Below are 55,721 nucleotides of genomic sequence, written 5' to 3' on the forward strand. Positions count from 1 at the left end.
CGTAACCGTCGTTTCCGGGTACTTTGCCATGCCAAGCGCCGGCGCCAGTAAAAAACAGCCCAGCACCGGGTAGCGTTGGCTGACCGCCGCGCTCAGAAAACCGCCCAGGCTCGACCCCGCCAGAATACACTGGGCGGGGTCGTCGCCTCGGGCTTGCAAAGTGGCGAACAGGTGCTCGAGGCGTGCCTTGAAGCTCGGTTGGCTGCGGTAATCCATCACGACCGGCTCATAACCTTCATGACGTTCTACCACGCCCTTGAGCGCTTGCACTTTCAGCGCCTCGGGGCCGCTTTCCAAACCGTGGGATAAGTACACCTTTTTCAAAATTACTCCGCTGCGTCCTGAATGACCGAGCCCCCCTGTTCAATATCCTCCCCGGCGCCGCGAATCGTGTTGCAGCCGCTTACCAATAAAAGTGTCATCAACAGCAGTAAACCCATAGCAAGAGCGCGTGTCATTGGCGGATACCTGTCGTAAGGATAGAAGCGGGGGCGTTTCCTGGCAGCGCGTTAGCATCGGCTGCCTCAACACTACTTTAGCCAGCAATGCGTACTTTGGTAAGCACTATTTAACCGCCTTATAGCTGGCGGGCTAGCGTGTAGAGCGAGGGGCTATCGGTCTGGGTAAGGCCCGCCTGTGCCATCGTGACCAGCCGGGGGTTGGTTAATGTCGCATGTGCCATTTTTATACAAAATTTGACCTCTTTTACACGCTGACAAAACCTCAGGGCCGACTTTTATTTGTTTTTTAATTAATTGATAGTATTGGTTTTTATTGTTTTTTTAGGCATGTTGGCCCGTGCCGTGCAACGTTATAGGTAGTAGTCACCGCGTTAAGTTAGTTAAACCCTTAAAATGGTTTGAGCAGGCTACAGGGTAGTAAGGATGGCATGGAGCCAATAGAAGATGGATTTTAATGGACACTAGCCTGCTCACTCGCACCGACGCAGGATCGCGTCGGCATCAAGGCTAAGGAGCGGCGGCGATGCAAACTGGCCATTTCGTTTAAGCGAGGTGGCTTTTTTGCGTCTATAAAAAATTATTAATTGACTGATATTTATACCTAATTTGCCACGTCAAAGGCAGCCTACGAACGTCTGTATGAAATTTTATACAGATGGTGGATCCTTTTTGGTCTATCCTCAGGGATAAACCAATTCAGCGGCTATAAAACGTCAACGTAACAGCCGTCTACTCAGGGATACGCGTCATGGCAATGGCATTGATGTTCGTCATGTTTATACTGTTTTTAGGTTTTTCTGCGGTGGGGGTCTACGTGATGTTCAAGACGTCCTTCATGACGCCGGAAGAGCTCGACGATATTCCCCCGGATCTCAAGTAAAGGCTTTGACCGCGCCCCTGACGGGTAGCGTATTCAGTACCGGGGCTCCTTTTTAATTACACCGTTCACTCTCACATCCATCATCCAGCGCCAACGCCCGCTTATGCGGGCGTTGGCGTTTTAAGAGCAGCGTTTCATTCTTTGGACTCACCCTGCCAACGGCCCTTGCCGCCCTCGGGCACCATCCGGCCGAAATAAAGCAGTCCGAACGCCAGCCAACCGGCGGTCAAAAGCCCGGTGAAGATGAGAATGGCGAGCGGGCCGAATTCGGCTATCAGGGGCAGGGCGGCGGCGGTAAAGAGCCCGCCGCCTACGATGGGCTCGAACATCAGCTGCTTGTAGCCAAAGCTTTCGAGCGCACCGGACTCGTTTTTAGGGTCGGCCATGCGCATGAGCAAAAGCCCGGTGACCGTCACGCCCATGGACTGGCCAAAGTCGCCGATGCCACGCTCGAACCAGTGCTCGGGGATGATACGCGGGGCCAGCACGATCAAAACGAACAGCCCCCAGGCGATACCCGCAAACGCCAGCAGCAAAAACGGCACGAGGTATTCGCTTAGCGTGGTGAGCGAAAGCGTGGCGAGTGCGGCCACGATGGTAAAGTCCAGCGCGGTGCCCGCAATGCGCGACATGGTGCGCGTCGACACGTGGCGCTCCCAGCCAAAGCGCATGATGATCAGTTGTACGATCACCCCACCGATCATCGCAATCGGGAACAGCGGCACGTGAGCAAGGATTTCGAGCCCACCGTCACTTGCCCAGGTGACCTGCTCGATCCATTGAAGCCCGGAAAGAATTAGCCAGCCGAGCACGATGGCAATGCCGACCAGACCAATATGCAGGCTCAGCGGGTCGGTGGTGCCGGCCTCCTGGTTAAGATCCTTTTTGAACTCGCTGAACTCTTCCGTCGAGGGGCGCTCGTCATCGCGCATGGTTTCGTCCGGCGTCTCTTCTTGCTCATCCTGGCCCAGGGTGACCACCCCGCGCCGGGCGGCAATGTTGATCATCACCGTGCCGATCAGCACGCCAGAGACGATACCCACCGTGGCAAGTCCCAGCGCTAAATCGGCGCCTTCGGCAAAGCCCAGGTCGGCGAAGGTGTCGGCCATGCCGGCGGCCGTACCATGGCCGCCCTCGAAGCCGATTTCGATCAGCGCCCCGGCCATGGGGTTCATGCCAAATACCGGCGCTAAAACCAGCAGCGCAAGCGTTAGCCCCACCACGTACTGCCCCCAGGCCATGGTTTGTCCCACCACCACCTGAGGCCCTGCCCGCATCCAGATCGTGCGAAGCCCTGGGATCGTTTTACCGATGAACAGTGCAGCGAACACCACATTGATCAAAAGCCCGGGTAGCGAGGACCAGCTCTCCTGCACGTAGCCGGGGAAAAGCCCCGGGCTTTCCTCGAATAGGGTCGGCATGAAGCGCCCGATCACGTCCGGGCCCAACAGCAAAAGCAAAAGCCCCGCGATGACGGAGCTGGGTAGAAAGAGGCGGCGAAGCCAGGGCAGTAGCAAGCGGATGGCGTTGCTTAACAATAGCGCCAGGCCTATCAATACCAGCGCAATGAAAAGTTCACCTACGGTCATGGTCATGTCATCACTCCCTGATGATCGGCATTGGAGGGGCAACGTTTGCAAGATACATAAACGTTAGGAGTGATTTAACCGTAGTGGTTTTTGGGTAAAAGCGCTACGCAATGCGCTACGGCATGACATAAAGGCTCAGCAGTGCAAAGCCGTAGCCAATCGCCGCGCCGGCCAGTACGTCGCTTACATAGTGAAGGCCAAGGCCCACCCGGGAAAGGGCGATCAAGGCGCTTAGCGGCAGCACGACCACCAAAAGCCAGGGCGTATGCGCGGCGACCATCACGCTGAACATGACCGCGTGCATGGTGTGCCCGCTTGGAAAGCTGTAGCGGTCGCGGGCGGGTTCGCCGCAGTGCACGCCGCCCAGGTAGGTGATAAACGGCCGCTCCCGGCAAAGCCGGGTTTTGATCAACCGGTACACACACAGGGCGATCAAGGCGATGGCGCTGTACTGCATCACCCGCCGGTTGCCGTCCGGGGTTAGCCAGGGCTGGGCGGCAATCAACAGTACCCAAACCGGCCAATCGCCCAGTTTACTGGCGGTTTGTAGCACGACCCGCCAGGCCGGGTTCAGTGACAGGCGAGTGACGCGCTGGCAAAAGCGCCACTCCCACACATCAAGACGATCGAATACGACAAGTGGGCGAGAGCGCATGGTGGGCCTCCTGGGCTTTTTGTAGGTAACGCTTGAACTGCGTGGCAATGCCGGTCCAACTGTGTTCGAGCACGCCAAGCCTGGCCGTGCGCCCGAGCCGAGCGTAGTCGGCGGGGTGCTGGCAAAGCTCGGCGGCGGCGTGGTGAAAGCCGGCCGGGTCATCCGGGGCGATGCTGACGCCGTTGTCACCACTGCGGATCAGTTCGGCGCTGGCGGCGTGGTTAAAGGCGACCACCGCCAGGCCGCTTGCCATGGCCTCGGTAATCACGTTACCCCAGGTTTCGGAAAGCGACGGAAATACGAAGATATCGGCGCTGGCGTAGTGGCGTGCAAGCGCCGGCTGGTCCAGAAAGCCGGTAAAGTGCGCTTGGGGCAGCGCTTTTTGAAGCTGCTCCCGGGCCGGGCCGTCGCCTACGATCACCTGGGCCATGTCCGGGCGTACTTCGTGCATCGCCTGGAAGGTTTCCACCAGCAGCGTAAGGTTCTTTTCCGCCGCCAGCCTCCCCGCGTACAGCGCAACGCCCTGATGTTCGTTGACGCCCCACTGCGCCCGCAGCGTATGGTCACGGTGCGCGGGCGAGAAGTGCTCGGCGTCGATTCCCCGCGAAAGAACGTTGACGCCGCGAATGCCCTGGCTTCGCAGGGTGCTGGCCTGAGCGTGGGTGGGCACCAGCGTGAGCGCGCAGCCGTTATGAAAGTGGCGTAGATAGCGAAGCGTAGCGGCGCTGAGCCAGGACATGCCGTAGTCGTGGCAGTAGTGATCGAAGTTGGTGTGCCAGCCGGCCACGCAAACCACCCCCAATCTACGCGCCGCCCGGCGCGCGGCAAGCCCAAGCGGGCCCTGGGTGGCCAAATAGATGACGTCCGGCGGGTGCTTTTGCCAAAAACGGGCAAGCTTGCCCGGGCTTGCAAGCCCTACTTGCACCTCGGCGTAGCCGGGAAGTGGCAGGCGGTGAACCTGCAGCTCCTCGCCAAACGCCGTGATATGCCCGCCCGCGCGGGGTTTGGGGCGCACGATATCGATATGTACGCCTTGGCGTTTGAGCTCGTGAGCGAGGCGGCTGAGCGTATGGGCGACTCCGTTGATATCCGGCGCCCAGGTCTCACTCACTATACAAAGCCGCATGTGCCTCGCTCCTTACCTTAACGTTTCACCAAGCGTGGCAAAACGTCATGACAAATCCGGGTCACGCGAGTGAACAACTAATGACAGCACTGACCGCGGCTGTCTTGGATCTTTTTACATAACATCTAAATATTTAATTTATATGTAAAAAGATTGTATATTAGAAGAATTTTATTTTTATCGCTTTCAGCGGCAGGCTTTAAGATTACTGCAATAAAAACCTTCTAGAGTTTGTTTCGCTAAGGGGTTGGTGGTGGCCCGGGAACCCGCCTGGGGGCTCATGTCACGCGCTTATTAAAAAATTAAGCAGCAACGACTGCTGTTCACTGCAATGGGATGGTTCATGTTTAAAAAAACGGTACTGGCGCTGGCGCTCACAAGTGTATTCACAGCGGCGGGCGCACAGGCGGCCAGCGTTTATGACGAAGACGGCACCGCCGTCAACGTCTACGGGCGGATCGCCATGGGGGTCGAGGGGGGCGGTCTTAACGATGGTGTGAATAACGGCGCCGAGTTTCGCGATTTCAGCTCGCGCATGGGCTTCAAGCTACAACAGCAAATAGCGCCGGACCTGGCCGCGTTCGGCCGCCTGGAGTGGCGCTTCAACGGCGACGAGCGCAGCCGCCCGGGCTTCAAGGAGCTACGTAAAAGCTACATCGGTGTCGAGAGCAGCCGCTTTGGTACGTTTACCGCGGGTAACTTCGACAGCTTCTACGACGACTACGTCATGGCGGTTTTCGACGTCTACGTGGGCGAAGGTTACGAGTTCGCCGGCGGCGGCCTGCAGGCGCGTGGTGACTCCATCGGTTACGAATCACCGGAGCTCGAAGGCTTTCAGGTGGTTTTCGCAGCCAAGCACTTCTCCGAGCGCGGTTTGACCGTCGACGAGCAAACCAGTGAGGGCAGCGTAGTCGCCACTCAGGGCGGCGTAGTGTACGAGGCAGGCCCGGCGCGTTTGGCGGTGGGTTATACGGAAGACACCGTACGCGGTGGCGGTAACGGCAAAACCCGCGTGGGTACCACCGCCGCTTACACTGCAAGCGACGCCTTCCAGGTGCGCGTAGGCTACGAGACTCGCGGCGACAGCAGCACGTACGGCGGCGGTTTCGACCGCGTCGGCCTGGGCGCGACCTACACCTACGACGCGCTGGCCGTGTACGGTGACTACTACCACATCGACCCGGACAACGACGACAAGCGCAACGTCTGGGCGCTGGGCTCGCTTTATAACCTTTCCGATGATTTCGACGTCTTTGCCGAGCTCTACGAGTCCGACCTGGATTCCCTCGACCGCTACGACGACAACGACCTCTACTACGCAGTGGGTGCGCGCTACTACTTCTAACAAGGGACCCTTGCGGCCAGGCGCCTGCTTTGCACAAGGGCCTGGCTAACTGGCACTACTCGAATCGATCTTTAGCCGGTACGGTGAAACCCCGTACCGGCTTTTTGCGCTGCATGGGTAAGCACTTACGCGCGAATCAGCGCTCGTCGCTGCGGTTATCGATGGTCTTGCGGTATTGATCGATGAACGGCTTCTCCGCCTTGTCGATGCGGTCCATACCGGCGACGACCCGGTGCCAGTAGGGGTATTGCGGCGCCGGGCGGGTAGCGGCTTCCAGGCGCTCGATCTCCTCGGCGCTCAAAGTGAGCTCCGCGGCGGCCAGGTCGTCCTTCAAGTGCTCTTCGCTTCGTGCACCCACGATCAACGACGTCACGCCGGGGCGATCCTTGAGCCAGGCAAGGCAGGTGCGCGGGATCGAGGTGCCGTGGGCTTCGCCGATCTCGGCCAGAAGCTCGATGATGTCGTAAGCGCGTTCCATGTCGTGCACGTAGGGCTCGGGCCAGCCGTTGCCCTGGCGGGTGCCTTCCGGCGCTTTCTGGCCGCGGCGCACCTTGCCGTTGAAGAGCCCTTCGCCCAGCGGCCCCCACACCAGGGTGCCGATGTTCTGATCGATGGCCAGCGGCATCAGCTCGTATTCCGCCTCGCGGGATTCCGGCGTGTAATAGATCTGCTGGCTGATCGGACCGGCCAGGTTGTGAAGCTCGGCTTTACCGATGGTCTTCATCATCTGCCAGCCGGTGAAGTTGGAGGTGCCGTAGTAGCGAATCTTGCCGCTTTGCACCAGGTGATCCAGGGCGTAGAGCATCTCCTCGACCGGGGTGACGCCGTCCCAGTTGTGCATCTGGTACAGATCGATATGGTCGGTGCCCAAGCGCTTCAGGCTCGCTTCACACGCGTTGATCAGGTGGTAGCGCGAAAAGCCGCTGTGGTTGGGGTTGTCGCCCAGCGGGCTTCGCGCCTTGGAGGCGAGAATGATGTCGTGACGCTTCTCACCCAGCGCCTTGCCGACGATCTCCTCGGATTCGCCCATGGAGTAAAGGTCGGCGGTGTCGATCAGGTTCACCCCGGCATCCAGGGCCATGTCGATCTGGCGCTTGGCGCCGGCCACATCCACGCTCGCGGCTTTCTCGAAGCCACCGCTGCCGCCAAACGGCACGGTGCCCAGTACGATTTCAGATACCAGCAGGCCGGAGTTTCCCAGCGGACGATATTTCATCTCGATAGCATCCTTGTTAAACGAAAGTAGTATTGCATTTGCTCGTGAGCATGGCGGGTTTTAAGCCTAGGTGATGGTCTGTATTTGTCAAAGGCTCGGCTACCCCCGCCGGCCGGGCCGCTTCGCCGCGAAAAAAAAGCGTGTTTCGGCGCCAACAGAAGATGCGGGCCTTAATAAACGTCACAAATGCTGTTAATAATTATAGAGAATGTGATTTGGGCGCGGCGCCATCGTTTCGCCAGCGCAACGTATAAAACAGGATTAAAAGGAATTGCCATGTTGTCATCGAAAAGCGGGTCCTGGGGGATGGGCGTATCGGCCGGTGCATTGATACTCGCGTTCTCGCCCGGCGTGCTCGCCGCCCCCTACACGCTCACCATCTTTCACACCAACGACCTGCACGGGCGTACTGACCAGTACCCGCAACTGGTGAGCGCCCTCGACGAGGCGCGCAGCCAGTACGGCGAGGGCCTGTTGCTCGACGCCGGCGACATCTTCTCCGGCACGCTCTACTTCAACGAGTTTCGCGGTCAGGACGCCGTCGCGTTCATGAACCGGATGGGCTATGACGCCTTCGTGCCCGGCAACCACGAGTTCGATTTGAACGACCCGGAAGCGGGCCACCAGGCGCTGGCGGATCTTTTCACCGCGGCCGAGTTTCCCATTGTGGGCGCGAACCTGGATTTCTCCGCCGCGCCGGAGTTTGCTGATCTACTGGGGGATTCGATCAGCGCCGAACCTCAGGCGGGTCACTTGTACGATGGCATCGTGGTCGAGCACGGCGGCGAGAAAATCGGTATTTTCGGGCTCAGCACGCAATCAAGCGAAGACGTCTCGAGCCCGGGCAACGTGACCATCGGGGATTACCGCGAAGCGGCACAGGCGATGGTGGCGGCGTTTGAAGCCGAGGGCATCGACAAGATCGTCGTGCTCACGCACCTGGGCTATGACAGCGACCCGAGCGTTGGCAACGACACCTTGCTCGCCCAGCACGTGGACGGTATTGACGTGATCATCGGCGGGCACAGCCACACGCGCCTGGACGCCCCCGTGGTGATCAGCGAAAACGACCGGGGCGAGCCCAAAACGCCCACAGTGATCGGCCAGGCGAACGAGTACGGCAAGTACCTGGGCGTGCTGCAGGTCACCTTCGACGATGACGGCGTGGTGACGGATGCCAGCGGCGAGCTGCTCGCCACCGAAGATTTCGAGCCGGATCTCGAGGCGGCCGCGATGCTCGAACCCTACACCGCGCGTATCGAAGAAGTGCGCGATACCCAGGTAGGCGCCCACCTTGATACAGCGCTTCCCAACCCGCGCCACGGCAATGGCGACGAGGCGAGCGTGCGCGCCGATGAAACGGCGCTTGGCAACCTGATTGCCGATGGCCAACTGGCCGCTGCCCGCCAGGTGAACCCGGACACCGTACTGGCGCTGCAAAACGGCGGCGGCGTTCGCGAGCCGATAGCGGCGGGGGATGTGTCTGTTGGCGAGCTGATCGCGGTGCAGCCCTTCGGTAACCGGCTGACGCTGATGGATGTCACCGGCGCCGAGCTTCTCGAGACCTTCGAGATCGCGCTTGCCAACGCCCCGGAGGAGAGCGGCGCCTTCCTGCAGGTTTCCCGCGGGGTCGAGGTCGTGTATGACAGCCGCGAACCGGCCGGCGAGCGGGTGGTGAGCCTGAAAGTGACCCAAGACGGCGAGCTTATGGATATCGACCCGGCGCGTACCTACGTGATCGCTACCAACAACTTCACCGCCGCCGGGGGCGACAGCCACACCGCGCTCGAAGCGGCACATGATGACGACCGCAGCCATATCGTCGGCAACACCGATTGGGAAATGCTGCGTGACTACATGGTGGCCGAAGGCGAGGTCGCGCCCCAGGTAGAAGGGCGCATTATGGATGTCGCTCGCCCATAACCCGCCAGTAGGGCGTTAACCGGTACGCTTGCCGGTTGCGCTCTCAAAGGGGTGAAGCGCTTCGCGAGAGACATAAAAGCGCAGCGTTTCACCCTCTTTCACTGGCGGCTGGCCGCTGGTGCGAATCACCGTGGGCTGGTCGCTATCCAGCAAACGCACGTAGAGGTGGCTCTCCGCCCCCGCGGCCTCATAAAGCTCCAGGGTGGAATCGACCACCAGGTGCGGGGCATCGGGTGGGGTCAGGCGCATGTCGTCCGGGCGAATGCCGACCACGTCGGTGTCCGCCGGCAGGTCCGCCAGCAGCTCGCGGGCGCCGCGGGTTTGCAGGTACTCGATAGGCACCATGTTCATCGCCGGCGAGCCGATGAACCCGGCCACGAACATCGACGCCGGGCGGGCGTAGATCTCCATGGGCGTACCCACCTGCTCGATTTGTCCGGCGTTCAAGACCACCAGGCGGTCGCCCAGGGTCATCGCCTCCAACTGGTCGTGGGTCACATAAAGGCTGGTGGTTTTTAGCCGGCGCTGGAGCTGTTTGATTTCGACCCGCATCTGCACGCGCAGCTTGGCGTCCAAGTTAGAGAGCGGCTCGTCGAACAAGAACGCCGCGGGCTCGCGCACCAGCGCCCGGCCCATGGCCACGCGCTGGCGCTGGCCGCCGGAAAGATTGCGCGGCTTGCGCGGTAGGTACTCTTCGATCTCGAGCATTTTGGCCGCTTTGCGCACCCGCTCCTCGATGGCGGGCTTTTTGAAGCCGCGGTTCTTGAGCCCGTAGGCCAGATTGTTATACACCGTCATGTGCGGGTAGAGCGCGTAGTTCTGAAACACCATGGCGATATCGCGCTGGGCGGGCTCTAACGTATTGACCACCCGGTCGCCGATTTTCAGCGTGCCCTCGGAAATCGTCTCGAGCCCGGCAACCATGCGTAAAAGTGTGGATTTCCCGCAGCCGGACGGCCCCACCAGCACCACGAATTCGCCGTCCTCGATGGCCAGGTCCACACCTTTGACGGCCTGCACGTTGCCGGCGTAGGTTTTCTTGAGTCCTTCCAGGGTAATACTGGCCATCCTATTTCTCCGTCTCGGTCAGGCCTTTCACGAACAGTTTCTGCATCAACAGCACCACCAGCACCGGCGGCAGCATGGCAAGCGTCACCGTCGCCATGATCAAATTCCAGGCGGGCACCCGGTCCGAGGAGGCCATCAGGCGCTTGATGCCCAGCACGATGGTGTAAAAGTCCTCGTCGGTGGTGACCAAAAGCGGCCACAGGTACTGCACCCAGCCGTAGATGAACATGATCACGAACAGTGCGGCGATATTGGTGATCGACACCGGAAGCAAGATGTCCTTGAAGAACTTCATGGGTCCGGCGCCGTCGACCCGGCTCGCTTCCATCAGCTCCTCGGGCACGGTCATGAAGAACTGGCGAAACAGAAAGGTCGCGGTGGCCGAGGCGATCAGCGGAAGCGTGAGCCCGGCGTAGGAGTTGAGCATCCCTAAATCCGCCACCACCGCGTAGGTCGGGATGATGCGCACCTCGACCGGCAGCATCAGCGTGATGAAGATGAGCCAGAACGCCAGCATACGAAACCGGAAGCGAAAGTAGACGATCGCGAAGGCCGAGATGATCGAAATCGCGATCTTGCCGATGGCAATCGTCAGCGCCATGATCAGCGAGTTGCCCAGCATCAGCCATACCGGCGGCGCGCCGCCCACCTGCCAGCCCGAGGTCAGCATCTGCTTGTAGGAGGCCCACATGTTGTCGCCGGGTAGCAGCGGCATCACCCCGCGCACGAAGGCGCCGGGTTCGTGGGTCGAGGCGATGAACGCCACGTACACCGGAAACGCCACCACCAGTACGCCGGCAATCAATACCAGGTGGGTCAGAATGTTCAGATAGGGTCTGTTTTCGACCATGATGGATCCCTGTGCCTAGTAGTTGACGCGACGTTCCACGTAGCGGAACTGGATGAACGTCAGCACGATCACGATGCCCATCAGCATGACCGACTGGGCGGAGGACGAACCGATGTTGAGCCCGGCCACCCCGTCGGTGTAGACCTTGTAGACCAGCGTCATCGTCGCTTGGCCCGGCCCGCCGCCGGTGGTGGCGTCGATCACCCCGAAGGTCTCGAACATCACGTAGTTGATGTTGATGATCAGCAAGAAGAAGGTGGTCGGTGATAAAAGTGGGAAGACGATGGTCCAGAAGCGTTTGAACGGCGTGGCGCCGTCGATGGCCGCGGCCTCGATCAATGAATGGGGCACCGACTGAAGCCCGGCCAGAAAGAACAGAAAGTTGTAGGAGATCTGCTTCCAGGCGGCGGCGATGGTGATCAGGATCATCGCCTGGCTACCCGAGACCCGGTGGTTCCAGTTGATACCGAACCAGTCGAGCAAGTGGGGCAGAAGGCCGATGGTCGGGTTGAACAGAAACCACCACAGCACCCCGGCGACCACCGGGGCCACGGCGTAGGGCCAGACCAGCAGCGTGGTGTAGAACCGGGCGCTTTTCAGCACCCGGTTGACGCACACCGCCAGTAAAAGCGCGGTGCCCATGGAAAGCGCGGTGACCGAGACGGCAAAAATCGCCGTGCGTCCTAAAGCGTTCAGGTAGCTGGGGTCCGCCAGCACCCGGGCGTAGTTGGCAAGGCCCACGAAGGTGGTGTTGAAGCCGAAGGCGTCGGTGCGCTCGAAGCTCGACTTCACCGCTTGGGTCGCCGGCCAGATAAAGAACACCAGGGTGATCGCCAACTGCGGCGCTAACAAAAAGAAGGGAAGCCACCGGCTTTGATAGGTGGAGCGTTTGGTCTGCATGAGGCGTCCTGTTGAACCCGGCCCGGAGAAAACCCACCCATAGGTCCGCGTTGTCGGGCGTATGGGTGGGCCCTCACAACAAACCCCGGCTATAGAAGCCGGGGTTCGAGTGGTGCCGCTAAATTAGTTATTGGCGGCTTCGAAGTCGCGCAGGATCTGGTTGCCGCGCTCTACCGCGTCATCCAGCGCTTCCTGGCCGCTCTTGTTACCCGCCAGCACCGCCTGGAACTCCTCGTCCAGTACCATGCGTACTTGGGTGTAGTTGCCAAAGCGCAGGCCCTTGGAGTTCTCGGTGGGTTCGTTGAGGTTGATCTGCTCGATGGCGATATCCGCGCCCGGGTTCTCGTCGTAGTAGCCCTGCTCTTGGGTCAGCTCGAACGCTTCGGTAGTGATCGGCAGATACCCCGTGCCCTGGTGCCACTCGGCCTGTACCTCGGGCAGTGACAGGTACTCCAGAAACTCCGCGACGCCGGTGTACTCGTCGTCTTCATGGCCTGAAAGGACCCAAAGCGTGGCGCCACCGATGATCGAGTTCTGCGGCGCGCCGTCCACGTCGTCATAAACAGGCAGCATGCCAAAGCCGACTTCGAAGTCCGAGTTGGCCAGCACGTCCGCCCTCGAGGCGGAGGAGTTCATGTACATCGCGCAGTCGCCGGAGTAGAACGCGGGCGCGGCGTCCGGGCCGTTGGCCGGGCCGCCGTAGCTATACACACCGCTATCCGACCACTCCTTGATCTGATCCCAAAAGCGCGCCTGCTCTTCGCCGTTGAAGGTGAACTCGGTTTCAAGGCCGCCGAAGCCGTTCTCCAGGGTGCCGATCGGCAGATTGTGTAGCGCCGAGAAGTTCTCCAAACCCACCCAGTTGGCCGCGTAGGCCATGGTGAAACCACAGGACGCCGCGCCTTCATCGACGATCTGTTGGCCCATCTCGCCCATTTCCTGCCAGGTGGTCGGCGGGGTTTCCGGGTCGAGGCCGGCCGCTTCGAAAGCGTCCTTGTTGTAGTAGAGAATCGGCGTGGAGGAGTTGAACGGCATGGAGAGCATGTTGCCGTCGGTGTCGGTGTAGTAGCCGGTCACTACGGGCAGGTAGTCGTCCGGATCGAAGTCACTGCCGTGCTCTTCCATCAGCTCGAAGACCGGGTAGATCGCGCCCCGGGCGGCCATCATGGTGCCGGTGCCGACTTCGTAGATCTGGACGATGTGCGGCTGCTGGCCGGCGCGGAAGGCGGCGATGGTGTTGACCATCGTCTCTTCGTACTCGCCACGATACGAAGGGTTCACCCGGTATTCGTCCTGGGAGGCGTTGAAGTCCTCGGCCAGCGCGCTCAAGCGCTCGCCCAGCTCCCCGCCCATGGAGTGCCACCAGGTGATCTCGGTGGCGGCCTGGGCGGAAACGCTCAAGGTAGCCGCCGCGATGCCTACAGAGAGGGCACGTAACGTGAAACGAGACATAAAAGCTCCTTTAGGGCCTGGGATCGGCCGGGTGGCACAGTACGTTTATGGCGTTTTTTTTGGTTGCACTGAACATTAGTGAGTGTACATGACATTTTGATGAACGCTACGCGCAGCGCCCGGTTTGCTCATGCAACTTTGGCCGTAGGCGGTGCGCCCCCGGCGGTGATAGGGTAATGAAAAGACGTCAATCAAGGGCCACGTCATGACCGATGCACAAGCGCTACTCAGCCAACTGATTGCTTTCGATACCACTTCCCGCGGCTCCAACCTGGCGCTGATCGAATTCGTCGAAGGGTATCTCGCCGAATACGGCGTTACCTCGGAGCGGGTCATGAGCCCCTGCGGCACCAAGGCGAATTTGATCGCGCGCATCGGCCCGGACGCCCCGGGCGGGGTGATGCTCTCTGGCCACACCGACGTGGTGCCGGTCGAAGGCCAGCCCTGGTCGACGGACCCTTTTACGCTGGTGGAAGGCGACGATGACCGCCTTTACGGGCGTGGCACCTGCGACATGAAGGGCTTCATCGCCTGCGCGCTTTCCATGGTGCCCGAATGGGTGAAAGCGCCGCTCAAACAGCCCATTTACTTCGGTTTTTCCTATGATGAGGAGATCGGCTGCGTCGGCGCGCCGGCGCTGATCGAGCGCTTTTTCGAGCACTACTCGACCACCGCGCATGTGATCGTCGGTGAGCCCACCAGCATGCAGCCGGTGGTGGCGCAAAAGGGCGCGACCAACCTGCGCACCACGGTCACCGGGGTCGAGGCGCACAGCAGCCAGGTCAACCAGGGCACCTCGGCCATTCACGTGGCCGCGCGTTTGGTCACCTTCATCGAGGACACCATGGCCGCCCTGGTGGAAGAAGGGCGTGTGGATGAGGCGTTCAACGTGCCCCACACCAGCCTGCACGTAGGCCGCATCCAGGGCGGCACGGCGATCAACATCACCGCCCGAGAGTGCACCTTCGAGTGGGAGATCCGCCACCTGCCCACGGACACCTTCGAGGACGTCTTCGCTCGTTTCGAAGCGTTTGGTGAAACGCTCAAGGCCGAGCTGCAGGCGCGGGGGAAAAGCGTCGACATCGCCACCGAGGCGCTCAACGTCACGGTGCCGGGCCTGGCCGATCGCGACAACGACGCGGTGCTGCGCTTGGCCAAGGAACACTTGCCGGGGCAGTGCTGCAACCACGCCGTGGCCTACGCCACGGAAGCCGGCCAGTTCCAGGGCCAGGGCCTGCAAACCATCATCCTGGGGCCTGGCAGCATCGCCCAGGCCCACCAGCCCGACGAGTACATCGACAAAAGCGAGCTTACGGCGTGCCTGGATTTCATGACCCGGATGGGCAAAGCGCTCGAGTCGCCATTTTCCTAGCGCCCGCTTAGGCGTCAGCCAGGATAGCTAATCGGTTCCCGGTGTCGCGAAGAAGGTGTCGCGATAGTGTCGCGATAAGGTGTTGCGTCATGTCCAGTATCATTAGGATAATATGAAATAGCGATAGACTATTTTGCCGATAAGCTTGGTTAATTGAGGAGATGGCGGTGAGCGGGAAATTCAATCTATGGGCAGGTACCGCCGCGGTGCTGCTACTGGCGGGCTGTGGAAGCGACTACCCGGATCAGGCAGAAATTTCCGCCGAGGGCGGGCTCGACCCCTCCATGTTCGATCAGACTCGGCAGGCGCGGGTGTACTACTTCGATGAACAAGCCATCGATGACGCCACCGAGTTACAGCAATTCAATAGCGCTTTGACCGCATGGCTGGCCTCGCCCGGCGACGAGCTACCCGACGTTGAGTTTCCTGACGATGCGCAAGAGCTCTGGGAAGCGACGCAAACGTTCCAGCAGCAGCGCGAAAACCAGGACGCGGTTTGGCGTGCACATCTTGAAGAAAGTACGGCGCCGCTGGAAGCCGAACTGGAAACCGAGCAAAGCGAGCTTGCAAAGCTCGAAGAGACCCAGGCAGCGTTTGACGAGGCGCTGGCGCCCGCGGATCAAAAAATAGCGGAATTGGAAGCGCGCATCGAGGAGACGGTCGAGCGCCAAGCCGAGATGGAGCGGGCCGTGGTCGAAGGCTGGAATGACTATATTCTGGAAAACGATCTGGCGGTCAGAACGCTCGACCCCGAGCGCAGCCAAGTATTTTCCTATGGCGGCAGAACGAACACCGATAGCTGCCCCGCCTCCACTGACGACGTGACGGTGGACCGCCTGGCAGAGGAAGATACCTGCTATCGGCTCTGGCTGCCGGATGAAGCGCTGCACCCCGCGCCCATCAACGAGCAGTATGCCGCCTTGTTTGACGAGTACCGCGAGCTTTCTGAGCTGCGCGGGCGCCCGTACGGCGTGCAAAGCGAGGACGATACGCTTAATCAGCAGCTTCGCGAGGCAAAGGAAGAGCGCTCGGAAGACCTGATTCGCGCTGAAAACCGCAACGGCGATCACCGTCAGCTGGCAAGCGAGCTTGGCAATACCGAGCGCCGGATCGGCAGAATCCAGCAGCAGCTCGACAGAGCGGACAGCGAACGAGCGCGGGAAAACTTCGAGCGCAATCGGCTACGCGAATACCGTAACAACGTGCAGCAGCAGTTGGAGCGCTATGTTGCGTTGGAAGCGAACGCTATCGTCGAAAATGTCGCCCACTCCGAGGCATCCACCGCGTCGGCGTTTGCGCTCGAGCATCACGCAGAGCTGCTGGTCTTCGACCTGCCCGTCAGCACCTTCATGGGCACGGGCAATCTGCTGACCCTCGAAGACATGCGCGAGCCCGGCGAGCAGGAAACCCTGAACGTCGTGCTCCGCGACGCTAATTCACAGATGGTATCGCAACGTGAACTGTACACCGGCATCGTCGAGCAGGTAGCGCTCGCGGGCCAGGCATTCGGTGAGTAAGCGAACAAAAACACCCGCCTAAGCGGGTGTTTTTTGACAAGCCGAGCCGTGCTTACAGGCCGGGCAACTTTTCGGGGAGCGGGTGCTCCTCATAAAGCTCGGCCTTGGCGTCGCGCATGACGTCTTCACAGGCTTGCTGGTGAGCCAGCTGGGTGATCAGGCCCTGGGTGACTTCAAAGCCCTTGGCCAGGCAGGTGTCGACCTCGGCGCGGCTCACAAAAGGCGAAACATGGCAGTCGATCTTGATCGTACGCCCACCGCCTTCGAGGCGGTCGGCAAACCGTCGCAATCGCCAGGCGATGCGCTCTTTCCAATGGGCTGATTCTACTGCGCCTTCGTTTACGCTAAACGTGCACTGCCACTCCGGTCTGTATACCTTCATGAGAACCTCCGCTGCGTCTGGAAAGATGGTTTGGTCGCGTTTCGTACTCCGTCTTTTTTGGTAATGTGACTCTGCTACTATAAACACATAGTTACCGCCACTAATACAGGAAATGGCCCAGCACACGTGCGTTAATAGGGCCACCGTTATGACCTCGAGCCTGCTTACAAGTTGCCCCTGCGATAGCACCGCGGCGTACAAGGCGTGCTGCGGCGCTTATCATCAGGGCGCCATCGCCCCCACGCCCGAAGCGTTGATGCGCTCGCGCTACAGCGCCTTTGCCCTCGACCTGGTCGATTACCTGAAAGCCACCTGGCACCCCAGTACCCGGCCCGAGTCCTTGGCTCCGGACCCGGCCACGCGCTGGAAGCGGCTGGTGATCGAACACGCCCCCGCACCCGAGGGCGGGCGCGCAACCGTCCATTTCAAGGCCTTTTTTCAGGAAGGTGGCTGGCACGTGCTGGAGGAGGTCTCGCGCTTCGTGTTGGAAGACGGGCGTTGGTGGTACCTGGATGGCGAGCCGCGGTTGGATAAATTAAAACCCGGGCGCAACGAGCGCTGCCCGTGTGGAAGCGGGCGTAAGCTCAAGGCGTGCTGCGGTGGCTAGCACTTCAAGCGGCCCCCCCGCCGATAACGAGACCTCTCGGGCGCCTTGGTACCTTTACCTGCTCGAATGTCGGCGCGGCACCTACGCCGGCATCACCAACGACCTGGCCAAACGCTACCAGGCGCACTGTGCCGGCAAGGGCGCGCGCTACACCCGCGCCAACCCGCCCCAGGCGCTGCTTGGCGCCCAGCCCTTCGCCGACCGCAGCGAAGCCAGCCGCGCCGAGTACCGGCTAAAGCAGCAAACGCCGGGCGATAAACGCCGCTGGGCAGCACGCTGGCCCTGCGAGCTGCCCGACTGACTCAGGTGGGGATTCCCTGCGTTTTTTTGATGGAAGGCGGCTACGCGGTGGACGATATCGGTCGTAATGTGGTAAGCGTACTGCAGGGATTTGAAGAACCCCGCCGCGCGGCAGGTGACAGCGCGCGCTAATTCGGGCAGTCTAGCGCCCTTTGCAGCCAGAATGGGTTGTGTACCCCGTTTGAGTGGGCGAACCCGCAAAGGGCAAGGAGTAAAAGCGTGGCAGTGTATGGCGGTATTCAGGCACACGAAGTGGAGCGTTGGCTAAATGCCTTGGTCAACGCCGCTTTCGACCGGCGCTGCCCGCTCTCCCGGGTGCACGGCGGCACGGCGCGCGCGCGTACCGCCCGCCAGGACCTGCTTTGCCTGGCCCAATCCTTTCGCGGCGAACAGGGCGCAAGCGACATGATCGCCGACAGCCTGAGCCGCTGGTGCCAGCACTACCTGACCGAAACCGAGTGGTACGTGCTGGTCAGCGGTAAAACGCCGAAAGCCGAGGCGCCGGCGCCGGCACAAAGCGGCGGGGAAGAAGCCCTACCCGAATCCCTCGAGGCGCTTTTGCAGCACAAGGTCGGGTGAGCGGCGGGTTATCGCAGCCGCTGTCGCGCTGTTACAATGGATGAATGAACAGTGCCCTCTCTGGTCCGGCCACGGCCTCCCTCGATGATCCCTTCTACTACCTGACGAATTTTCGTTACGTACTCGCCTGGGTGGCCGAGCGCCACCGTGATCTGCTGGGCGAAGAGGAAATCACCTTTCTGGCGGCGTTCGACGCGCTGCCAAAGCCCTCCCAGGCGCTGCTGGCGCGCATGGTGATGCGCAAGGGCGAGCTATTTAGAACCGGAAAGCTCACCTACGCCGAGATCGGCGACACCGACCAGGCGCTCATGCCGCTGTTTGAGGCGGGCCTGGTCGAGCCGGCGCCGCGTCTCACCAGCGCCGAGCTTTTCCACCACCTGCGGTTGAGCGAGCTCAAACAGGCCCTGGCCGGCGCCCTGCGCGCCGCAGGGTTTGGCGCCTCGCCCTCCAAGAAAACCCTGTTGGAAACCCTGGTGCCGTCGCTCGAGGCCGTACAGCCGTTAAAGGCCTGGTGGCCACAGGCGCCGGATCGAATCGTGCGTCTCAACGTCATGGCCACCTGCGACCGGCTGCGGCTGATGTTCTTTGGCAACCTGCGCCAGGATTGGGCGGAGTTCGTGCTGACCGAGCTTGGCCTGCAGCGCTTCGAGCCGGTGGCGCTTTCCCCAAACGCCCGGGCGTTTGGCCACCGAGGCGAGGTCACCACCTACCTGGCGCTTCACCGCCTGCGCGAGCGGCTGGCCGAGGGCGAGCCGCCCGCGACCCTTTATGAGGCGCTTCCGCCTTCCGGCGATAACCGCTGGCTCGCCGGCCGGCGGGACCGGCTGCTGGTGAGCATGGGGCGCGAAGCCGAACGCGGCGGTGACGGTGAGCTTGCCCTGACGCTATACCACGCGGCCACGAGTAGCGATGCCCGCATTCGCGCGCTGCGCCTGCTCGAGCGCCTTGGCCGCCACCGCCGTGCGCTGGAAATGGCCCGCGAGGCGCTAATGGACGCCCCCATTGAAAGCGAACGCCAGGCGCTTCAGCGGCTGGTGCCGCGCCTTGAGCGGCGCCTGGGCGGGCCGCCGGCGCCGCGCAACCGCGCGGCAAACGTGCCCGAACGAGCACTCACGCTCTTGGGGCCGCAGCCGGTCGAGCGCGCCGTGGCCGAGCACCTGGCCACCCCCGAAGCGCCGGTTTACTACGTGGAAAATTGCCTGATCACCGGGCTTTTCGGGCTGTTGCTGTGGCCGGCGATTTTCGCCCCGCGACCGGGGGCGTTTTTTCATCCCTTCCAAAGCGGGCCGGCGGATCTCTACCGGGAGGACTTCGCCGAGCAGCGCGCGCAGGAGATCCACGCCTGCCTGGCCCAGCTCGAGGATGGGCGCTATGCCGACACTATCCGCGAGACCTTCGCCGCCAGGTACGGCGTTGCCTGCGCTTTCGTGCACTGGCCGGTCTTGAGCGAGGCGCTACTGGACACCGCGCTTCGCTGCATTCCCGCCGCGCATCTACGCGTGCTGTTCGAGCGCCTGCTGGGGGATTTAAAACACAACCGGGCGGGCTTTCCCGACCTGATTCAGTTCTTCCCCGAGGATGAGGCGGGCCCGCGCTATCGCATGATCGAAGTAAAAGGCCCCGGCGACCGGCTGCAGGACAATCAGCGCCGCTGGCTCGACTGCTTCGCGCGCCACCAGATGCCCGTCGAGGTGTGCTACGTGCGTTGGCAGGTCGGCGCGTGAGCGAGTACCGGATCGCGGTGCGCGCGCTATGCGAATTTACCGCCCGACAGGGCGATCTCGACTACCGCTTCACCCCCGCGCCCACCGCCCAGGAAGGCATAGCCGGGCACACCCTGGTGGCCAGCCGCCGAGGCGAGAGTTACGTTGCGGAGCTGCCGCTATCCGCCACCTTCGAAGGCCTAAAGGTATCTGGCCGGGCGGATGGCTATGACCCGGACACCCACTGCCTTGAAGAGGTAAAGACCCACCGGGGCGATCTTTCCCGCATGGCGTACAACCAGCGTGCCCTCCACTGGGCCCAGGTGAAGGTGTACGGCGCACTTTTGTGCGCCGAGCGCGGCTTTGAAAACGTGACGCTGGCACTGGTCTACTTCGAAATAGCCAGCCAGCGCGAAACCCGCCTGACGGTCGAGGCGAGTATTGATGAGCTCCAGGCGTTTTTTGCCGCGCAGTGCCGGCGCTTTTTGAGCTGGGCGAAGCAGGAAACGACGCACCGCGCGGCGCGGGATAGCGCCCTTGGCAAGCTCACCTTTCCCCACGCGCGCTTTCGCCCCGGCCAGCGCGAGTTGGCCGAGAACGTCTTCAAGGCGGTCAGTACCGAGCGCTGCCTGCTCGCCCAGGCGCCCACCGGTATCGGCAAGACCCTGGCGACGCTGTTTCCCATGCTGGCCGCCATGCCCCGCAAGCAACTCGACCGCGTGGCCTTTTTGACCATGAAAACCCCGGGGCGGCGGCTGGCGCTGGAGGCGCTGACCACGCTGACCGCCTCCAGCGCCGCGCCGCTTCGTGTGGTGGAGCTCACCGCGCGCAGCAAGGCCTGCGAGTATCCGGACCGCGCCTGCCACGGGGAGGCCTGCCCGCTGGCTGCCGGGTTTTACGACCGCCTGCCCGGGGCGCGCCAGGCCTGTGTCGAGCGCGGCTTTCTGGATCGCGCCGGGCTCAGAGAAGTGGCCCTGGAACACGACGTTTGCCCTTATTATCTGGGCCAGGAAATGGCCCGCTGGGCGGATGTCGCGGTGGGGGATGTGAACCACTGGTTCGACGCCCACGCGCTGCTCCACGGCCAGGCCGTCGCGACAGAGGCGCGGGTGGGTCTGCTGGTGGACGAGGCGCACAACCTGGTCGAGCGCGCCCGCGGCATGTACAGCGCCGAGATCTCGCAAAAGCGTTTCAACCGTGCCAAAAAAAGTGCCCCGGCCGCGCTCAAGGGCCCACTCGATCAGCTGGGCAAGCAGTGGCAAACCCTGGTCGATGCCGGTAATGCTCAGGCCACCGGCGAGGCGAGCTACCGGCTGTTGGAGGCACTGCCGGGCAAGCTGGTCGGCGCGCTCTACAAGGTGGTAAGCGCCATGACCGAATACCTCGGCGAGCAGCCCCAGGCTGCCGGGCTGGAACTTCAGGAGCTTTTGTTCGAAGCACTCGGATTTTGCCGGCTGGCCGAGCAGTTCGGCGAACACTCGCTTTGTGATTTCACCCGCCAGGGCCGCGGCCAGGCCGTGCTGGGGATTCGTAACGTCATTCCGGCGGATTTTCTCACCCCGCGCTTTGAACGTGCCCACTGCGCCGTGCTGTTTTCCGCCACGCTCTCGCCGGGGCGCTACTACCGGGATCTATTGGGTCTGCCGGCGGACACCGTTTGGCGCGAGGTGGGCTCGCCGTTCGCCGCCCACCAGCTCAGTGTGCAGGTCACCCCGCATATCTCGACCCGCTTTCGCGACCGCGCAGCCTCGGTCGAGCCCATCGTTGAAACGCTCGCCGCTCAGTACCAGCAGATGCCCGGCCACTATCTGGCGTTTTTCAGCAGCTTCGCGTATCTCGAGGCGGTCTACACGCGCTTTCAAAGCGCCTGGCCCGAGATACCCAGCTTCGCCCAGACGCGGGGGATGGGCGAGGCCGAGCGCGACGCGTTTCTGGCGCGCTTCACCCCCGGCGGGCGGGGCGTCGGTTTCGCGGTACTCGGTGGGGCCTTCGGCGAAGGGGTGGACCTGCCCGGCGACCGCTTGATCGGCGCCTTTATCGCCACCCTCGGCTTTCCGCCGTTCAACGCCTTCAACGAAGCGCTCAAGGCGCGCCTTCACGCCCGGTTCGGTCAGGGCGAGGAGTACACCTACCGCATCCCCGGGATGATCAAGGTCGTACAGGCCGCCGGGCGGGTGATCCGGGGCCCCGACGACGAAGGCGTGGTGGTGCTGATGGACGACCGCTTCAACCAGCCGCCCATCCGCGCGCTGCTGCCCGCCTGGTGGGCGCTTTAGAGCTGACTTATAAAGAGCGCCAGGGCGACTTTTCCCCGCGGACGACTATGCTTAGCCCAGACGTATCAAAACAGAGGCCGACGGGCGGACTTGGCGGCTCGGCTTGCCAACACAACGGAACGTGTTCCCATGAAAAAACCGATCAGCTTTTTCGTCCACCATCAGGGCCGCGGCCACGCGCGGCGTGCCATGGCGATCATTCGCCACTTCTCACCTGAGCGCCCGGTGAGCGTGATGACCGCCGATCCGTCCTTGTTCGATGGCTTCGAGCGCGAGATCGACATCATTACCCTGCCCAACATGATCGGCGCGGCGGTGCCCACCCAGGCGCTTTATGAGCAGCCCACGCCGTCGGTGATGCACTGCGTGCCCATGGGGGTGGTCGAGATGCGCCAGACCATGCGCCGCATTCTCGATCACCTGGACGATATCGACGCGGGCCTGTTCGTGATCGATGTCTCTGCGGAAATGGCGCTTTTGTCGCGTATCGCCAGCATCCCCGCGGTGAGCGTGCGCATGCACGGCGATCGCAACGACCCGGGCCACCTGGGCGCTTACGAGGCAAGCGTCGGGATGCTCGCGCCGTTCGACGAGCGCCTGGAGCAGGACGACTACCCCGCCGACCTGCGCGGGAAGACTTTCTATAGTGGCGGGCTTTGCACTACCACCGCCGCGGTGCCCAGCCGTGAAGAAGCGCGCCGTCGTCTAGGGCTCGATAGGGAGCGCGAAATCGTGGTCGCGCTGACCGGCGGCGGCGGGGCGGGCACGCCCTACGCGCCGCTCACCGTGGCCGCCCGCGCCGCGCCGCAAACGCTTTTTCTCACCATCGGCCCGCTGCATTTGGAGGGGCACGAGACCGATTTCGCTAATCTGGTGAACGTCGGCTGGGTCGACAACGTGGTGGACTACCTGGCCGCCAGCGATATCGTGCTGGCCTCGGCGGGGGACAATACCGTGCATGAGATCGCCATGCTCGAACGCCCTTACATCGTGGCGCCGGAGTGGCGCTACTTTGGTGAACAGACACGCAAGGCCGAACGCCTGGCGGCGCTTGGCGCGGCGGTGAACATGCCGGTGTGGCCTGGCGATTTCGCGGGCTGGCAGGCGGTGCTGGAAAAAGCCCGGGGGCTGGATGTCGAAAAGCTCGCCACCCTGTTCGATCGCGCCGCCGCCGCGCGCGCCGCCGAGTGGCTCGAGCGGTGTGTCGATGAGCTGTGGCAAGGGGCGCCCACGGTGTCCGCGGTGAACGCGAAAGCCATCAACGCCTACCTCGAGCCCTAAGGCGCGTTATCCAAAGCGCGCGCTCGGCGGCAGGCGCGCGTTTTCGATCTCATTACTGCTTGGCTGGCGATGCACCTCGATGTGTGGGCTGTCCGGGGTCCAGCTGATCGCCCCGGCGTCATCGAACTGGCCGAGCCAGTAATCCATGCACCAGCGCCCCCAACGCGCGTGAAAGCGCCGGGCGTTGGTGATGATCGCCTCGAAGTGCGGCCAGGGCGGGGCGTATATGGCGTGGTGCTGATGCCAGGCCAGCGCCCCGCCCACCCAATAAAGCGCGACCTCGGCCTGGGCCAGCCGCCAGGCGTAGTCGGTTTCTTCGCCGCCGTAGCCAACGTAGCCTTCGTCCATGCCGCCGGCGTGCCGGTGGTCTGCTTTCATCAACGCAAAGGACAAGCCCCAGAGGTTACCGTGATCCGGCTCCGGGCGTATCTCGTCGTCCTTGATTGCCGGGCGGGCGGGGTGTCGCTCACCCTCTTGATAAAGCGCTTCAAGGTCGAGCTCGCCGCTATCCGAGTAGCGCACCGCCCCTTCGGCCAGGTAGTGCACTTCGCCGATATAGAGCGCCGCTTGCAAGCCTAGGGCCTGGTGATAGCGCGCCACCAGCCTGGGCGAGGCGATGCAGTCCACATCCAGAAACACCAGCGCCTCAAAGGAGGCCGCCTCGACCGCGGCGTTGCGGGCGCGGGCCAGCGGCAGCGCCTCACCCTCGACCATCACGTGGCGGACCGGAAAACGCGTAAGCGGCAGGTTCTCTTCCGGGCTTGCCTGCATCCAGGCAATGACCAGCTCGTCCGGCGGGCGTGTCTGAGCGTTCAGGCTCAGCATCAGGTTGACCAGGTGGGCGCGGCGCCCGCGTACCAGGGTGAGCGCGCTTAGCTTCATGAGGCCACGTCGTCGTAGGTTTTGGTGGACGGGCGGCGGCGCTGAAAGTGCTGAACGCCCTCGATCACCCCTTGGGCGTGGGGCGCTCGGGCGATGTAGACATGCCCCATGCCCGGGGCGCTTTCCAGGTCGTCGCTGTAGTTCGCCACCAGAATCGAGCATGTCGAGGCGCGTAGCATATCCAGGTCGTTACCCGAGTCGCCGGCCACGAAAAGCGCGGTTTCCTCGACCCCCAGCGCTTTACGAACGTGCGCCACCGCGCGGCCTTTGGAGGCCGCCTCGGGCAGGATGTCCAGGTAGCGGCCGTGGCTGTGTATCACCGTGGCGCGCAGGTTCGCACGCTGCAGGTGAGTGGTGATGCGCTGGGCCAGCTCGCCGTCATTGTCACTCAAATAGCTTAGTTTATGGGCGCGCTGCTCGAGCGGGCCTTGAGGGGCGATATCGCTAAACGCTTCGAGCGCTCGGGCCAGGGCGCCGCGCTGCCAGCCGCGGTCGAGCGTCGCGCGCCAGCCGTCGTCCTGGCGGTAAGTGACGCCGTCGGGCTGCAGGTAATAAATCTCCGAACCCACTGAGGCGATAACCAACTGCGGGTGGGGAATGCCCGCCTGGGCGAGAATCGCCAGCGCGCTGTGAAAGCTTCGCCCGGTGGCCACGCCAAACCCCATCTTTCGCTGGCCGGAAAACCACTGGTTGAACGCGCGCACGCCCACCGGTGAGCCGGTCAGGGTGTTGTCGATATCGCAAATCAATAGCGCCGACACACCGTCGAGCGCCTGCGTTTGCGGGGGCGTGCAAAGGCGCGCCAACAAATCGTGGTAGCGCTCGGTATGGCGCTGCCAGTCGAAGGCTTTCACTGCCTCGCGGCCGTTGTCGGCCATGCGCTGCCAGCGTTTGGTATCACCGAACAGCGCCAGCGCTTCGCGGCCGATGTCCTCGGCGCGGCGCGGGTCGATCAGTATGCCGTTGCCGCACTGCTCGATGATATCGTTGGGTCCGCCGCTGTCGGTGGCTATGAGCGGCAGCCCCGCCGCCGCCGCTTCCAAAAGCGTGAGCCCAAAGGGCTCGTTGAGCGCCGGGTTGATGAAAATACCGCGCCGCTCTCGCGCCCAGGCGTAGAGCGCCTTGATATCGTTTGGGGCGTGGTGCTTGGGGTAGGCGACATGGCCGTAAAGATCGAAATCGTCGATCAGCGTTAAAAGTTCGTGCAGGTTGCCGGCAAGCTCGGGCTCCAGCCAATCGATATGCTCGCGAACCCCGGCGATGATGATCAGGTTGGCCGTTTCTCTGAGCGTGGCGTTCTCGCCGAAGGCCCGCACCAGCGTGGCGAGGTTCTTGCGCGTCACCGGCCGGGCGATGGCGATCAACGCGGGCTTGTCGGGATCGGTCAAAAAGGGTGCCAGCAGCGCATCCACCGCCGGGGTAGAACAGGCGTTTTCGAATTCGCTCAGGTGGCTGCCCGGGGCGATCACGCGAATCTTGCCCGGGGCGTAGTGGGCGTAGTCGGCGTACTGGCTCTCCGCTTCGTCGCGGGAGCTTGCAATGACCAACGCCGCTTCACGCATCGCGCGCTCTTCAAACGTGATGCGCCTGGAAAGTGCTGCCTTGGTCGGCTCGTCCAGAGAGTGGCCGTCGTGCGCCAGGCATTTCAGCTTACTGCGCCCGAGGGAATGGGCCGTGAAAACGAAGGGAATACCCCGGCGCGCACTGATCTGTGCGGCGACTTCGCCGGCATCGGCGTAGTGGGCGTGCAGGAGGTTCGCCGGCGCGGGCAGGGTGTCGAGCCAGGCGGTGAAGGCATCGACGAAAGAGGGTAGCTCCTGCCAAAGCGCTTCCTTGGCGAGGTAGTCGGGGCGTTGGCTCGGCAGACGGACCAGTTCGATTTTGGGGCTTATCTGCTCCACGCCCTGGCCGTAGTCGACATCGCTAAACTGGCATTCGAAGGCGCGGGTGACTAACGTTATACGCGTAACGAGAGGGTCGAGAGCGGAGGCTTCGACGAGCTCCAGCAGGTAGCGGATATGGCCGCCGGTGTCGGCGGTTATACCGTATTCGACGTCGTGACCTCGAAGGCATCCCTGTAACGCAATGTGTACGATATGCATGTTGTGAAGTCCTTTCACTTAAGGCTCAGCCACGCTATGCCCATTAAAAAGCGTATACGCATTGCCCAGGTTGCTCCAGTTATCTTTCCCACACCGCCTCTGGGCAGCGGAGGTACTGAGCGCATTGTGGCGGACTTGACCGAGGCACTCTTTAACTTAAATCACGATGTCACTCTGATCGGCCCTTCGGATTGCCAGACCCCGGCTCGGCACCTGGCTTGCGCGCCGAGCCTAAGCCAGCTGCAAGCGCTTCACGGCGCTGTTCCCCCCGGCGTGCCCGGCGTTTTGGAGGCGCGGGTATTGGAAAAGCTGCGCGAGCATCTGGATGAATTCGATGTGATTCACTGCCACGGCGAGTTCTGCCACGCGCCGCTTTTGGGGCGCCGCCGCGCCCACAGCCTGACCACCGTGCACTGGCGGGTCGACGAGCTCGACCGTCAGCTACTGTTCGAAGGCTTTCCGGACCTGCCGGTGGCGGCGATCTCCCACGCCCAAGCGCGCAGCATTCCTCAAACGAACCTGGCGGGGGTGGTGCATCACGGCCTCGATGCTGGCCGCTTCACTCTGGGAGCGGGGGATGGCGGGTATCTGGCGTTCATCGGCCGCATGACCGACCAAAAGCGCCCGGACCGGGCCATCGAGGTGGCGCGCGCCGCCGGCTACCCGCTAACGCTTGCCGGCGGGGTGGATGTCGGCAACCCGGACTGGTTCGACCGCTTCGTCGTCCCCGAGCTCGACGACGCGATTCGTCATGTGGGCACGATCGACGACGTTCAAAAGCAAACGCTGCTGGGCGGTGCCGCCGCGCTTTTGTTTCCCATCGACTGGCCGGAGCCCTTTGGGCTGGTGATGATCGAGGCGATGGCCTGCGGCACGCCGGTCATCGCCTGGCGAAACGGCAGCGTCGAAGAGGTCATCGAGCCCGGCGTGACCGGGTTCATCGTCGACTCGGTCGAGGAGGCGGTGGCGGCGGTGAAACGGCTACCCGAACTGAGCCGCGAGCGCGTGCGCGAACGCTTTTTGGCGCGTTTCACCGCCGAACGGATGGCGCGGGATTACCTCGATGTGTACCACGCGCTGTTAGCGCGCTAAAGCGCGCTGTCGGCTTTCAGCACCGTTTTGCTCAGCAGCGTAATGACCAGCGCAAGCGCCACGCAAAGCAGCGCCATGGTGATAAACACGTCGCGCAGCGAATCGAGCCACAGCGACATCCAGGCAACGATCACCGGCGAGATGAACTGGCCGAAGAAAAACGTCGAGGTGAAGCCGCCGAACACCCGCCCACGTACCCGCTCCGGGGTAATGCGCATTAGCCAGGTGGTGGTGTTGGGCATGAAAAGCCCAAGCCCCAGGCCAGCTACCCCCGCTCCCATGATCGCCATGGGGTAGCTGTAGGTCAGACCCACGATCAAAAGGCCGAGTGCCGCGATCGAAAACCCCACCACGTAAATCGTCATCACCGAGAAAAACATCTTGATGCGCCCATAATAAAAGCTCACCACGCTTGCAGAAAGCGCCGCCATGGAGAGGGCGATACCGATGGCCAGCCCGCTGGTATCGCCCTGGGCGGTGAGCAGAAACGGCAGCTGGGCGGGAAACATATAAAACATCAGCATGCTGATCATGGCGATCAGATAGGCAAGCCCGGTACGCGGGATATCCACCCGTGGCAGGGGGGCCTGATCCGGGGTCGTGCCCGCGGTTTCCCGGTGAGGCTCCTTCAGAATGGCCCAGGCGTAGGGCAGCAGCAGCGCACCGGTAAGGTACAAAAGAAAAGGCCCGCGCCAGCTCCAGTCCGACAGCACCCCGCCCAGGTTGATGAAGATCACCCCACCGAGGGCCATCGAGCTACTTTGCAGCCCCAAAAAGCGCGCCCGCTCGGCGCCGCTGAAATAGTCGCCCACCAGCGTGGTGCTAATACTCAAAATACCCGCCACCGCCACGCCCATTAGCGCCCGCGAGGCCAACAATACCTCCACCCGGTCGATCAAAAACCCGGACGCCCCGGCGAAGCCGTAGATCGAAAGCATGATCAGTAAGAGCGGCTTGCGGCCAAACTTATCGGCCAGATAGCCCATCAGCGGGCTGAAAAGCGTGATCATCAGCGCCGGCAGCGTCAGAATCAGCTGGATCAGGACCTGGGGTTCGTCCTCGAAAAAACGGCCGATGCCGGGTAGCGCCGGGGCGATGATCGCCCCGGACATCACGGTCATGGTACTCGCGAACAGCAGCACTGCTTTGGTGTGGGCGTTATGGTGAATGGCGCACAATCCTCGTCATTTATGAGAGCGGATCGACTAGCTTAGCATATCTCTTAGCAGGCTACTTTTTTACACCGCGCCGAGGATCAACTGCAGCGCAATGGCGAACATCATCACGGCCACGCCCAGGTCGATCAGCCGCCAGGTAACCGGCCTCGAAAGCCAGGGGGCAAGGCGGTGGCCCGCCAACGCCAGAGCGCTGAACCAAAGTGTCGAGGCGCTGATCGCCCCGGAAGCAAAGGCCGCGGGGGTTGGCTGCTGCGCGCCGAGCGAGCCGATCAAAAGCACCGTATCCAAATACACGTGGGGGTTTAACAGCGTGATGGCAAGAGTGGCCGAGAGGACCGCGGTCCGCGAGCGTTTCGCCCCGCCTTTCGCCCGTAGCGCCTCACTGCGCGCCGCGCGCTTGAGCGCCATGAACGCGTAGCCGATCAAAAATGCCGCCCCGCCCCAGCGGGCGAAAGCGAGCAGCAGCGCACTTTGCGAAAGCACGGTGGCAACGCCCAGCACGCCCGCGCCGATCAGCACCGCGTCGCAGGCAATGCACACCAGGGCAACGAGCACCGAATGCTCGCGCTTGATGCTCTGCGATAAAACGAAGGCGTTTTGCGCGCCGATGGCCACGATCAGCCCCAGCCCCATGAATACCCCGTTGAGATAACTCTGGCCCATCGCCTTTACCTCCTTGATCCGTTCGCCTTTATGAAAAGTGGTGGGCAGTTTGTTGGGTGCCAGGCTATAAATAAAACGAATATTCCCCATGCTGCATTAGGAAAACTGATTGCTCGACTACAAGCTCTTGGCCGCGTTGGCGCAGGTGATCGAACAGGGCGGTTTTGAGCGCGCCGCCCAGGCGCTGGGGCTCAGCCAGTCCGCGGTTTCCCAGCGTATCAAGCTTTTAGAGGCGCGCCTGGGTCAGCCGGTGCTCACCCGGGTAACGCCGCCCGTGCCCACCGAGGCGGGCCGGCGGCTGCTCAACCACGTTCAGCAGGTGCGTCTTCTGGAGCGCGATTTGGGCGCGCTGGTGCCGGCGCTCAACGAAGGAGGCGTGAACCGGTTACGCATCGCGCTGAATGCCGATAGCCTGGCCACCTGGTGGGCGGACGCGGTCGCGGCGTTTTGTGAGGCGCATCGGGTGCTGATCGAGCTGGTTGTCGAGGATCAGGACGTGGGTTTGAAGCGGATGCGGGCCGGCGATGTGGCGGGCTGTGTTTGCGCCACGCCACAGCCGGTCGCGGGCGCCGAAAGCGTAGCGCTGGGGGCGATGCGCTACCTGGGCGTGGCGAGCCCGGCATTCATCGCCCGCCACTTTGCCGAGGGCGTGACCATCGATCGGCTCTATCACGCGCCGGCGATCATTTTCGGCACCGATGACCGGCTGCAACACCGCTACGCGCAAAGCCTTGGCGTTGTGGAGGGCTTTGCCCACCATATCTGCCCTTCGTCGGAAGGGTTCGTCCGGCTGCTCGAAAGTGGGCTGGGCTGGGGGATGGTTCCCGAACTTCAGATCGAGCAGGCACTTGCCCAAGGGCGGCTGGTCGAACTGTGCCCGGGCCACGTGGTCGATGTGCCGCTTTACTGGCACGCCTGGCGTAAAAGCGGCGAGCTCTCGGCGCTTTTGACGCGCCATCTTCAGTGCGAAACGCGCCAAAGGCTGATCGTTTGAACGCGGCTCCCGCCGCCCTGGCTGGCCGTGCCGGGCGTCACGCTTTATCATATCGGCGACGCCATACGTCTTAAGCCATTCAAACGCGAGTTATCATGAGTCAACCCAAAACGCCTTTTATCGTCGTGCTGAGCCTGGCACTGACGATGATGCTGGGCCCCTTTTCCATGGACACTTACCTGCCGGCCTTTCCGGTGATCGGCGAGTCGCTTGGCGTTTCGCAGCAGGCGGTCTCGCTGAGCGTGTCGATCTACGTGTTCGCGATGGCGCTGGGCCAGCTAGTGGGCGGGGCGCTGTCGGACCGTTTCGGGCGCCAGCGTATTTTGATGGGCGGGCTCGGGGTCTTCGCCGTCGCAAGCATTGCCATCGGTATGGCCGAGTCGCTCAATGCGCTTTTGATCGGGCGGGCGATCCAGGCGTTCGGCGCGGGCTGGACGCTGGTCTCGGTCCCCGCACTGGTGCGCGACCGCGTGGCGGGGCGTGACGCCGCCAAGCTCTTCTCGATGATGGGGTTCATCATGGTGCTGGCGCCGGGGGTGGCGCCCAGCGTCGGTAGCGCGATTCTCTCCTTTGGCTCCTGGCACTACATCTTCTTCGCGCTGGCGGTCTATGCATTGGTACTGGTGCCGCTGCTGATGCGGGCGGTGTTTTCCGGCAAGGGCAAGGTTTCGCGGGCCAAAAGCCCGCAAATGAGCCTGCTGGCGCGCTACAAACTGGTGCTTTCGACCAAACCGGCGCTGCCGTTCATCGTTTGGCAGGCGGCGTCGTTCTCCACCATGATGATGTTCATCACCTACGCCTCCTTTATCTATCAGGGGCACTTCGAGCAGTCGCCGTCGACGTTCTCGCTGCTGTTCGCCGCCAATATTTTCACCATGCTGGTATTTAATATCTTCAACCGGCTGCTGCTCTCGCGCTTGCCGTCGCTGCGCATTTTGCAGCTCGCCTCGGGGTGCCAAGCCGTGGGCATGGTGCTTTTGATCACCGCCGCCTTCATGGACTGGCCGCTCTATGCTTTCCTGCCGGCCATGATGCTGACCATCGGCGCGATGGGGGCGATCACCCCGAACATTCAGGCCTGCTTTCTGGAGTTCTTCCCGACCAGCGGCGGCACGGCGGCGGCACTGCTGGGCGCCGCCCAGTTCGGCATCGCCGGTATCGTCAGCGGGCTTTCCACGGTGCTACCGCACACCCTCGAGGCCATCATTCTGGCCATGGCGGCCTGCGGGGCCATCGCGTATCTGATGCTGGCCCGCTCGATCATCAAGGGCCGGGCGGCCGTCGAGGCCAGCTGAAGCGCTGGTGCGGCGCTCTCAGTTCGGCCCGAACCGCCCCTGGCGCGCCTCGTCGAGCAGAAAGTTCACCAGCGCCTGAAGCCGGATGTTGTGCTTGCTCTTTTGAGTGTAGATGAGCTGAATGGGCGTAGGGCCCGGGCGGAACTCATCCAAAAGCCTGACCAGCGTTCCCTCTTTTACGGCGCGGCGCACCATGTAGGAGGGCAATTGGGCCACGCCCAGCCCGGCCTCTGCGGCGCGTTTGATGGCGATGCCTTCGTCGAAACGGTAGCGATGATCGAGCGCCAGGGACGTATCTACGCCGCTTTCATCTTTGAATAGCCAGGGCCTGAGACGCCCGGTCGAGGCGCTTCGAAACCCCAGACACTGATGTTCACCAAGCGCCCGGGCCTTTTGCGGCGTGCCGTAACGCGCGAGATACTCCTTCGAGGCGACGACGACCAGGCGCTGGCGGTCCAGCGGCCGGGCAATCAGGTCGCTATCCGCCACGGTGCCGATTCGAACGGCGAGATCGACCCCTTCTTCGACGAGATGACACACTTCGTCGTTGAGCCGAATGTCCAGGCTGATGCCGGGGTGCAGGCTTGCAAACCGGGCAAGCATGGGGCCGATGACCCGAGCGCCGTACACCTTGGGTAGGTCGAGCTTCAACGTGCCGCTCAGTGTTTGCGCGTCCTGGCCGGCGAGCAGATCCACTTCCTTGAGTAGCTCCAATACGTGGGTGTAGCGCCCGAAGACGGCCTCGCCGATCTCGGTCAGTGCCACGCTGCGCGTCGTTCGGTTGAGCAGTTTCACCCCCAGACGCTGCTCCATGCGCGTCACGCTTTTCCCCACCGCCGAGGCCGAAAGCCCCAGTTTTCTACCCGCCGCGGCAAAGCCGCCCTGGCGTACGGTCTGCACGAACGCGGCAACCTGAGGTAAGGAGTCATTCGTTTGCTTGGTGTCCGGCATAGCACTCTCGCGTTGGATGGGCTCCCGTTACTTACCAAGGTGTGATTGCAGTCTTGTGACACATTAGCGCAAAGAACGTCCGCAATACTGGGACGACAAGGCGTATTCAAGACGTTGAGCGCTGGCGTTAGATTAGCGCCGTCTCAGCAGGCAACGCATTCTCAACGGGGAGTCCTCACCATGAAAGCAGTTACCGGCCTATGCCTTGGGTTACTGAGCAACGCCGCCCTGGCGTCGCCCTTAGTGCTTTATACCAACGACTTCGAAGACATCATCGGCGAGCGCTTCACCGCGGATACCGGCTTCGAGATCGAGGTCGTTCAGATGAGCGGCGGCAATTTGCTTGCGCGTATCGCCGCTGAGCGCAACAACCCCAACTGGGATGCGCTGCTGTTCGACGGGGTGGGCAGCCTGCACAGCCTGGACCAGCAGGGGCTTCTCAAACGCGACCTCGAGGTCGATAACCAGCGCCATCTCACCGAGCAGGGCCGCGCCTTGCTGCCCGAGAGCCGTGCCTGGGTACCGGCGGGCACGACCGCCTCCTGCGCCCTGGCGTATCGCACCGACCTGGTGGACCAGGCGCCGACCTCCTTCGATGACCTGACGGACAGCCGATTCGAAGGCGTGGTGGGCCAGGCGGACCCGGCGGTGGCGGCACCGGCGTATCCATGTGTTGCCTGGCTGCACTACGACCGGGGCATGGAGCAGGCGCGCGAGCTCTACTCCGGCATACTGAATAATGACCTGCGGGTGTTTCGCACCAATGGCCCGACCGGGCGGGCACTGGCCTCCGGCGAGATCTCCGTGGCGATGCTCTCTTCGCCCAACGCCTACGCCTTGAAAGAGTCCGGCGAGCCGGTCGAGGTGGTGTGGCCGGAAGGCGGCGCGCCGTCCTCGTCGCGCGGGGTCGCCATCCAGGCCGACACCGAACAGACGGAGGCGGCCGAGGCGTTCGCCAACTGGATGCTCGACCCCGAGACACAGCAGTTTCTAACCGACAACGGCGGCAAGGACGGAATGTTCCTGTCGCCGGTCGAGGGCGTCACGCCGCTTCCCTATGGCCCCGAGGCGAACGCCGTCTACAACGTGGCGCCCGCCGAGTGGGCCGCCGAGAACGAGGCGGCGATCAAGAACTGGTTCGCCGATCAGGCCGTTTACTAGGATGCAGGCCACGAGAAACCGGCGCGGTCTGGGGCGCTTCAAGCCCGACACGCTGCTCGGTGCGGCGATCACGCTGGTACTGCTGGTGCTGGTCGCCGTGCCCATGGCGCTGGTGCTGGCGCAGGCGTTCTGGCCGGGCATCCTGCAAGGCGATACCCGCTTTGCAGGCGTAACGAACCTGGCCGAGCTTTTCCATCGCCGGCTTTGGCGCGTGTCGCTTTTTAACTCGCTTTACCTGGCGGGCTATACGGCGCTGTTCGGCACGCTGATCGGCGGGGCGCTTGCCGTGGTGCGCCAGCAGTGTTCGGCCTGGGGCGCGGCGGCGTTGGATCTGTGCGCCTGGGCCATGCTGATCGTGCCGTCGTTCATCGTCGCCCAGGGGTGGATACTGTTCAGCATCAAAAGCGGTATCGCCGCCCAGTGGCTGGGCGCTGACTGGGTGAACGCCGCGGTCTTCTCGCCGCCGGGGCTGGTGGCGATCATGTGCTTCAAGAACTTCCCGTTCGCGTATCTGGCGATCACCGCCGCCATGCAGTGGCACGTCAAGGAGCACCAGCACGCCGCACGCCTGTGCGGCGCCGGGCCACTGCGCACCCTGGCGACCATACGCCTGCCGCTGCTGGCGCCCGCGATACTCTCCGGCATGGTGCTGGTGTTCATCGACACACTGGGCGACTTCGGCTTGCCGGCGGCCCTGGCAACGACCTACCGGTTTCCCACGCTGCCCTACACCATCTTCACCGCGATGAACCAGTCGCCGATTCGCTTCGATCTGGCCGGGGTGCTCTCGGTGTACCTGATGGCGATTCTGATGGTGGCCGTGGCGCTGTATCTGTGGCTTCTGCGCCGCTCCCGGTTCGATTTTCTGACCGCCAAGGCCGAGGCGGGCCGGCCGGCGAGGCGCGGGCACCCGCTGCTCACCGCGGCGGCCTTCGGCTTCGTGGCCGTCGCGGTGGGCATTCCGATGGGCAGCAGCCTAGTGGTGTCGCTGTTGGACAATCTCGGCGACGGCGTGACGGCGAGCAACATGACGCTCGCCCACTACCAGACGGTGCTGGCAAGCGGCTCGGGGCTGCGGGCGGCACTGGTCAATTCGTTTCAGATCGCGGCGATCGCCGCCGTGGCCAGTTTGCTGGTCGCTTTTCTGGCGGCGTATCTGCTCACGTTCAGCCAGTTCTATTTGAACGGGCTGATCAACGTGATCTCGACCATCACGCTGGCCGTACCCGGGGTGATTCTGGGCGTGGGGTTCATTTTTCTGTGGAACCACCCCTGGCTCGACGCCCTGGGGCTTAGCCTCTACGGCCACCCCGCCTTGCTGGTGCTGGCCGGTATGGCCGGTGCCATTCCCATCGCCATTCGCGTCTTGCTGGGGGCGATGGGGCAGATCCCTCACTCTTTCATGGCCGCTGCGGCCTTGCAGGGGGCGGGCGTATGGCGGCGGCTTTTCACCATCTTGCTGCCGCTGACGCTGACCGCGTTTCTCTCCGCGGGGCTCGCGAGCTTCGGCTCCAGCGTGTTCGATCTGGCGATCACCTCCATTCTTCATCCGCCCGGCTACGAGGTGCTGCCCGTGGTGATCAACCGCATGTTCCAGCAGGGGCTCTACGGCGAGTCCACCGCCTCGACGCTGGTCGCCGCGGCGCTGACGCTTGGCGTGATTCAAGCCGTTCACATGAGCGCGCGGCGCCTGTTTCAACATCTATTGCATACGCACCCGCCAAAGACGCCGGTGCCGGCTGACAACGCCGAGGTACGCCATGCTTGAACTCTCCCACTTGGGCCGGCGCTATGGCCCCGCGGTTGCGCTGAGCGATATCAGCCTGACGTTGGCGCCGGGGCGCGTGCTGGCGGTGCTCGGCCCGTCCGGGTGCGGAAAATCCACCCTGCTCAAGCTGATTTCCGGGCTGGAGGAGCCGAACAGCGGCGAGGTGCGCATCAACGGCCAGCTCATCGCCAAACCTGGCTTTTCGCTGCCGCCGGAAAAACGCCCGATCAACATGGTCTTTCAGGACTATGCGCTTTGGCCGCACATGAACGTGCGCCGCATCGTCGGCTATGGGCTGACCGCGCTTTCGCGAGTTGAACGGCGCCAGCGTGTGGACGAGCTGTTGGCGCTTTTACATCTGGAGGATTACGGCGACCGGCTGCCGTCGCAGCTCTCCGGCGGGCAGCAGCAGCGGGTGGCCATCGCCCGGGCGCTGGCCACCGACCCGGACGTGCTGCTCTTCGACGAGCCGCTCTCCAACCTGGACGTGCAGCTGCGTATGGAGATGCGCTTCGAGCTGGCCGATCTTTTCGAGCGGCTGAACAAGACCGTGCTCTACGTCACCCACGACCCGCTGGAGGCGTGCGCCTTCGCCGATGAGCTTTTGGTGCTCAAGGAGGGCTACCTGGAGCAGGCGGGGTCTGTACGTACGCTGTTCGCCCAGCCGGCCTCGCCCTGGGTGGCGGGGCTTGCCGGCTTCGATAGCCGGTTGACGGCGCGGCTGGAGCACCCGCTCGACGAACAGACCTGGCAGGTGGCGGTCAACGGCCAGCGCCTGGCGTGCTGCCTGGCGCAAGAGGCACGGGGTGTGGCCGGCGAGCCGGTGAGCCTGATGCTTCACAGCGGCTCCATTCGCCTGTGCTCGCAGGATGAAGCCGCGCAGCCGAACACCAACTACCTCTCGGGCACCGTGCGCCAGTGCCTTTTCGAGGGCCACCAGTGGCGGCTGCGCCTGGACCTGGGCGGCACGCTGCTCTCCTTGACCAGCGAGCAGCCCCATGAGCGCGGCGCTGCGCTACACGTCGCCTTTCCGTACCACAGCGCGCTGGCATTCACCTAAGGAGGCCCGTGGCTTTATATGTGGTAGGCGATGTGCACGGCTGCATCGATGATCTGGAAGAGGCGCTGGGGCGGATCGGCTTCGACCCCAACGTAGACCGGCTCTGGAGCGTGGGGGATCTGGTGGGCAAGGGACCGCACTCCCTGGAGGTGCTACGCCTGGTGGCCTCGCTGGGCGATCGCTTCCAGATGGTGCTGGGCAACCACGAAACGCGGCTGCTGGGCCAGCTGGCCGGCGCTCATGGGTCGGGGGACGGCGCCCTCGCGCCCGTTCTGAGTGATAAAGGCAGTGTCGACTGGAAGCACTGGCTGCGCCAGCAGCCGCTTTTGCTGCGCGAGCCTTCGCTCGAGCTGACGCTCTCCCACGCGGGTATCTTCCCCGGCTGGAGTCTGGCGCTGGCCGAGCGCTACGCGTTCCAGGCAAGCCAGGTGCTGCGCATGGCAAGCGATGCGTGGCTCGCGCAGCTGGCGCTCTCGCCTTACCGCCATACCCAGGGCGGCATGGATAGCTGGCAGCACATCATCTGCGCCTTCACCGAGATGCGCTACTGCGACGTCTCCGACCCGAACCACCCGACCATCGACTTTACTGCTAAATCGCCGGCTCAAAAGAGCGCCTCACTGGTGCCCTGGTTCGACGCCTGGCCCACCCAGTCCGGCATATGGGCGTTCGGTCACTGGTCCAGCCTTCGCGGTGACACGGGGCGCGCCGATATCCGCTGTCTGGATACCGGCTGCGTTTACGGGCATGCGTTAAGCGTGGTGAGAGTCGTTCAAGGGGCGTTGATCGATGTGTGAATCGACCCAGGCGAAGGCGCTTACGGTATTCAGCCGCAAGCGCCTACCGATTGCCGGTTGAGGGGGAGCGCTAGAAGAGGGCCCGCACGCAGAAGTACAAAAGCGACGGCGCCAGAAGCGCGCCCAGGCCGGTGTAGAAGGTGGCCGTCATGGCCCCATATGGCACGAGCTTCGGGTCGGTGGCGGCGAGCCCGGCGGCCACGCCGCTGGTGGTGCCCATCAGCCCGCCGAAGATCATTGCCGAGCGTGGGTTGTCCAGGCCGATACGGCGCGCGGCGATCGGCGTGAGCACCATCACCAGAATCGACTTGAACAGGCCCGCGGCGATGGAGAGCGCAATCACTTCCGACGAGGCGCCGATGGAGGCGCCGGCGATCGGCCCGACGATATAGGTCACCGTGCCCGCGCCGATGGTGGTGAGGTTGGCCGGGTCGCGGTAGCCAAAGGCGTAGGCCACGGCCACACCTGCAATGAAGGAGACGATCACGCCTAAAAACAGCGCCAGAATCCCGCTCAGCCCAGCCTGGCGAATCTCCTGAAAACGCACCCCGTAGGCGGTGGCGATGATCGCTAGATCGCGCAACATTCCGCCGCCCATCAGGCCCAGCCCGGCGAACAGGCTGATATCCGCTAGCCCCTTGGTGCCGCCGGTATAAATACCGCCAAAGTAGGCCAGCGCTAGGCCCACCATGATGGCGATGGCGGAGCCGTGGACGCGCCCGTTGGTGAGCTTGGCGCTGACGAGATACGACACGTACATGGCCGCGCCCACCAGGGCGAAGGCGGCGATCAGGTGCTGGGTTTCGAGCTGCGTCAATAGTGAGTCAAGCATGGTGGCAGCTCCTTAGCGGGCGTGGTGGGGGCGCGTGGGACGCGCGGATTTGGCAGGGCGGGCGGTTTTCTTCGAACGCGACGCCGGGGCGCGCGAGGCGACCTTGTCGACCGGCGTTTCATCCGGCGCGGGGGGCGGTGTTTCGGCCTCTTTGGGGCGGCCCAGTTTGGTCAACGCGGGGACCAGGGCGAAGCTTGCCGCCACCGCCAGAAGGCTTGCCAACAGCGCAATCATCCCGCCATCGATGGCCGCAGCCACGTTTTGGCTGGCCGCCATGGCGACCACGATGGGGATATACATGCCGTTCCAGAACGTAATACCGCTTTCGGTGCTGGCGGGCATCTTGTTCTTGTCGATGAGATAGCCGCCGAGAAAGATCAGCAGCAGCATGGCGATGCCGACACCGCCTACGTTGGACTCCACGCCGAGCAGCATGCCCAGCACATCACCTACCCATAGGCCGACCAGCATGCAGCCGGCCAGCAAAGCGACTCCGTAAATTACCATGGCGTTTTCCTATCGTTGTCTTTGTTTTTAGGGGATACCGGCGCCGTGTCGTCAGGGGGTTACATCGGCGCCTTGAGTGGGTGGGTTAGGCGTTGGCGGCCGCCGGCTTCTCGCTGAACGTATCGGCGTAGGTATCGCGCAGCTGGTTTTTTTGTACCTTGCCCATCACGTTACGCGGCAGCGCCTCGGTAAAGAAGACGCGCTTGGGCTGCTTGTAGCGCGCCAGGTCATCCTTGATCGCCTCGAGAATCTGCGCTTCATTTACGTTGGCCGACGCCTTGGGTACCACGACGGCAACCACGCCTTCGCCCAAATCGGCATGGTGTACGCCAATGACCGCGGACTCCTCGACATCGTCCAGGTCGTCGATGAATTGCTCGATCTCCTTTGGGTAGACGTTGTAGCCGCCGGAAATCACCAGGTCCTTGTCGCGGCCGACGATGTTCAGGTAGCCCTTGTCGTCGATCAGGCCCAAATCGCCGGTGATGAAGTAGCCGTCATCGCGAAACTCGGCGTCGGTTTTTTCCGGCATGCGCCAGTAGCCCTTGAACACGTTGGGCCCGGTCAGTTCGACCATGCCGGTTTCGCCCTGGGCAAGCTCGGCGCCGGTTTCCCGGTCGGTGATGCGCACCGTCACCCCCGGCAGCGGCGTGCCCACGGTGCCCGGGCGGCGCTCGCCCTCATACGGGTTGGACGTGTTCATATTGGTTTCGGTCATGCCGTAGCGTTCCAGAATGGCGTGACCGGTGCGTTCGCTGAACTCGGCGTGGGTTTCCGCCAACAGCGGCGCCGAGCCCGAGATGAACAGGCGCATGTTGGCGACGACCTCGCGGTTCAGGCGCGGGCTTGCCAGCAGGCGGGTGTAGAACGTCGGTACGCCCATCAGCACCGTGGAGTCCGGCATCAGGTCGAGCAGTTCCTCGACGTCGAGTTTGGGTAGGAAGGTCATCGACGCGCCGTTGATCAGCGTGACGTTGCACGCAACGAACAGCCCATGGGTGTGGAAAATGGGCAGTGCGTGGATCAGATGATCGTTCTCACTGTACTGCCACGCCTCGGTGAGTGCCTGGCTGTTGGAGGCCAGATTCTGGTGGGTCAGCATCGCGCCCTTGGAGCGCCCGGTGGTGCCCGAGGTGTACAAAATGGCGGCCAGGTCATCGGCGGCTACTTCGCATACGGCGTCGGTCTCTTCAGCACTGGCGGCTTTTTCCATCAGGCTGCCGTTGGCGCGAGTGCCAAGGCTCTCGACCTGGGCACCGCCGCTTTTCTCGGCGATGGCGCGGGCCTCGCGATGCACCTCCGGCCGGCAGACGAACAGGCGCGGCTCGGCGTCTTCCAGAAAGTAGGCGATTTCGCTATCGGTGTAGGCGGTGTTCAGCGGCAGATACACCGCGCCGACCTGCAGGCAGGCAAGATACAGCATGACGATCTCAGGGCTCTTGTCGACCTGAACGGCGACCCGGTCGCCAGGCTCTACCCCAAGCGTCAGCAGCGTCGTGGCGATCCGCCGGCTTTGGCCGAGCACATCACTGTAGCGGTAGCGCTGGCCGTCGAGGGTGTCCATCAGCACTTTGTCCGGCGTGCGCTCGAAGTGCGGGTAAAAGTGCAGGTAGAGGTTATGGTTCATAAAAGACTCCTTGTTATTGTCGTCAAACGTATCCGGGGCTTATGCCTTGGCCGGCGATTTCGCCGATGGCTTCGCCTCTAAGTACTGGCTTGCTTGATTCGCCTGGCGGCGAATGTCGCTGGCGCACACCACCGTGTGATCGATGCTGTACGCTTCGTGGTTCTGCTCGATACGGTTGAGCTGATAAAGATAGTTCACCATTAGGCCGTGGGCCTGCTGCAGCCCCTTGCGAGAGGTGTCCGCGCGCCAGTTCAAGCGGTGCAGGCTCGCGCCGTTGCCCAGGTGAAAGCGCGCTACCGGGTTCAAGGGCTGGCCGCTTTTGTGTTTGACCTCTGTCAGGTAGTGGGCCGCCAGACGCATGAACTCCTTGTGCGCGGGCGAGGAGAGCTCCTTGCTTTCGTGGGACTCCAGATAGGTCGTGAGCTCCTCGGATAGTGTGGCCGTCCCGCGTATCTCATCCAGCCAGTCCGCAAAGCCGGGCACCGGTGAAAGGGTGACGAAGTTCTTGATCTGTGGAAGCTCGCGGCTTAGCTCCTGAACGACCTGTTTGATCAAAAAGTTACCGAAAGAGACACCCTTGAGCCCCTTTTGACAGTTGCTGATGCTGTAGAACACGGCGGTGTCCGCGTCCTCGAGCGGCAATTCTTCGCCGTGCTCCAGAATGTTTTGTACGTTGCCGGGAATGCCGTCACAAAGCGCCACTTCCACGAAAATCAGCGGCTCGTCGCCGGTGGCCGGGTGGAAAAAGGCGTAGCAGCGCCGGTCGTCTGGGTCGAGACGGCGGCGCAGGTCGTGCCAGTCGCCGATTTCGTGGACCGCCTCGTAGCGAATGATCTTTTCGAGCACCGCCGCCGGTGTGTTCCAGTCGATGCTCTCGAGCATCAAAAAGCCGCGGTTGAACCAGGAGCCGAACAGGTGAGCAAAGTCGCTATCCAGCGCCGAAAGCTCCGGGGATTGGTGCAGATGCTTGAGCAGGTCGGCGCGCATGTTCACGAGCTCATAGGTGCCGCCGGGGCAGAGATTCAAACGGCGCAGAAGGTCTTGTCGGCGCGGCTCGCAGGCGTTGAACAGCCGCTCCAGCGAAGCGTTGTCTTCGCGCTCGCAGTAAGCCTGGTAGGCGCTGTGAATATCGGCAGGTTCCGCGGCGTAGTCGTTGGCTAGAAGCTGAAAGAATGCCTGTTTCTCCTCCTCGGTGAGCGCCTGATAGTGCGCCAGCGCTTGCTGCGCCAGCAGTATCTGGGAGGCCTCGCCGGTACGACCCATCAACCCCTTGCAAGCGGCGGCGAGCCCCTTGAAGTGGCTGTCGCTGTCTTTCTCGTTGCCCAGGACGCTACTTAGCTGACGCGTACGCGTACTAATATTGGTGAGCAGCCCCTGGAGAAACGTCATATTCATGTTCATGCGCATCGGCCTTATTGTGAATCGGTGGGCGTACTGCTTGTTACGACGCCAGCGCTTTATAATTGTGAGTTAGCGTGGTAAACATTAAACAGTGCGGCATGTTGTATATAACAAATAGAGCCAAAGAATTTATGAGTCAAGGCTTGAGGGGGTAGACTTATGGCGAAGGTGTCCCAGGCGCAGCGGCTGCGCGACCTGCTGGAAGATGCGATCGTCGCCGGGCGCTTCAACCCCGGCGAGCGCCTCGACCCGGATGCGCTGGCGCTGGAGTACGCCTGCTCACGCACGCCGATTCGCGAAGCCATTCAGCAGCTTGCCGTGTCGGGCATGGTGCAGGTAGTACCCAAGCGTGGCACCTTCGTGACCCAGTTGGGCGTGTCCGAGCTGGTCGAGCGTTTTGAAGTCATGGCCGAGCTCGAAGGGCTTTGTGGGCGCCTCGCCGCCCGGCGTATTTCCGGCCAGGAGCACGTCGCGCTGACCCAGGCGCTTAAGGCGTGCCGCACCATGGCCGAGCAGGGGGATACCAACGGCTACTACTACGAAAACAGTGTATTCCACCACTGCATCTACGCGGCCAGCCATAACCAGTTTCTTGCCCAAGAGGCGGCGCGGCTCCATGCGCTGCTACAGCCCTACCGGCGGATGCAGCTTCAGGTGCGTATGCGCGTCGAGAGCTCGCTGGCCGAGCACGAAGCCATCGTCGAAGCGATCGAGGCCGGCGACGGCAAAACGACCGAACGCCTTCTGCGCGAGCACGTCACGGTTCAAGGCGAGCGCTTCAACGACCTGGTGGCGTCGATTCGAGAACTCGAGATGGCGTGATACACCCGCGCTTGCAACGAAAAAGGCCACCCGCATGGTGGGGGTGGCCTTTTTCTAGTGCGCTTTTTGGTACGATCGCTCTTTAACTGCTGACGCCTTCTTCGCGGGCGTCTTCTTCGCCTTCCTCGATCAGCTCATCGGCTTCCTGTTGCTCCTGGGCTGAGGCCTCGGGCGCGTCCGGGTCTTGTTCGGCGGCCGTCAACGTTGCCGTGATGGCGAAATGATCCGACCCCGCAAGCGTTACGCGGTCCAGCGCGACGAGCTCGAAGCCATCCGAGACGAACAGATGGTCGATCGGGTAGCGCCAAAAGGGATAATCGACGTGGTAGGTACTCAATAAGCCTCTTCCGCGGCGCGGATCCTTGAGATCGCTCAAGCCCATAAATAGCTGGGTCGTATTGGACCAGGCCGCATCGTTGAAGTCCCCGGTCACGATCCAGCGGCTGTCCGGGTCCTGTTCGACGCGCTCGGCCACGAGCATCAGTTCCGCGTCGCGCTCCCGGCTGTCCCGACGTTCCGCGTCGCCGCCATCGTCTGGCGTGCGCTCTTTAAGCCCCGGTGGCACCGGGTGAATGCCGACATAGCGCACCGCCCCGATGCCGGGGACGTCCAGGGTCGCAAAGACCGACGGCCGGCGCTCGGACACCAAATGCGCCACTTCTTGCGCCTGCAGAGGAACGCGGGACCAAAGCGCGATGCCTAATCCTTCCTCACGCACTTCGCCCACGTAGTACTCATAGCTTTCGTCCAGCGGCGCCAACCCCGCTTCCCACTCGCGATCGATCTCGATGATCAACACGACGTCCGGGTCTTCGCGCTCGATCAAATCCAGCGCCTCGGCGTAGCGGTCATTGGTGTAGTCGACGTTGGCGGTCAGGATTTTGAACGTGGACTGGTTATCGAGGGTTCGCGCATCCGCCTCTTGCACCTCCTTCGGCCAAACCGGGGTAAAGGGCAGGATATGGGACACCTGCCACCCGCCGGTTACCAGCAGCAGCGCAAGCAACACGCCGTGCTCTTTTCGCGCTCTTCCAAGCCAGGCATGCAAGGTCAGAAGCAGCAGCACGACGGCCAATACCACGCTCAGCTGCAGGCGCGGAAACTCCCAAAGGCGGATCGACCAATGACCGCTGGGAATCTCAGGCAGTAGGCTGACCGCTATCAAAACAATCGTCAGAACCCGAACGATCCAGAGTAGAGCTTTTAAAAACATGAGGGTGCTCGAATGTGGCGGGGCGGCATGATGAATGTCGCCCCGGCGTTAGGACGGTCATGCACTTGGAAGTAAATCAGGTGGCAGCTTGCCAAGCGTAAAGCCTGGCATCGCCCCTTAATTTCGATTCGAGACAGAATAGCGGGTTATCGTGCAAAACGACATCCTGGCTTTTCACTCACGTGGCCTGAAAAACTGCCGGTGCGAAAAGCCAGCCAAAATGCCGGGCACAAAAAAATGGCCACTTGCTCAAAGAGCTAAGTGGCCATTTTTCTAACAATCTGTGGTCGGAATAGCAGGATTCGAACCTACGACCTCTGCCTCCCGAAGGCAGCGCTCTACCAAGCTGAGCTATATTCCGGCGCTTAATAACGGGGATGAATCTTACTCGTGAGCGCGGGACTTTTCAAGTAGAAATTTCACCGCGCCCCATAAAACCTGCGATTCAGGACTGGCGTTCGATCGCCATGCGGGCGAGATCCGCCATGCTGTCGCGATAGGGGCTCTCGGGCAGCGTCTCGAGTTCCGCCAGGGCTTTATCGACCATTTCCACCGCGCGGCTGCGGGTGTATTCGAGCGCCCCGGTGCGGTGAACGATCGCCAGCACCTCGTCGAGCTGCTCGAGTCCGCCCTTGCGGATCGCCTGGCGGATCAGCTTGGCCTCTTCCGGGGTGCCGCGCTCCATGGCGTTGATCAAGGGCAGCGTTGGCTTGCCTTCGGCCAGGTCGTCGCCGACGTTCTTGCCCATTGCATCAGCGTCGCCCTGGTAGTCGAGCAAATCGTCGATCAACTGAAAGGCGAGCCCCAGGTAGCGCCCGTAATGTTGAAGGGCGCGTTCTTGCGCCGGGGTGGCCTCGGCCAGTACCGCGCCGCTGTGCGAGGCGGCCTCGAACAGCATCGCGGTTTTACCCTGGATGGTCTCGAAGTAGGCGTCCTCGGTTAGGCTCGGGTTGCCGATATTGGTCAGCTGGAGCACTTCGCCCTCGGCGATGATGCAGGTCGCGCTCGAAAGAATCGCCATGATGCGCATCGAGCCGACGTTGACCATCAGCTGAAACGAGCGCGAGTAGAGAAAATCACCGACCAGTACCGAGGGGGCGTTGCCCCAGGCGTCGTTGGCGGTTTTTTTGCCGCGGCGCAGGTGCGAGTCGTCGACCACGTCATCGTGCAAAAGCGTGGAGGTGTGCATGAACTCGATCAGCGTGGCAAGCGTAATGTGCTTGTTGCCTTCGTAGCCCAGCGAGCGCGCGGCCAGCAAAACCAAAAGCGGGCGCATGCGCTTGCCGCCGCTTTCGATGATGTACTGGCCGATGGTTTCCACCAGCGGGACTTTGGAGTTGAGCTGCTCGACAATGGTACGGTTAACGGCCTCGAAGTCGCCCGCCACCACGGCGTGAAGCGGTGAAGGCGTTGGGCTGGCAGACGTTTTAGGAGAGACGTTAGTCATGGAGTTTGTTCATCGCGGCAGGTGAAAAGCGGCAATTACCGCCCTGAGTGGGGATTATGCTATGGGGCCGCCTGTAAGGCGTCAAGGCGCACTCTACTTCGAGCCCCGCCCCGGGGCCGATATCGGCCGGATTGACACCTCCCCAGGGGCTTGTGGTAAAGGTCGAACGACGCTATAATCCGCGACCCACTCATCATGCTCCCTGTCAGATGGCTGCCAAAAGGGGCGCCACTCGCAGCAGGTCTTAAGAGCACGACGCGAAAGCGCGGTAGATGATGAGCGCTGGCTTAATAAGGTGCCAGCTTCAATGACGAGTCCGGAGAGCGACATGTACGCAATTATCAAAAGCGGTGGCAAGCAGTACCGCGTTCAAGAAGGTCAGACCATCAAGCTCGAGAAAATCGAAGTCGCCACCGGCGAGTCCATCGATTTCGAAGAAGTGCTGATGGTGGCAGACGGCGACGATTTCAACATTGGCGCACCGATGATCGGCGGCGCTAAAGTATCCGCTGAAATCGTGTCTCACGGCCGTGGTGATAAGATCAACATCATCAAGTTCCGTCGTCGTAAGCACAGCATGAAGCGTCAGGGCCACCGTCAGTGGTTCACTGAAGTCAAAATTACCGGAATCTCCGTTTAACACGGTCCATTCCCCTAATTAGGAGGCTATTTCGATGGCACATAAAAAGGCAGCCGGCTCCACGCGTAACGGTCGCGATTCCGAATCCAAACGCCTTGGTGTGAAACTCTTCGGTGGCCAAGCGGCAACCGCGGGTAACATCATCGTTCGCCAGCGCGGCACGCGTTTCCACGCAGGCCAGGGCGTCGGTATCGGCCGTGACCACACGTTGTTCGCACTGAACGACGGTAAGGTCCAGTTCCAGACCAAGGGCCCGAAAAACCGTAAATTCGTGAGCATCGTTTCTGAATAAGCGCTGAGCGCTTGGACGATCGCACGAAAGAAAAGCCCCGCATTGGCGGGGCTTTTTTGTCTGTTTAACCCCTTGGTCTTTGTGAAGACGGGGGATGCAAGGGCGGCGAAAGCGGCCGGGAGAATTCAATGCAGTTCGTCGATGAAGCCTCGGTGATTGTCGAGGCAGGCAAGGGCGGCAACGGCTGTCTGAGCTTTCGCCGCGAGAAATATGTCCCTAAAGGCGGCCCCGACGGTGGTGACGGCGGCCATGGCGGCAGCGTCTACCTGATCGGTGACGATGCGCTCAATACGCTGATCGACTTCAAGTTCCAGCGCTTCTACAAGGCCGAAAACGGCCAGGGCGGCATGGGGCGTCAGATGAGCGGCAAGGCCGGTCTTGACCTGCACGTCAAAGTGCCGGTCGGCACCACGGTGATCGACGAGGACACCCTGGAAGTGATCGCCGATGTGACCGAAATCGGCCAGGTCGTGCTGGTCGCCGAAGGCGGCCGGCGTGGGCTGGGTAATATTCACTTCAAGTCCTCGACCAACCGCGCGCCCCGGCGGACCACGCCGGGCACCGAAGGCGACCGACGCAATCTGCGTTTCGAAATGAAGGTCATGGCCGACGTGGGCCTTTTGGGCATGCCCAACGCCGGTAAATCGACGCTGATTCGCTCGGTTTCCGCCGCCAAGCCGAAGGTCGCCAACTACCCGTTCACCACCCTGGTGCCCAACCTGGGCGTGGTGAAGCTGGGCATGCACGAGCACTTCGTGATGGCGGACGTGCCCGGGCTGATCGAAGGCGCCTCGGACGGCGCGGGCCTGGGCCTGCGCTTTTTGAAGCACCTGACCCGTACGCGGCTTTTGTTCCACGTGGTGGATATCGCGCCGTTCGATGAATCCGACCCGGTGCAGGCCGCCCAAGCGATCGTCCACGAGCTCGGTGAGTTCTCGCCGGCGCTCTCGGAGCGCCCGCGCTGGCTGGTGCTCAACAAGTTCGATTTGGTGCCGGAAGAGGAGCGCGAAGCCCGCGCCCAGGCGGTCATCGATGCGCTTGACTGGGAGGGCCCGGTGTTTCGCATCTCGGCGATCGGCAGCGAAGGCACCGATAAGCTGGTCCAGGCGGCCCACCGCTGGCTGACCGAGCAGCAGCGCCTGGAAAACGAAGACGAAGAGGCCTTCGAGCGCGAGCGCGAGATGCGCCAACGCATGGAAGAAGAGTCCGTCGCCCGCACCGAGGCGCGTTTGGGCTACAACCGCAAGCGGCGCGACCAGGACGATGACGACGACTTCGACGACGATTTCGATGTCGAGGTCGAGTACGCGCCCTGAGCCAGCGGCTGGTAAATCACGACGAACGTTTAGGTGTGGGCAAAAGAGAGGCGGCATGGAACAGCGTGAACAGTTGCCGGGTCGGGAGGCGCTAAGGGGCGCGCGCCGCGTGGTGGTGAAGATCGGCAGCGCCCTGATTACCGACGACGGGCGCGGGCTCGATGACGCCGCCATCGGCGCCTGGGTCGACCAGATCGCCGAGCTGCAAAGCCGCGGTGTCGAGGTCGTGCTGGTCTCCTCCGGGGCGGTGGCCGCGGGCATGGTGCGTCTTGGCTGGCAGGCGCGGCCCACCGCGGTCCATGAGCTACAGGCCGCCGCCGCCGTCGGCCAAAACGGCCTGACCCAGTGCTACGAGCAGCACTTCGCCCGTCACGGCATGCTGACCGCGCAAATCCTTCTGACCCACGACGATCTTTCCAACCGTAAGCGTTACCTCAACGCGCTCTCGGCGCTGCGCACCCTGGTCGAGATGCGCGTGGTGCCGGTGGTCAACGAAAACGACACCGTGGTCACCGACGAGATCCGCTTTGGCGACAACGACACCCTGGGCGCTTTGGTCGCCAATCTGCTCGAGGCCGACGCCCTGGTGCTGTTGACCGACCAGGAAGGGCTTTTTGACGCCGACCCGCGGGAGAGCCCCGGCGCGGCGCTGATCGACGAAGGCCGCGCCGACGACCCCAGGCTTGCGGCGGTGGCGGGCAGCGGCGGGGCGCTTGGCCGTGGCGGTATGAGCACCAAGGTGCGCGCCGCCACGCTCGCGGCGCGCTCCGGGGCGCTCACCGTGATTGCCAGCGGCCGCCAGCCCAATGTGATCAGTCGCATCATGGGCGGCGAGGCGCTGGGCACGCTGCTGACGCCCAACCAGGCCCCCATGGCGGCGCGCAAGCGCTGGCTGGCCGGCCAGCTCCAGGTACGCGGTACGCTCACCCTGGATACCGGGGCGGTCAACGTGCTGCGTGAAAAGGGCTCGAGCCTTCTGCCGGTGGGCGTACGCCAGGTGCAGGGCAGCTTCAAGCGCGGCGACATGGTGCTGTGCGTGGACGAGCAGGGCGAACGGGTCGCCAAGGGGCTGATCAACTACGGCGCCGACGACGCCCGCCTGCTGGCCGGCAAGCCCAGCCATCAGATCGAGGCGATCCTCGGCTTCGTCGAGGCCCATGAGCTGATCCATCGGGATAACCTGGTGGTCGTTTAACGCCCGGGCTGGGCTTTCGACGGCCCAAGCGGTAGCGGTATCTGCCGCGGCCAGTCGTTGGGCACGATGAATACCCGTTTAAGCGCCGCGCCGCCTTCGGCTTTCAGCATGACCTGCTGGGGGCCGTACTGCGCGATATGCGCCGTGAGCGCAGGCCCAAACGTTTTTGGCGAATCAAACGCCGTCTCTAGCGGCGGCGCCAGCCAGAAAGGCTTCTTCAGCCAGGCCATCTTCACCTCCCCCTCGCGCGCCAACAGTGTCTCCCAATCCTTTAAGTAGCACCACTGCCCGCGGCGGTGATGCGCGCTTGCGCCTTCCGGTGGGGGCAGCGTTGCGTGAAACGGATAAAACAGCACCCCGGGCATGGCGAGGCGCTGGGTGAGTGCGCCGGCGCCGGGCTCGAAGGGCGCGCAGTCCCGCGGTGCCAGCCAGTGGCGTAGCGTTTTTTGGGCCAGGGGCGTGGCGGAAAGCGGCAGTTGGTGGGCGTGCAAATGGGCGCACTTGCGCGCCAGGCTGTCGAGCCCGCCCGGGCCGATCCAGCGGTTCTGGCTGGTGGCGCCGCTTGGGCCTTCGTCGAGCCCCAGGTAGAACTTGATCGCGACTTCCAAATGGATGGGTGCCGGGTCGGCGCAGGTGCGGTAGAGCATATCCAGCTCGCCCAGGGTCAGGCGTTTTTCTCTGATTTGAACGTTATGGGCCAAAAGCCGCGTGTTGGGTGCGTGGCCGAGCAGCAGATGCCAAAGGGTTTCGTGGTAGTGGCCCATGCGCGTTAGGCGTTTTTTCGCCACCGCCCGGCACGCCGGTAACAGTCGCTCGAGCCAGGCCTGGACGTCGCTTTCAAGGCCAAGCTCGGCTCGGGTGGGGCGGCCCGGGTAGCCGTTTAACGCCACCAAATCCGGCGTATCCAGAAGCCACGCCAGGTCCCGGGCGATGGGGTCTTCCAGCAAGGCGCTTGGCGTGTCGGCCGGTGGTATTGGCGGCATAGTGGTGTCCCGTGGGCGCTTGAGGGTGGGCGAGGGCGAAGTAAAACAATGAATGCTACGCTTGAGCTTACGCAAGCCCCGGCCTTTACCCAACGATGCAACGGAGTGTGTTAATGGCTAATTCGAAAACCAAAAAGCAGAAAGCCCCCGCCAGCTCATCGAACAAACGGGCAGCTAAAAAAAGTGGCCCCGCCCCGTCGCATGTTGAGGCCCAGGCGCTTACGCCGCAAACCGGCGCGGCGCTTTTCGAGGACGCCCACTCGCGGCTGGAGGAGGTATTCGACGCGCTGGATATCCATCCCGATGCCCGGGCGCGACTGATGCAGCCCGCGCTTTCGCTACAGGTCAGCATACCGGTGCGCATGGACGATGGCCGCCTGCAGGCATTTCCGGCCTGGCGCGTTCAGTACGATATCAGCCTGGGGCCGGCCAAGGGCGGCGTGCGCTTTCACCCGCAGGTCAACCAGCACGAGGTGACCACGCTCAGCTTCTGGATGGCGATCAAGTGCGCAGTCGTCGGCCTCCCCTTTGGGGGCGGCAAGGGCGGGGTCCAGGTCGATGCCAAGGCGCTTTCATCGCTGGAGCGCGAACGCCTGGCGCGGGGCTACATTCGCACCATTGCCGACGTGATGGGCCCGGATCGTGACATTCCCGCCCCGGACGTCAACACCGACGCCGAGGTGATGGGCTGGATGATCGACGAGTACGAGAACATCGTGCGCGCCCGGGCACCGGCGGCGATCACCGGTAAGCCTTTGCCGCTGGGTGGCTCCCCCGGCCGGGTGGCGGCCACCGGCCACGGCGCGCTCAAGGTGCTGGATTTGTGGGCCGAGCAACAAAACCGCAAGCCCGAAGACACCACCGTCGCAGTGCAGGGCTTTGGCAATGCGGCGACGTATTTCGCCCGCCAGGCAAGCGCGCGGGGCTACAAGGTCGTGTCGGTGTCGGACTCCAGTGGCGGCATTTACAAGAAGGCGGGGCTGGATATCGACGCGGCCCAAAAGGCCAAGGAAAAACACGGCGCGCTCGCCAAGTGCCGCCAGGGCAAGGCCATCGAGGGCGCCGAGCTCCTGGCGCTCGAGGTCGACGTGCTGGCCCTGGCCGCGCTGGAAAACCAGGTGCACGGCGACAACGTCGGCGATATCCAGGCCGGCATGATTCTGGAAATTGCCAACGGCCCGGTCACCAGCGACGCCGACCGCGAGCTCGCCAATCGCGGCATCGATGTGCTGCCCGATGTGCTGGCCAATACCGGTGGGGTGATCGTGAGCTACTTCGAGTGGCTACAAAACCGCGCCGGCCAAACCTGGAGCGAAGAGGAGGTCAACCAGCGTCTCGATGAAAAGCTGGAGCGCGAAGCGCGTAGGGTGCTCGAGCGCGCCAAAGAGGAGAAGGTGACCTATCGTCAGGCGGCGTACCGCCAAGGAATCGAGCGTATCGCCGAGGCGATCATGGCGCGGGGCAACTGTCAGGAAAGCCGATAAACACTTGCCAGGAAAGTCGATAAACACGCGCGCATCGAAAAAAGCGGGCCCCCGTCAGGGCCCGCTTTGCGACATGATGCAACACCCCATGATGCAATACGTTGGGGTGCGGCCAGGCTAGTCGCGATCCATCGCGGTAATCTCGTAGGAGCCCTGGCGCACGCTCAGTTCGACCTCGCGGCCCTCGGCGTTGCGGCCTTCGATGTCGATGATACCGCTCTGGTTCATGTCGATCTCCTCGAAGGTCACCATGCCTTCCTCGGAAGCGACTTCGAATGCCTGGCGAATATCGTCTTCGCTCATGCCCCAGGCACCGCTGACCAAGCGTTCGCGCTCTTCTTGCAGGGTTTCGCCGCTGTCCAGCGAGAACTCGATATCGGCGAACCACTCGTCATCGAGCCACCCTTCGACCTCGACGTGGTCGCCGCCTTCGACGCTGATTTCCTGGTACTGGGTAAAGCCGTAGTCGGCGGTATAGCCGAGCACGTCGTCGAGGCGCTCGAGGGCCAGGCCCTCGTCGGCTTGGGCTGCGCCCGCCGCTGCGCTTAGCAGCAGGGCAGTGGCCGGCATCATCAGCACTTTTTTCGTAATATTCATGTCAAACTCCTTCTTGAGCGATACGGGGTGAATGATCAACGCGCACCGGCGCTTGCCGATGCGACGCCCCTTTTATAGCACCGCGCGTCTGTCGCTAACCTGAAGGCGCCGTTCATCCAACGTTCATATCGACTTTGGCATGCTGACACCATGAAAACGCTTTTAACGCCTCATTCATCGCGCATCAAGCGCCGCTGGCCCTTGGCCGTGGCGCTGGCGGCGTGGCTTGGTGTTCAAAGCGTGGGGGCGGACCCGCAGTGGGAGGGGTTGCATGACCAGGTGCGCTCGGGCGAGGCGGTGAGCCTGGAGTCGCTTCTGGACTGGCTGGAAGCGCGCTACCTGGGCGAGGTCATCGAGGTCGAGATGGAGCGCGACGACGGCGACATCGAGTACGAGATCAAGATGCTCGGCCCCCAGGGGCAGGTCGTCGAGTTCGAGTTCGACGGGCGCAGCGGCAAGCTCATGAAAATCGAAGGCGTGCGCATCAACGAGATGCAGCGCGAAAGCGTCGAGGGTGGCGGGCCATGAAGTGTTTATTGGTAGAAGATGACCAGGCGCTGGCCTTTGAGCTCGGCCAGGCGCTAAAAGAGGGCGATTGGCTGGTGGAGCATGCCGCCACCGGCCAAAAAGCGGATTTTTTGGTGCGCGTCGAGGCGTATGACGCGCTGATTCTGGACGTCGGCCTGCCCGACGGCGACGGCACGCGCTGGCTAAGCGCCTGGCGCGACGACGGTATCGACCTGCCCGTGCTGATTCTCACCGCCCGGGAGCGCTGGGCGGACAAGGCCGCGGGGTTTACGGCCGGCGCCGACGATTATGTGACGAAACCTTTTGAACCCGCCGAGGTACTCTTTCGCCTGCGCGCGATCGTCCGCCGCACCCACGGCTACGCGCACCCGGTGATCAAGGTGGGCGAACTCCACCTGGATACTCACACCCAGCACGTGACGCTTGCCGGGCGCCCGGTCAGCCTGACCGCCCAGGAGACGCGCCTGCTGAGCTATTTGATGCACGCCGCCCCGCGGGTGGTCAGCCGGGGCGAGCTCGCCGAGCACGTCTACGATCGTGACCAGGAGCCGGACTCCAACGTGATCGACGTGCAGATCAGCCGGCTGCGCCGCAAGCTCGGTGGCTGGCGCTTTGCCACGCTTCGAGGCCAAGGCTATCGACTGCTGGCCGAGGCGCCGGATGTCGGCTAACCGTGGCCGGCTTGCCTGGAGCCAACTGCGCAAGCGCTGGTCCCACCGCTCGATCGCCACGCGGCTGCTGCTCGCCGCACTCGTCATCATTGCGCTGGCGCTGCCGCTTTCCGGGACGTGGCTTGCGCATTATTACCGTACCGCCGCCATAACCGCCTTTGACGAGCGCCTAAAAGCGACGCTGAACGTGGTAATCGCCGGGGTGGCGTTCGACGCCGCAAGCGATACCCTGCGCTATCCAAGCGCGCTGGGCGATCCCCGCTTCGATCAGGTGTTTTCCGGCTGGTACTGGCAGATCACCGACCAAAACACGCACCATCTTGCCTCGCGCTCGCTTTGGGACCAGCGCCTGCCGGTGACCGACAGCCGCCGGATAAGCGCGCGAAGCCTAAAAGGCCCCCGCGGCCAGCCGCTACGCGTGCTCGAGCGCGATATTTATCTGGCCCCGCTAGATACGCCGCTGCACGTCAGCGTGGCCGCGGACGAGACCGAGCTGGGAGCGAGCATTGCCCGGTTCCAGCGGCTTTTATGGCTGGGGCTTTTGACGCTCGGCGCGCTCTTGATGGGCGTGTTGGCGTTACAGGTGCGCTGGGGCCTGGCGCCGCTTCGGCGCATGAACGCCAACCTTCGCGAAGTGGAAAAGGGCACCGCGGAGCGTATGGATACGCAACTGCCCGAGGAGCTGGCAACGCTTGCCGGGTCGATGAACGCGGTGCTCGTGCGCGATCAGCGGCTGATCGAGCGTGGCCGCCACACGGCGGGTAACCTGGCCCACGCGCTAAAAACGCCGCTGAGCGTGATGCGCCTGCAACTAAAGCATTTGCCCGGCGAACACAGCGAGCGGCTGGATACCGAGCTTTCGCGCATCGATAGCGCCGTACGCCACCACCTGGCCCGCGCCTCGGCGGCCGGCGAGGGCCTGCACCTGGCGCCCATCGCCCTCGACGAGGCCCTTTCCGGGCTGATCGAGGGCCTCTCCCGCCTGGCCCGCCGCCGCCAGGTCGCGCTCAGCGCCGATTGGCAAGCGCGGCCGAAGGTCCGTATGGACCGCCAGGATATTCAGGAAATCGTCGGTAACCTCCTGGATAACGCGCTGCGCTGGGCGCAAAGCGAGGTTACGCTCCACGTGGACGCCCAAGACGAGACGCTATTGATGAGCGTTAGCGACAACGGCCCCGGCATGAGCGAGGCGCAGTGTCAGGCCGCGCTTGCCCGGGGCACGCGGCTGGACGAACAGCGCTCGAACAGCGGCCTGGGGCTCGCCATCGTCGTGGACCTGGTGGCGCTTTACCACGGCACGCTGCACCTTACGCGGGCCGAAGCCGGCGGGGTCTACGTGGCCATCGAACTCCCCGTGGTGGCCCCGGGTGCATGACGCCACGCGACACCGGGTGTCATAAAAGCGTCATCAAAATATCTCAATCTTTTTGGATCGAACCTCCCCCCGGCACTCAGGACGCTGTAGTCAGTTTTTGGCTGACGGCGTTTGCAAAGGCACCCGACACATGACTGCTCAAGACACTCAATGGCTTAACCACATTCTTGAAAACGAGGACTTGACCATTGTGTTCCAGCCCATCGTGGATGCCAGCCAGCAGGCGATATTCGGCTACGAAGCGTTAGCGCGCGGGCCCGAAAACTCGCCGCTCTACTCGCCGCTGCGCCTTTTCGACGTGGCGATGCAGGCGGGGCATTTGGTCGAGCTGGATCTTTTGTGCCGGCGCCTGGCTATTCGCCGTTTTGCCGAGCTTGGACTGCCCGGGTTCTTGTTTCTCAACGTGATGCCGCTGACCATCGTCGAGCGTGACTTCGAAGAGGGGCTGACCCTGGGCTTCGTACGCGAAAGCGGCTTGCCCGCAAAGCGGGTAGTGATCGAGCTGACCGAGCACGTGCCGATTCACGACTATGCCCTGATGCGCCAGGCGGTGGACCACTACCGCGACATGGGCTTTCAGGTCGCCCTCGATGATTTGGGCGCCGGGCACTCGAGTCTTCGCCACTGGGCGGAGCTACGCCCGGATTTCGTCAAGCTCGACCGTCACTTCATTGCCGGCATCGACCAGGAGCCCGCCAAGCGCGAATTTCTGCGCTCGATTCTGGATGTGGCGCGAAGCCTCGACTGCCATCTCATTGCCGAAGGCGTGGAGACCGCCGCCGAGCACCTCTGCCTTTGGGAGCTCGACCGGGGGCTTGCGCTGCTGCAGGGGTTTTACTTTGCCCGCCCCAGTATCGATCCGCCGTTTACCCTGAACATGCAACTGCCAGCGCCGGGGCCTGCGAGCGGGTCCGGACGCACCGCCCGGGCCATTTCGCGGACCATCGACACCGTCGGGGCCAGGGATTCGGTGATCACGCTGGCCGAGCGCTTTCGCCACCACCCTTCGCTTCGCTGCGTGGCGGTGGTCGAAGGGGAGATGCCCGTGGCGGTGGTGCGGCGCAGCGCGTTCTTGACCCTGTTCACCAACCCCTATAGCCACGCGCTTTACGCCAAGCGGAAAGTGCTGGAGGTGGCAGATACCAAACCGCTGATCGCCGAGGCGGATACGCCACTCGAAGTGCTCAGCCAGCAGCTCACGGACAGCCGCGATATCGAACAGGAGGATTTCGTGATCGTCGAGGCGGGACGCTACCTGGGGATGGGCAGCATCGTCGATCTATTGCGCGAGATCACTGCCATCCAGGTGCGTCAGGCGCGCCACGCCAACCCACTGACTGGGCTGCCAGGCAATATTTTGATCAAC

52 protein-coding genes and 1 tRNA gene (2 of these 53 cut by a window edge) are annotated in these 55,721 nt (G+C 62.9%); 28 read left to right on the forward strand and 25 right to left on the reverse strand.

Features of this window, described 5'->3' with window-relative positions:
• Positions 1-324 carry the 5' portion of a YqiA/YcfP family alpha/beta fold hydrolase gene (locus tag ACWFVE_RS01135; protein ID WP_447527460.1) on the reverse strand. Its footprint begins 192 nt before the window's first position, so only the first 324 of its 516 coding nucleotides appear in the window; it begins with the start codon at positions 322-324; the stop codon falls past the left edge of the window.
• Positions 325-326: 2 nt separating this feature from the next.
• On the reverse strand, positions 327-458 hold the full coding sequence (locus ACWFVE_RS01140) for an entericidin A/B family lipoprotein (protein ID WP_447527461.1): 132 nt from the start codon (positions 456-458) through the stop codon (positions 327-329).
• 751 nt (positions 459-1,209) lie between these two features.
• On the opposite strand from ACWFVE_RS01140, the gene ACWFVE_RS01145 reads away from it, so the two are divergent.
• Positions 1,210-1,341 carry a hypothetical protein gene (locus ACWFVE_RS01145; protein ID WP_447527462.1) on the forward strand — a complete coding sequence of 44 codons (132 nt, stop codon included), beginning with the start codon at positions 1,210-1,212 and terminating at the stop codon, positions 1,339-1,341.
• Positions 1,342-1,475: 134 nt separating this feature from the next.
• Here the strand turns inward: ACWFVE_RS01145 and ACWFVE_RS01150 are convergent, their stop codons facing one another.
• From ACWFVE_RS01150 to ACWFVE_RS01160, 3 genes are all read right to left on the reverse strand, one after another.
• Positions 1,476-2,936, reverse strand: coding sequence for a sodium/glutamate symporter (locus tag ACWFVE_RS01150; protein WP_447527463.1), 1,461 nt, complete (start codon positions 2,934-2,936; stop codon positions 1,476-1,478).
• Positions 2,937-3,045: 109 nt separating this feature from the next.
• On the reverse strand, positions 3,046-3,585 hold the full coding sequence (locus tag ACWFVE_RS01155) for a phosphatase PAP2 family protein (protein WP_447527464.1): 540 nt from the start codon (positions 3,583-3,585) through the stop codon (positions 3,046-3,048).
• Positions 3,548-4,711 (reverse strand): glycosyltransferase family 4 protein, encoded by a 1,164-nt coding sequence (locus tag ACWFVE_RS01160; protein WP_447527465.1) that lies wholly within the window; start codon positions 4,709-4,711, stop codon positions 3,548-3,550. The genes ACWFVE_RS01155 and ACWFVE_RS01160 overlap by 38 nt, the downstream gene beginning before the upstream one ends.
• Before the next feature lie 343 nt (positions 4,712-5,054).
• On the opposite strand from ACWFVE_RS01160, the gene ACWFVE_RS01165 reads away from it, so the two are divergent.
• Positions 5,055-6,056: a porin gene (locus ACWFVE_RS01165; RefSeq protein WP_447527466.1), complete on the forward strand. Its 1,002-nt coding sequence runs from the start codon at positions 5,055-5,057 to the stop codon at positions 6,054-6,056.
• 136 nt (positions 6,057-6,192) lie between these two features.
• Here the strand turns inward: ACWFVE_RS01165 and ACWFVE_RS01170 are convergent, their stop codons facing one another.
• Positions 6,193-7,272 carry an aldo/keto reductase gene (locus ACWFVE_RS01170; RefSeq protein WP_447527467.1) on the reverse strand — a complete coding sequence of 360 codons (1,080 nt, stop codon included), beginning with the start codon at positions 7,270-7,272 and terminating at the stop codon, positions 6,193-6,195.
• 276 nt (positions 7,273-7,548) lie between these two features.
• Between ACWFVE_RS01170 and ACWFVE_RS01175 the strand changes: the two genes are divergently transcribed.
• Positions 7,549-9,195, forward strand: a complete 1,647-nt coding sequence (locus ACWFVE_RS01175; protein WP_447527468.1) for a bifunctional metallophosphatase/5'-nucleotidase — start codon at positions 7,549-7,551, stop codon at positions 9,193-9,195.
• A 15-nt stretch (positions 9,196-9,210) separates the two neighbouring features.
• Here ACWFVE_RS01175 and ACWFVE_RS01180 read toward each other — a convergent pair whose 3' ends face one another.
• The 4 genes from ACWFVE_RS01180 to ugpB all read right to left on the reverse strand — a co-directional run bounded on the left by ACWFVE_RS01180 (position 9,211) and on the right by ugpB (position 13,465).
• Positions 9,211-10,263, reverse strand: a complete 1,053-nt coding sequence (locus tag ACWFVE_RS01180; protein ID WP_447527469.1) for a sn-glycerol-3-phosphate import ATP-binding protein UgpC — start codon at positions 10,261-10,263, stop codon at positions 9,211-9,213.
• Between the two features lies 1 nt (position 10,264).
• Positions 10,265-11,113, reverse strand: a complete 849-nt coding sequence (gene ugpE / locus ACWFVE_RS01185; protein WP_447527470.1) for a sn-glycerol-3-phosphate ABC transporter permease UgpE — start codon at positions 11,111-11,113, stop codon at positions 10,265-10,267.
• A gap of 15 nt (positions 11,114-11,128) precedes the next feature.
• Positions 11,129-12,013 carry a sn-glycerol-3-phosphate ABC transporter permease UgpA gene (gene ugpA / locus ACWFVE_RS01190; RefSeq protein ID WP_447527471.1) on the reverse strand — a complete coding sequence of 295 codons (885 nt, stop codon included), beginning with the start codon at positions 12,011-12,013 and terminating at the stop codon, positions 11,129-11,131.
• A 123-nt stretch (positions 12,014-12,136) separates the two neighbouring features.
• Entirely contained in the window at positions 12,137-13,465 is a 1,329-nt protein-coding gene (ugpB, locus tag ACWFVE_RS01195; RefSeq protein ID WP_447527472.1) for a sn-glycerol-3-phosphate ABC transporter substrate-binding protein UgpB, read from the reverse strand.
• 205 nt (positions 13,466-13,670) lie between these two features.
• Between ugpB and argE the strand changes: the two genes are divergently transcribed.
• Positions 13,671-14,837, forward strand: a complete 1,167-nt coding sequence (gene argE / locus ACWFVE_RS01200; protein ID WP_447527473.1) for an acetylornithine deacetylase — start codon at positions 13,671-13,673, stop codon at positions 14,835-14,837.
• Positions 14,838-15,004: 167 nt separating this feature from the next.
• A complete protein-coding gene (locus ACWFVE_RS01205; protein WP_447527474.1) occupies positions 15,005-16,354 on the forward strand; it encodes a hypothetical protein in 1,350 nt (449 codons plus the stop codon).
• Between the two features lie 52 nt (positions 16,355-16,406).
• Here the strand turns inward: ACWFVE_RS01205 and ACWFVE_RS01210 are convergent, their stop codons facing one another.
• Positions 16,407-16,736 carry a hypothetical protein gene (locus ACWFVE_RS01210; RefSeq protein ID WP_447527475.1) on the reverse strand — a complete coding sequence of 110 codons (330 nt, stop codon included), beginning with the start codon at positions 16,734-16,736 and terminating at the stop codon, positions 16,407-16,409.
• 148 nt (positions 16,737-16,884) lie between these two features.
• On the opposite strand from ACWFVE_RS01210, the gene ACWFVE_RS01215 reads away from it, so the two are divergent.
• The 6 genes from ACWFVE_RS01215 to ACWFVE_RS01240 all read left to right on the forward strand — a co-directional run bounded on the left by ACWFVE_RS01215 (position 16,885) and on the right by ACWFVE_RS01240 (position 23,482).
• Positions 16,885-17,343: a YchJ family protein gene (locus ACWFVE_RS01215; protein WP_447527476.1), complete on the forward strand. Its 459-nt coding sequence runs from the start codon at positions 16,885-16,887 to the stop codon at positions 17,341-17,343.
• Positions 17,336-17,644: a GIY-YIG nuclease family protein gene (locus tag ACWFVE_RS01220; RefSeq protein ID WP_447527477.1), complete on the forward strand. Its 309-nt coding sequence runs from the start codon at positions 17,336-17,338 to the stop codon at positions 17,642-17,644. Before ACWFVE_RS01215 ends, ACWFVE_RS01220 begins: the two co-directional genes overlap by 8 nt.
• A 218-nt stretch (positions 17,645-17,862) precedes the next feature.
• Positions 17,863-18,222, forward strand: a complete 360-nt coding sequence (locus tag ACWFVE_RS01225) for a hypothetical protein (protein ID WP_447527478.1) — start codon at positions 17,863-17,865, stop codon at positions 18,220-18,222.
• A 44-nt stretch (positions 18,223-18,266) separates the two neighbouring features.
• Positions 18,267-19,946 carry a VRR-NUC domain-containing protein gene (locus ACWFVE_RS01230; protein WP_447527479.1) on the forward strand — a complete coding sequence of 560 codons (1,680 nt, stop codon included), beginning with the start codon at positions 18,267-18,269 and terminating at the stop codon, positions 19,944-19,946.
• Positions 19,943-22,201 (forward strand): ATP-dependent DNA helicase, encoded by a 2,259-nt coding sequence (locus ACWFVE_RS01235; protein WP_447527480.1) that lies wholly within the window; start codon positions 19,943-19,945, stop codon positions 22,199-22,201. Before ACWFVE_RS01230 ends, ACWFVE_RS01235 begins: the two co-directional genes overlap by 4 nt.
• Before the next feature lie 129 nt (positions 22,202-22,330).
• Positions 22,331-23,482: a glycosyltransferase gene (locus ACWFVE_RS01240; protein WP_447527481.1), complete on the forward strand. Its 1,152-nt coding sequence runs from the start codon at positions 22,331-22,333 to the stop codon at positions 23,480-23,482.
• A gap of 6 nt (positions 23,483-23,488) precedes the next feature.
• Here the strand turns inward: ACWFVE_RS01240 and ACWFVE_RS01245 are convergent, their stop codons facing one another.
• Both ACWFVE_RS01245 and ACWFVE_RS01250 read right to left on the reverse strand, forming a co-directional pair.
• A complete protein-coding gene (locus ACWFVE_RS01245; protein ID WP_447527482.1) occupies positions 23,489-24,364 on the reverse strand; it encodes a glycosyltransferase family 2 protein in 876 nt (291 codons plus the stop codon).
• Positions 24,361-26,466, reverse strand: a complete 2,106-nt coding sequence (locus tag ACWFVE_RS01250) for an HAD-IIB family hydrolase (RefSeq protein ID WP_447527483.1) — start codon at positions 26,464-26,466, stop codon at positions 24,361-24,363. The genes ACWFVE_RS01245 and ACWFVE_RS01250 overlap by 4 nt, the downstream gene beginning before the upstream one ends.
• A 36-nt stretch (positions 26,467-26,502) precedes the next feature.
• On the opposite strand from ACWFVE_RS01250, the gene ACWFVE_RS01255 reads away from it, so the two are divergent.
• Positions 26,503-27,558, forward strand: coding sequence for a glycosyltransferase family 4 protein (locus tag ACWFVE_RS01255; RefSeq protein WP_447527484.1), 1,056 nt, complete (start codon positions 26,503-26,505; stop codon positions 27,556-27,558).
• Here the strand turns inward: ACWFVE_RS01255 and ACWFVE_RS01260 are convergent.
• Both ACWFVE_RS01260 and ACWFVE_RS01265 read right to left on the reverse strand, forming a co-directional pair.
• Positions 27,555-28,736 (reverse strand): MFS transporter, encoded by a 1,182-nt coding sequence (locus ACWFVE_RS01260; protein WP_447527485.1) that lies wholly within the window; start codon positions 28,734-28,736, stop codon positions 27,555-27,557. The two genes, ACWFVE_RS01255 and ACWFVE_RS01260, sit on opposite strands and share 4 nt — an antisense overlap.
• A gap of 60 nt (positions 28,737-28,796) precedes the next feature.
• Positions 28,797-29,399, reverse strand: a complete 603-nt coding sequence (locus tag ACWFVE_RS01265) for a LysE/ArgO family amino acid transporter (protein ID WP_447527486.1) — start codon at positions 29,397-29,399, stop codon at positions 28,797-28,799.
• Positions 29,400-29,508: 109 nt separating this feature from the next.
• On the opposite strand from ACWFVE_RS01265, the gene ACWFVE_RS01270 reads away from it, so the two are divergent.
• Both ACWFVE_RS01270 and ACWFVE_RS01275 read left to right on the forward strand, forming a co-directional pair.
• The gene (locus ACWFVE_RS01270; RefSeq protein WP_447527487.1) at positions 29,509-30,393 is read left to right on the forward strand and encodes a LysR family transcriptional regulator ArgP; all 885 of its coding nucleotides are present in this window, start codon (positions 29,509-29,511) and stop codon (positions 30,391-30,393) included.
• Positions 30,394-30,488: 95 nt separating this feature from the next.
• Positions 30,489-31,688, forward strand: coding sequence for a Bcr/CflA family efflux MFS transporter (locus ACWFVE_RS01275; protein WP_447527488.1), 1,200 nt, complete (start codon positions 30,489-30,491; stop codon positions 31,686-31,688).
• 18 nt (positions 31,689-31,706) lie between these two features.
• Here the strand turns inward: ACWFVE_RS01275 and ACWFVE_RS01280 are convergent, their stop codons facing one another.
• Complete coding sequence (locus ACWFVE_RS01280) at positions 31,707-32,639, reverse strand: LysR family transcriptional regulator (protein ID WP_447527489.1); 933 nt, start codon at positions 32,637-32,639, stop codon at positions 31,707-31,709.
• 180 nt (positions 32,640-32,819) lie between these two features.
• On the opposite strand from ACWFVE_RS01280, the gene ACWFVE_RS01285 reads away from it, so the two are divergent.
• The 4 genes from ACWFVE_RS01285 to ACWFVE_RS01300 are packed head-to-tail and all read left to right on the forward strand — an operon-like array spanning position 32,820 to position 37,425.
• Positions 32,820-33,800 (forward strand): extracellular solute-binding protein, encoded by a 981-nt coding sequence (locus ACWFVE_RS01285; protein ID WP_447527490.1) that lies wholly within the window; start codon positions 32,820-32,822, stop codon positions 33,798-33,800.
• Between the two features lies 1 nt (position 33,801).
• Positions 33,802-35,568, forward strand: a complete 1,767-nt coding sequence (locus ACWFVE_RS01290) for an ABC transporter permease (RefSeq protein WP_447527491.1) — start codon at positions 33,802-33,804, stop codon at positions 35,566-35,568.
• A complete protein-coding gene (locus tag ACWFVE_RS01295) occupies positions 35,561-36,628 on the forward strand; it encodes an ABC transporter ATP-binding protein (protein WP_447527492.1) in 1,068 nt (355 codons plus the stop codon). Before ACWFVE_RS01290 ends, ACWFVE_RS01295 begins: the two co-directional genes overlap by 8 nt.
• Positions 36,629-36,636: 8 nt before the next feature.
• A complete protein-coding gene (locus ACWFVE_RS01300; RefSeq protein WP_447527493.1) occupies positions 36,637-37,425 on the forward strand; it encodes a symmetrical bis(5'-nucleosyl)-tetraphosphatase in 789 nt (262 codons plus the stop codon).
• A 70-nt stretch (positions 37,426-37,495) separates the two neighbouring features.
• Here ACWFVE_RS01300 and madM read toward each other — a convergent pair whose 3' ends face one another.
• From madM to ACWFVE_RS01320, 4 genes are all read right to left on the reverse strand, one after another.
• The gene (madM, locus tag ACWFVE_RS01305; RefSeq protein ID WP_447527494.1) at positions 37,496-38,257 is read right to left on the reverse strand and encodes a malonate transporter subunit MadM; all 762 of its coding nucleotides are present in this window, start codon (positions 38,255-38,257) and stop codon (positions 37,496-37,498) included.
• Between the two features lie 12 nt (positions 38,258-38,269).
• Complete coding sequence (gene madL / locus ACWFVE_RS01310) at positions 38,270-38,764, reverse strand: malonate transporter subunit MadL (RefSeq protein ID WP_447527495.1); 495 nt, start codon at positions 38,762-38,764, stop codon at positions 38,270-38,272.
• An 85-nt stretch (positions 38,765-38,849) separates the two neighbouring features.
• The gene (locus ACWFVE_RS01315; protein ID WP_447527496.1) at positions 38,850-40,391 is read right to left on the reverse strand and encodes a malonate--CoA ligase; all 1,542 of its coding nucleotides are present in this window, start codon (positions 40,389-40,391) and stop codon (positions 38,850-38,852) included.
• Positions 40,392-40,430: 39 nt separating this feature from the next.
• On the reverse strand, positions 40,431-41,786 hold the full coding sequence (locus ACWFVE_RS01320; RefSeq protein WP_447530484.1) for a malonyl-CoA decarboxylase: 1,356 nt from the start codon (positions 41,784-41,786) through the stop codon (positions 40,431-40,433).
• Between the two features lie 165 nt (positions 41,787-41,951).
• On the opposite strand from ACWFVE_RS01320, the gene ACWFVE_RS01325 reads away from it, so the two are divergent.
• Positions 41,952-42,614 carry a GntR family transcriptional regulator gene (locus ACWFVE_RS01325; protein ID WP_447527497.1) on the forward strand — a complete coding sequence of 221 codons (663 nt, stop codon included), beginning with the start codon at positions 41,952-41,954 and terminating at the stop codon, positions 42,612-42,614.
• 82 nt (positions 42,615-42,696) lie between these two features.
• On the opposite strand, the gene ACWFVE_RS01330 is transcribed toward ACWFVE_RS01325, so the two are convergent.
• The 3 genes from ACWFVE_RS01330 to ispB form a co-directional block, all read right to left on the reverse strand.
• Positions 42,697-43,827, reverse strand: coding sequence for an endonuclease/exonuclease/phosphatase family protein (locus ACWFVE_RS01330; RefSeq protein WP_447527498.1), 1,131 nt, complete (start codon positions 43,825-43,827; stop codon positions 42,697-42,699).
• Positions 43,828-44,111: 284 nt separating this feature from the next.
• Positions 44,112-44,188 (reverse strand) — tRNA-Pro (locus ACWFVE_RS01335).
• Between the two features lie 84 nt (positions 44,189-44,272).
• Complete coding sequence (gene ispB / locus ACWFVE_RS01340) at positions 44,273-45,274, reverse strand: octaprenyl diphosphate synthase (RefSeq protein WP_447527499.1); 1,002 nt, start codon at positions 45,272-45,274, stop codon at positions 44,273-44,275.
• A 328-nt stretch (positions 45,275-45,602) separates the two neighbouring features.
• Here ispB and rplU point away from each other — a divergent pair, with 328 nt between their 5' ends.
• The 4 genes from rplU to proB all read left to right on the forward strand — a co-directional run bounded on the left by rplU (position 45,603) and on the right by proB (position 48,717).
• Positions 45,603-45,914: a 50S ribosomal protein L21 gene (gene rplU / locus ACWFVE_RS01345; protein ID WP_447527500.1), complete on the forward strand. Its 312-nt coding sequence runs from the start codon at positions 45,603-45,605 to the stop codon at positions 45,912-45,914.
• A gap of 34 nt (positions 45,915-45,948) precedes the next feature.
• Positions 45,949-46,206 (forward strand): 50S ribosomal protein L27, encoded by a 258-nt coding sequence (gene rpmA, locus ACWFVE_RS01350; RefSeq protein WP_447527501.1) that lies wholly within the window; start codon positions 45,949-45,951, stop codon positions 46,204-46,206.
• Positions 46,207-46,334: 128 nt separating this feature from the next.
• Complete coding sequence (gene cgtA, locus ACWFVE_RS01355; protein WP_447527502.1) at positions 46,335-47,522, forward strand: Obg family GTPase CgtA; 1,188 nt, start codon at positions 46,335-46,337, stop codon at positions 47,520-47,522.
• 55 nt (positions 47,523-47,577) lie between these two features.
• Positions 47,578-48,717 carry a glutamate 5-kinase gene (proB, locus tag ACWFVE_RS01360; RefSeq protein ID WP_447527503.1) on the forward strand — a complete coding sequence of 380 codons (1,140 nt, stop codon included), beginning with the start codon at positions 47,578-47,580 and terminating at the stop codon, positions 48,715-48,717.
• Here the strand turns inward: proB and ACWFVE_RS01365 are convergent.
• On the reverse strand, positions 48,714-49,700 hold the full coding sequence (locus ACWFVE_RS01365; RefSeq protein WP_447527504.1) for a DUF1853 family protein: 987 nt from the start codon (positions 49,698-49,700) through the stop codon (positions 48,714-48,716). The two genes, proB and ACWFVE_RS01365, sit on opposite strands and share 4 nt — an antisense overlap.
• Before the next feature lie 113 nt (positions 49,701-49,813).
• Between ACWFVE_RS01365 and ACWFVE_RS01370 the strand changes: the two genes are divergently transcribed.
• Positions 49,814-51,184: a Glu/Leu/Phe/Val family dehydrogenase gene (locus tag ACWFVE_RS01370; RefSeq protein WP_447527505.1), complete on the forward strand. Its 1,371-nt coding sequence runs from the start codon at positions 49,814-49,816 to the stop codon at positions 51,182-51,184.
• A gap of 117 nt (positions 51,185-51,301) precedes the next feature.
• Here the strand turns inward: ACWFVE_RS01370 and ACWFVE_RS01375 are convergent, their stop codons facing one another.
• The gene (locus tag ACWFVE_RS01375) at positions 51,302-51,781 is read right to left on the reverse strand and encodes a PepSY domain-containing protein (RefSeq protein ID WP_447527506.1); all 480 of its coding nucleotides are present in this window, start codon (positions 51,779-51,781) and stop codon (positions 51,302-51,304) included.
• A gap of 150 nt (positions 51,782-51,931) precedes the next feature.
• On the opposite strand from ACWFVE_RS01375, the gene ACWFVE_RS01380 reads away from it, so the two are divergent.
• The 4 genes from ACWFVE_RS01380 to ACWFVE_RS01395 all read left to right on the forward strand — a co-directional run.
• Positions 51,932-52,309: a PepSY domain-containing protein gene (locus ACWFVE_RS01380; RefSeq protein WP_447527507.1), complete on the forward strand. Its 378-nt coding sequence runs from the start codon at positions 51,932-51,934 to the stop codon at positions 52,307-52,309.
• Positions 52,306-52,980 (forward strand): response regulator transcription factor, encoded by a 675-nt coding sequence (locus tag ACWFVE_RS01385; protein WP_447527508.1) that lies wholly within the window; start codon positions 52,306-52,308, stop codon positions 52,978-52,980. The genes ACWFVE_RS01380 and ACWFVE_RS01385 overlap by 4 nt, the downstream gene beginning before the upstream one ends.
• A complete protein-coding gene (locus tag ACWFVE_RS01390) occupies positions 52,970-54,355 on the forward strand; it encodes a sensor histidine kinase (RefSeq protein WP_447527509.1) in 1,386 nt (461 codons plus the stop codon). The genes ACWFVE_RS01385 and ACWFVE_RS01390 overlap by 11 nt, the downstream gene beginning before the upstream one ends.
• A gap of 130 nt (positions 54,356-54,485) precedes the next feature.
• Positions 54,486-55,721: the 5' portion of a bifunctional diguanylate cyclase/phosphodiesterase gene (locus tag ACWFVE_RS01395; protein ID WP_447527510.1), read on the forward strand. It continues 528 nt past the right edge of the window; 1,236 of the gene's 1,764 nt are visible here — the first part of the coding sequence; its start codon is at positions 54,486-54,488; its stop codon lies off the right edge, out of view.

The sequence above is a fragment of the Vreelandella mediterranea genome (assembly GCF_970647075.1).

What these genes read in the sequence shown, in the direction of transcription:
- ACWFVE_RS01140 (WP_447527461.1), bottom strand. Translation starts at nt 458, where the DNA reads ATGACACGCGCTCTTGCTATGGGTTTACTGCTGTTGATGACACTTTTA.
- ACWFVE_RS01145 (WP_447527462.1), top strand. Translation starts at nt 1,210, where the DNA reads ATGGCAATGGCATTGATGTTCGTCATGTTTATACTGTTTTTAGGTTTT.
- ACWFVE_RS01150 (WP_447527463.1), bottom strand. Translation starts at nt 2,936, where the DNA reads ATGACCATGACCGTAGGTGAACTTTTCATTGCGCTGGTATTGATAGGC.
- ACWFVE_RS01155 (WP_447527464.1), bottom strand. Translation starts at nt 3,585, where the DNA reads ATGCGCTCTCGCCCACTTGTCGTATTCGATCGTCTTGATGTGTGGGAG.
- ACWFVE_RS01160 (WP_447527465.1), bottom strand. Translation starts at nt 4,711, where the DNA reads ATGCGGCTTTGTATAGTGAGTGAGACCTGGGCGCCGGATATCAACGGA.
- ACWFVE_RS01165 (WP_447527466.1), top strand. Translation starts at nt 5,055, where the DNA reads ATGTTTAAAAAAACGGTACTGGCGCTGGCGCTCACAAGTGTATTCACA.
- ACWFVE_RS01170 (WP_447527467.1), bottom strand. Translation starts at nt 7,272, where the DNA reads ATGAAATATCGTCCGCTGGGAAACTCCGGCCTGCTGGTATCTGAAATC.
- ACWFVE_RS01175 (WP_447527468.1), top strand. Translation starts at nt 7,549, where the DNA reads ATGTTGTCATCGAAAAGCGGGTCCTGGGGGATGGGCGTATCGGCCGGT.
- ACWFVE_RS01180 (WP_447527469.1), bottom strand. Translation starts at nt 10,263, where the DNA reads ATGGCCAGTATTACCCTGGAAGGACTCAAGAAAACCTACGCCGGCAAC.
- ugpE (WP_447527470.1), bottom strand. Translation starts at nt 11,113, where the DNA reads ATGGTCGAAAACAGACCCTATCTGAACATTCTGACCCACCTGGTATTG.
- ugpA (WP_447527471.1), bottom strand. Translation starts at nt 12,013, where the DNA reads ATGCAGACCAAACGCTCCACCTATCAAAGCCGGTGGCTTCCCTTCTTT.
- ugpB (WP_447527472.1), bottom strand. Translation starts at nt 13,465, where the DNA reads ATGTCTCGTTTCACGTTACGTGCCCTCTCTGTAGGCATCGCGGCGGCT.
- argE (WP_447527473.1), top strand. Translation starts at nt 13,671, where the DNA reads ATGACCGATGCACAAGCGCTACTCAGCCAACTGATTGCTTTCGATACC.
- ACWFVE_RS01210 (WP_447527475.1), bottom strand. Translation starts at nt 16,736, where the DNA reads ATGAAGGTATACAGACCGGAGTGGCAGTGCACGTTTAGCGTAAACGAA.
- ACWFVE_RS01215 (WP_447527476.1), top strand. Translation starts at nt 16,885, where the DNA reads ATGACCTCGAGCCTGCTTACAAGTTGCCCCTGCGATAGCACCGCGGCG.
- ACWFVE_RS01230 (WP_447527479.1), top strand. Translation starts at nt 18,267, where the DNA reads ATGAACAGTGCCCTCTCTGGTCCGGCCACGGCCTCCCTCGATGATCCC.
- ACWFVE_RS01240 (WP_447527481.1), top strand. Translation starts at nt 22,331, where the DNA reads ATGAAAAAACCGATCAGCTTTTTCGTCCACCATCAGGGCCGCGGCCAC.
- ACWFVE_RS01245 (WP_447527482.1), bottom strand. Translation starts at nt 24,364, where the DNA reads ATGAAGCTAAGCGCGCTCACCCTGGTACGCGGGCGCCGCGCCCACCTG.
- ACWFVE_RS01250 (WP_447527483.1), bottom strand. Translation starts at nt 26,466, where the DNA reads ATGCATATCGTACACATTGCGTTACAGGGATGCCTTCGAGGTCACGAC.
- ACWFVE_RS01255 (WP_447527484.1), top strand. Translation starts at nt 26,503, where the DNA reads ATGCCCATTAAAAAGCGTATACGCATTGCCCAGGTTGCTCCAGTTATC.
- ACWFVE_RS01265 (WP_447527486.1), bottom strand. Translation starts at nt 29,399, where the DNA reads ATGGGCCAGAGTTATCTCAACGGGGTATTCATGGGGCTGGGGCTGATC.
- ACWFVE_RS01275 (WP_447527488.1), top strand. Translation starts at nt 30,489, where the DNA reads ATGAGTCAACCCAAAACGCCTTTTATCGTCGTGCTGAGCCTGGCACTG.
- ACWFVE_RS01280 (WP_447527489.1), bottom strand. Translation starts at nt 32,639, where the DNA reads ATGCCGGACACCAAGCAAACGAATGACTCCTTACCTCAGGTTGCCGCG.
- ACWFVE_RS01285 (WP_447527490.1), top strand. Translation starts at nt 32,820, where the DNA reads ATGAAAGCAGTTACCGGCCTATGCCTTGGGTTACTGAGCAACGCCGCC.
- ACWFVE_RS01290 (WP_447527491.1), top strand. Translation starts at nt 33,802, where the DNA reads ATGCAGGCCACGAGAAACCGGCGCGGTCTGGGGCGCTTCAAGCCCGAC.
- ACWFVE_RS01295 (WP_447527492.1), top strand. Translation starts at nt 35,561, where the DNA reads ATGCTTGAACTCTCCCACTTGGGCCGGCGCTATGGCCCCGCGGTTGCG.
- madM (WP_447527494.1), bottom strand. Translation starts at nt 38,257, where the DNA reads ATGCTTGACTCACTATTGACGCAGCTCGAAACCCAGCACCTGATCGCC.
- madL (WP_447527495.1), bottom strand. Translation starts at nt 38,764, where the DNA reads ATGGTAATTTACGGAGTCGCTTTGCTGGCCGGCTGCATGCTGGTCGGC.
- ACWFVE_RS01315 (WP_447527496.1), bottom strand. Translation starts at nt 40,391, where the DNA reads ATGAACCATAACCTCTACCTGCACTTTTACCCGCACTTCGAGCGCACG.
- ACWFVE_RS01320 (WP_447530484.1), bottom strand. Translation starts at nt 41,786, where the DNA reads ATGAATATGACGTTTCTCCAGGGGCTGCTCACCAATATTAGTACGCGT.
- ACWFVE_RS01325 (WP_447527497.1), top strand. Translation starts at nt 41,952, where the DNA reads ATGGCGAAGGTGTCCCAGGCGCAGCGGCTGCGCGACCTGCTGGAAGAT.
- ACWFVE_RS01330 (WP_447527498.1), bottom strand. Translation starts at nt 43,827, where the DNA reads ATGTTTTTAAAAGCTCTACTCTGGATCGTTCGGGTTCTGACGATTGTT.
- ispB (WP_447527499.1), bottom strand. Translation starts at nt 45,274, where the DNA reads ATGACTAACGTCTCTCCTAAAACGTCTGCCAGCCCAACGCCTTCACCG.
- rplU (WP_447527500.1), top strand. Translation starts at nt 45,603, where the DNA reads ATGTACGCAATTATCAAAAGCGGTGGCAAGCAGTACCGCGTTCAAGAA.
- rpmA (WP_447527501.1), top strand. Translation starts at nt 45,949, where the DNA reads ATGGCACATAAAAAGGCAGCCGGCTCCACGCGTAACGGTCGCGATTCC.
- cgtA (WP_447527502.1), top strand. Translation starts at nt 46,335, where the DNA reads ATGCAGTTCGTCGATGAAGCCTCGGTGATTGTCGAGGCAGGCAAGGGC.
- proB (WP_447527503.1), top strand. Translation starts at nt 47,578, where the DNA reads ATGGAACAGCGTGAACAGTTGCCGGGTCGGGAGGCGCTAAGGGGCGCG.
- ACWFVE_RS01365 (WP_447527504.1), bottom strand. Translation starts at nt 49,700, where the DNA reads ATGCCGCCAATACCACCGGCCGACACGCCAAGCGCCTTGCTGGAAGAC.
- ACWFVE_RS01370 (WP_447527505.1), top strand. Translation starts at nt 49,814, where the DNA reads ATGGCTAATTCGAAAACCAAAAAGCAGAAAGCCCCCGCCAGCTCATCG.
- ACWFVE_RS01375 (WP_447527506.1), bottom strand. Translation starts at nt 51,781, where the DNA reads ATGAATATTACGAAAAAAGTGCTGATGATGCCGGCCACTGCCCTGCTG.
- ACWFVE_RS01380 (WP_447527507.1), top strand. Translation starts at nt 51,932, where the DNA reads ATGAAAACGCTTTTAACGCCTCATTCATCGCGCATCAAGCGCCGCTGG.
- ACWFVE_RS01385 (WP_447527508.1), top strand. Translation starts at nt 52,306, where the DNA reads ATGAAGTGTTTATTGGTAGAAGATGACCAGGCGCTGGCCTTTGAGCTC.
- ACWFVE_RS01390 (WP_447527509.1), top strand. Translation starts at nt 52,970, where the DNA reads ATGTCGGCTAACCGTGGCCGGCTTGCCTGGAGCCAACTGCGCAAGCGC.